Source organism: Streptomyces sp. NPDC051567 (assembly GCF_044454165.1).
Classification (GTDB): Bacteria; Actinomycetota; Actinomycetes; order Streptomycetales; family Streptomycetaceae; genus Streptomyces.
In genome coordinates, this window is the sequence record NZ_JBITDK010000001.1 from 57672 (window position 1) to 114959 (window position 57288).

The 57288-nt window shown below is 70.8% G+C and carries 48 protein-coding genes, 2 tRNA genes and 2 pseudogenes (2 of these 52 running past the window's edge); 20 read left to right on the forward strand and 32 right to left on the reverse strand.

Going from position 1 to position 57288, the window contains the following annotated elements:
* A protein-coding gene (locus ACIA5F_RS00225) for a MurR/RpiR family transcriptional regulator (RefSeq protein ID WP_399347455.1) crosses the window boundary here: on the reverse strand, positions 1-193 show its beginning. The gene continues 653 nt to the left of window position 1, outside the view; the window shows 193 of its 846 coding nt (coding positions 1-193); the start codon lies at positions 191-193; its stop codon lies beyond the left edge, outside the window.
* A 520-nt stretch (positions 194-713) separates the two neighbouring features.
* Between ACIA5F_RS00225 and ACIA5F_RS00230 the strand changes: the two genes are divergently transcribed.
* Positions 714-1550 carry a hypothetical protein gene (locus ACIA5F_RS00230; protein ID WP_399347457.1) on the forward strand — a complete coding sequence of 279 codons (837 nt, stop codon included), beginning with the start codon at positions 714-716 and terminating at the stop codon, positions 1548-1550.
* Positions 1551-1650: 100 nt separating this feature from the next.
* On the opposite strand, the pseudogene ACIA5F_RS00235 reads toward ACIA5F_RS00230, so the two are convergent.
* A pseudogene (locus ACIA5F_RS00235) lies at positions 1651-1929 on the reverse strand (hypothetical protein); the annotation flags it as partial.
* 568 nt (positions 1930-2497) lie between these two features.
* Positions 2498-3883, reverse strand: coding sequence for a cystathionine beta-synthase (locus ACIA5F_RS00240; RefSeq protein ID WP_399348142.1), 1386 nt, complete (start codon positions 3881-3883; stop codon positions 2498-2500).
* A gap of 124 nt (positions 3884-4007) precedes the next feature.
* Here ACIA5F_RS00240 and ACIA5F_RS00245 point away from each other — a divergent pair, with 124 nt between their 5' ends.
* The 3 genes from ACIA5F_RS00245 to ACIA5F_RS00255 all read left to right on the forward strand — a co-directional run bounded on the left by ACIA5F_RS00245 (position 4008) and on the right by ACIA5F_RS00255 (position 7894).
* The gene (locus ACIA5F_RS00245) at positions 4008-5177 is read left to right on the forward strand and encodes an SGNH/GDSL hydrolase family protein (protein ID WP_399347459.1); all 1170 of its coding nucleotides are present in this window, start codon (positions 4008-4010) and stop codon (positions 5175-5177) included.
* Between the two features lie 247 nt (positions 5178-5424).
* Entirely contained in the window at positions 5425-6645 is a 1221-nt protein-coding gene (locus ACIA5F_RS00250; RefSeq protein WP_399347461.1) for an acetyl-CoA C-acetyltransferase, read from the forward strand.
* Between the two features lie 433 nt (positions 6646-7078).
* Positions 7079-7894: a hypothetical protein gene (locus ACIA5F_RS00255; protein WP_399347463.1), complete on the forward strand. Its 816-nt coding sequence runs from the start codon at positions 7079-7081 to the stop codon at positions 7892-7894.
* An 81-nt stretch (positions 7895-7975) separates the two neighbouring features.
* On the opposite strand, the gene ACIA5F_RS00260 is transcribed toward ACIA5F_RS00255, so the two are convergent.
* On the reverse strand, positions 7976-8335 hold the full coding sequence (locus ACIA5F_RS00260; protein WP_399347465.1) for a hypothetical protein: 360 nt from the start codon (positions 8333-8335) through the stop codon (positions 7976-7978).
* Positions 8336-8438: 103 nt separating this feature from the next.
* Between ACIA5F_RS00260 and ACIA5F_RS00265 the strand changes: the two genes are divergently transcribed.
* The gene (locus ACIA5F_RS00265; RefSeq protein ID WP_399347467.1) at positions 8439-8669 is read left to right on the forward strand and encodes a DUF4287 domain-containing protein; all 231 of its coding nucleotides are present in this window, start codon (positions 8439-8441) and stop codon (positions 8667-8669) included.
* Positions 8670-8828: 159 nt separating this feature from the next.
* Here the strand turns inward: ACIA5F_RS00265 and ACIA5F_RS00270 are convergent, their stop codons facing one another.
* Positions 8829-9680 carry a Bax inhibitor-1/YccA family protein gene (locus tag ACIA5F_RS00270; protein WP_399347469.1) on the reverse strand — a complete coding sequence of 284 codons (852 nt, stop codon included), beginning with the start codon at positions 9678-9680 and terminating at the stop codon, positions 8829-8831.
* A 177-nt stretch (positions 9681-9857) separates the two neighbouring features.
* Positions 9858-9939: transfer RNA gene (locus tag ACIA5F_RS00275), tRNA-Leu, on the reverse strand.
* Between the two features lie 519 nt (positions 9940-10458).
* Here ACIA5F_RS00275 and ACIA5F_RS00280 point away from each other — a divergent pair.
* The 3 genes and pseudogenes from ACIA5F_RS00280 (at position 10459) to ACIA5F_RS00290 (ending at position 15328) form a co-directional block, all read left to right on the forward strand.
* A complete protein-coding gene (locus ACIA5F_RS00280) occupies positions 10459-11223 on the forward strand; it encodes an ABC transporter ATP-binding protein (protein WP_399348144.1) in 765 nt (254 codons plus the stop codon).
* A 56-nt stretch (positions 11224-11279) separates the two neighbouring features.
* Positions 11280-13832 carry an ABC transporter permease gene (locus tag ACIA5F_RS00285; RefSeq protein WP_399347471.1) on the forward strand — a complete coding sequence of 851 codons (2553 nt, stop codon included), beginning with the start codon at positions 11280-11282 and terminating at the stop codon, positions 13830-13832.
* A 459-nt stretch (positions 13833-14291) separates the two neighbouring features.
* Positions 14292-15328 (forward strand): annotated as a pseudogene (locus ACIA5F_RS00290) (IS30 family transposase).
* Between the two features lie 99 nt (positions 15329-15427).
* Here ACIA5F_RS00290 and ACIA5F_RS00295 read toward each other — a convergent pair.
* Positions 15428-16783, reverse strand: a complete 1356-nt coding sequence (locus ACIA5F_RS00295; RefSeq protein WP_399347473.1) for a class I SAM-dependent methyltransferase — start codon at positions 16781-16783, stop codon at positions 15428-15430.
* Between the two features lie 151 nt (positions 16784-16934).
* Positions 16935-18320: an NAD(P)/FAD-dependent oxidoreductase gene (locus ACIA5F_RS00300; RefSeq protein WP_399347475.1), complete on the reverse strand. Its 1386-nt coding sequence runs from the start codon at positions 18318-18320 to the stop codon at positions 16935-16937.
* Between the two features lie 321 nt (positions 18321-18641).
* Between ACIA5F_RS00300 and ACIA5F_RS00305 the strand changes: the two genes are divergently transcribed.
* Positions 18642-18950: a hypothetical protein gene (locus tag ACIA5F_RS00305; protein ID WP_399347477.1), complete on the forward strand. Its 309-nt coding sequence runs from the start codon at positions 18642-18644 to the stop codon at positions 18948-18950.
* Between the two features lie 134 nt (positions 18951-19084).
* On the opposite strand, the gene fbaA is transcribed toward ACIA5F_RS00305, so the two are convergent.
* The 6 genes from fbaA to ACIA5F_RS00335 all read right to left on the reverse strand — a co-directional run bounded on the left by fbaA (position 19085) and on the right by ACIA5F_RS00335 (position 25857).
* Positions 19085-20116, reverse strand: a complete 1032-nt coding sequence (gene fbaA / locus ACIA5F_RS00310; protein ID WP_399347479.1) for a class II fructose-bisphosphate aldolase — start codon at positions 20114-20116, stop codon at positions 19085-19087.
* A gap of 423 nt (positions 20117-20539) precedes the next feature.
* Complete coding sequence (gene pyrE, locus ACIA5F_RS00315) at positions 20540-21103, reverse strand: orotate phosphoribosyltransferase (protein ID WP_399347481.1); 564 nt, start codon at positions 21101-21103, stop codon at positions 20540-20542.
* 28 nt (positions 21104-21131) lie between these two features.
* A complete protein-coding gene (locus tag ACIA5F_RS00320) occupies positions 21132-21920 on the reverse strand; it encodes an aldose 1-epimerase (RefSeq protein ID WP_399347483.1) in 789 nt (262 codons plus the stop codon).
* Between the two features lie 305 nt (positions 21921-22225).
* Positions 22226-23173, reverse strand: a complete 948-nt coding sequence (locus ACIA5F_RS00325; protein WP_399347485.1) for an SRPBCC domain-containing protein — start codon at positions 23171-23173, stop codon at positions 22226-22228.
* A 219-nt stretch (positions 23174-23392) separates the two neighbouring features.
* A complete protein-coding gene (locus ACIA5F_RS00330; protein WP_399347487.1) occupies positions 23393-25033 on the reverse strand; it encodes a polyamine aminopropyltransferase in 1641 nt (546 codons plus the stop codon).
* A 266-nt stretch (positions 25034-25299) separates the two neighbouring features.
* Entirely contained in the window at positions 25300-25857 is a 558-nt protein-coding gene (locus ACIA5F_RS00335; RefSeq protein WP_399347489.1) for a DUF2617 family protein, read from the reverse strand.
* 519 nt (positions 25858-26376) lie between these two features.
* Here ACIA5F_RS00335 and ACIA5F_RS00340 point away from each other — a divergent pair.
* The 3 genes from ACIA5F_RS00340 to ACIA5F_RS00350 all read left to right on the forward strand — a co-directional run bounded on the left by ACIA5F_RS00340 (position 26377) and on the right by ACIA5F_RS00350 (position 29824).
* Positions 26377-26604, forward strand: coding sequence for a hypothetical protein (locus ACIA5F_RS00340; RefSeq protein WP_399347491.1), 228 nt, complete (start codon positions 26377-26379; stop codon positions 26602-26604).
* Positions 26605-26804: 200 nt separating this feature from the next.
* Positions 26805-27995, forward strand: coding sequence for a pyridoxal phosphate-dependent aminotransferase (locus tag ACIA5F_RS00345; RefSeq protein WP_399347493.1), 1191 nt, complete (start codon positions 26805-26807; stop codon positions 27993-27995).
* Positions 27996-28378: 383 nt separating this feature from the next.
* On the forward strand, positions 28379-29824 hold the full coding sequence (locus ACIA5F_RS00350; protein ID WP_399347495.1) for a hypothetical protein: 1446 nt from the start codon (positions 28379-28381) through the stop codon (positions 29822-29824).
* Between the two features lie 87 nt (positions 29825-29911).
* On the opposite strand, the gene ACIA5F_RS00355 is transcribed toward ACIA5F_RS00350, so the two are convergent.
* The 4 genes from ACIA5F_RS00355 to clpB all read right to left on the reverse strand — a co-directional run bounded on the left by ACIA5F_RS00355 (position 29912) and on the right by clpB (position 35203).
* Entirely contained in the window at positions 29912-30487 is a 576-nt protein-coding gene (locus ACIA5F_RS00355; protein ID WP_399347497.1) for a YbjN domain-containing protein, read from the reverse strand.
* A 100-nt stretch (positions 30488-30587) separates the two neighbouring features.
* The gene (locus tag ACIA5F_RS00360; RefSeq protein ID WP_399347499.1) at positions 30588-31202 is read right to left on the reverse strand and encodes an RloB family protein; all 615 of its coding nucleotides are present in this window, start codon (positions 31200-31202) and stop codon (positions 30588-30590) included.
* Positions 31177-32460, reverse strand: a complete 1284-nt coding sequence (locus ACIA5F_RS00365; RefSeq protein ID WP_399347501.1) for an ATP/GTP-binding protein — start codon at positions 32458-32460, stop codon at positions 31177-31179. The genes ACIA5F_RS00360 and ACIA5F_RS00365 overlap by 26 nt, the downstream gene beginning before the upstream one ends.
* Positions 32461-32602: 142 nt before the next feature.
* Entirely contained in the window at positions 32603-35203 is a 2601-nt protein-coding gene (clpB, locus tag ACIA5F_RS00370; protein WP_399347503.1) for an ATP-dependent chaperone ClpB, read from the reverse strand.
* Positions 35204-35391: 188 nt separating this feature from the next.
* On the opposite strand from clpB, the gene ACIA5F_RS00375 reads away from it, so the two are divergent.
* Positions 35392-35805 (forward strand): pyridoxamine 5'-phosphate oxidase family protein, encoded by a 414-nt coding sequence (locus ACIA5F_RS00375; RefSeq protein WP_399347505.1) that lies wholly within the window; start codon positions 35392-35394, stop codon positions 35803-35805.
* A gap of 531 nt (positions 35806-36336) precedes the next feature.
* On the opposite strand, the gene ACIA5F_RS00380 is transcribed toward ACIA5F_RS00375, so the two are convergent.
* Together ACIA5F_RS00380 and ACIA5F_RS00385 are read right to left on the reverse strand one after the other, a co-directional pair.
* Complete coding sequence (locus ACIA5F_RS00380; RefSeq protein WP_399347507.1) at positions 36337-36651, reverse strand: (2Fe-2S)-binding protein; 315 nt, start codon at positions 36649-36651, stop codon at positions 36337-36339.
* A complete protein-coding gene (locus tag ACIA5F_RS00385; RefSeq protein WP_399347509.1) occupies positions 36648-36974 on the reverse strand; it encodes a hypothetical protein in 327 nt (108 codons plus the stop codon). The genes ACIA5F_RS00380 and ACIA5F_RS00385 overlap by 4 nt, the downstream gene beginning before the upstream one ends.
* A 162-nt stretch (positions 36975-37136) precedes the next feature.
* On the opposite strand from ACIA5F_RS00385, the gene ACIA5F_RS00390 reads away from it, so the two are divergent.
* Both ACIA5F_RS00390 and ACIA5F_RS00395 read left to right on the forward strand, forming a co-directional pair.
* Positions 37137-38159 carry a helix-turn-helix transcriptional regulator gene (locus ACIA5F_RS00390; RefSeq protein WP_399347511.1) on the forward strand — a complete coding sequence of 341 codons (1023 nt, stop codon included), beginning with the start codon at positions 37137-37139 and terminating at the stop codon, positions 38157-38159.
* A 406-nt stretch (positions 38160-38565) separates the two neighbouring features.
* Complete coding sequence (locus tag ACIA5F_RS00395; RefSeq protein WP_399347513.1) at positions 38566-39174, forward strand: hypothetical protein; 609 nt, start codon at positions 38566-38568, stop codon at positions 39172-39174.
* A gap of 139 nt (positions 39175-39313) precedes the next feature.
* On the opposite strand, the gene ACIA5F_RS00400 is transcribed toward ACIA5F_RS00395, so the two are convergent.
* The 4 genes from ACIA5F_RS00400 to dnaK are packed head-to-tail and all read right to left on the reverse strand — an operon-like array spanning position 39314 to position 43517.
* Positions 39314-39778, reverse strand: coding sequence for a heat shock protein transcriptional repressor HspR (locus tag ACIA5F_RS00400; RefSeq protein ID WP_399347515.1), 465 nt, complete (start codon positions 39776-39778; stop codon positions 39314-39316).
* Positions 39779-39780: 2 nt separating this feature from the next.
* Positions 39781-40974, reverse strand: a complete 1194-nt coding sequence (gene dnaJ, locus ACIA5F_RS00405; RefSeq protein ID WP_399347517.1) for a molecular chaperone DnaJ — start codon at positions 40972-40974, stop codon at positions 39781-39783.
* 39 nt (positions 40975-41013) lie between these two features.
* Positions 41014-41673: a nucleotide exchange factor GrpE gene (grpE, locus tag ACIA5F_RS00410; RefSeq protein ID WP_399347519.1), complete on the reverse strand. Its 660-nt coding sequence runs from the start codon at positions 41671-41673 to the stop codon at positions 41014-41016.
* Positions 41673-43517 (reverse strand): molecular chaperone DnaK, encoded by a 1845-nt coding sequence (gene dnaK, locus ACIA5F_RS00415; RefSeq protein ID WP_399347521.1) that lies wholly within the window; start codon positions 43515-43517, stop codon positions 41673-41675. Before dnaK ends, grpE begins: the two co-directional genes overlap by 1 nt.
* A gap of 195 nt (positions 43518-43712) precedes the next feature.
* Between dnaK and ACIA5F_RS00420 the strand changes: the two genes are divergently transcribed.
* From ACIA5F_RS00420 to ACIA5F_RS00430, 3 genes are all read left to right on the forward strand, one after another.
* The gene (locus ACIA5F_RS00420; protein WP_399347523.1) at positions 43713-44351 is read left to right on the forward strand and encodes a sugar transferase; all 639 of its coding nucleotides are present in this window, start codon (positions 43713-43715) and stop codon (positions 44349-44351) included.
* A gap of 140 nt (positions 44352-44491) precedes the next feature.
* A complete protein-coding gene (locus tag ACIA5F_RS00425) occupies positions 44492-46912 on the forward strand; it encodes a heterodisulfide reductase-related iron-sulfur binding cluster (protein WP_399347525.1) in 2421 nt (806 codons plus the stop codon).
* A gap of 240 nt (positions 46913-47152) precedes the next feature.
* Entirely contained in the window at positions 47153-48073 is a 921-nt protein-coding gene (locus ACIA5F_RS00430) for a Yip1 family protein (protein WP_399347527.1), read from the forward strand.
* A 160-nt stretch (positions 48074-48233) separates the two neighbouring features.
* Here the strand turns inward: ACIA5F_RS00430 and ACIA5F_RS00435 are convergent, their stop codons facing one another.
* Positions 48234-48731 (reverse strand): phosphoribosyltransferase, encoded by a 498-nt coding sequence (locus ACIA5F_RS00435; protein WP_399347529.1) that lies wholly within the window; start codon positions 48729-48731, stop codon positions 48234-48236.
* A complete protein-coding gene (gene dcd / locus ACIA5F_RS00440) occupies positions 48728-49315 on the reverse strand; it encodes a dCTP deaminase (RefSeq protein ID WP_399347531.1) in 588 nt (195 codons plus the stop codon). Before dcd ends, ACIA5F_RS00435 begins: the two co-directional genes overlap by 4 nt.
* 515 nt (positions 49316-49830) lie before the next feature.
* On the opposite strand from dcd, the gene ACIA5F_RS00445 reads away from it, so the two are divergent.
* A tRNA-Gly gene (locus tag ACIA5F_RS00445) sits at positions 49831-49901 on the forward strand.
* A 355-nt stretch (positions 49902-50256) separates the two neighbouring features.
* On the opposite strand, the gene ACIA5F_RS00450 is transcribed toward ACIA5F_RS00445, so the two are convergent.
* Together ACIA5F_RS00450 and ACIA5F_RS00455 are read right to left on the reverse strand one after the other, a co-directional pair.
* Positions 50257-51135 (reverse strand): methyltransferase domain-containing protein, encoded by an 879-nt coding sequence (locus ACIA5F_RS00450; protein ID WP_399347533.1) that lies wholly within the window; start codon positions 51133-51135, stop codon positions 50257-50259.
* Positions 51136-51205: 70 nt separating this feature from the next.
* Entirely contained in the window at positions 51206-52444 is a 1239-nt protein-coding gene (locus tag ACIA5F_RS00455; RefSeq protein ID WP_399347534.1) for a hypothetical protein, read from the reverse strand.
* 331 nt (positions 52445-52775) lie between these two features.
* On the opposite strand from ACIA5F_RS00455, the gene ACIA5F_RS00460 reads away from it, so the two are divergent.
* Positions 52776-53780, forward strand: a complete 1005-nt coding sequence (locus ACIA5F_RS00460; RefSeq protein ID WP_399347536.1) for a LuxR C-terminal-related transcriptional regulator — start codon at positions 52776-52778, stop codon at positions 53778-53780.
* Here ACIA5F_RS00460 and asnB read toward each other — a convergent pair.
* The 4 genes in view from asnB to ACIA5F_RS00480 are tightly spaced (at most 19 nt apart) and all read right to left on the reverse strand, a layout consistent with a single transcriptional unit that may run on beyond the window.
* Positions 53764-55605, reverse strand: a complete 1842-nt coding sequence (gene asnB, locus ACIA5F_RS00465) for an asparagine synthase (glutamine-hydrolyzing) (protein WP_399347538.1) — start codon at positions 55603-55605, stop codon at positions 53764-53766. The genes ACIA5F_RS00460 and asnB overlap by 17 nt on opposite strands.
* 19 nt (positions 55606-55624) lie before the next feature.
* A complete protein-coding gene (locus ACIA5F_RS00470; RefSeq protein WP_399347540.1) occupies positions 55625-55888 on the reverse strand; it encodes an acyl carrier protein in 264 nt (87 codons plus the stop codon).
* Entirely contained in the window at positions 55866-57167 is a 1302-nt protein-coding gene (locus ACIA5F_RS00475; protein WP_399347542.1) for an MFS transporter, read from the reverse strand. Before ACIA5F_RS00475 ends, ACIA5F_RS00470 begins: the two co-directional genes overlap by 23 nt.
* Before the next feature lie 2 nt (positions 57168-57169).
* Positions 57170-57288, reverse strand: the 3' end of a protein-coding gene (locus tag ACIA5F_RS00480) for a Gfo/Idh/MocA family protein (RefSeq protein ID WP_399347544.1). The gene runs 856 nt beyond the window's last position; 119 of the gene's 975 nt are visible here — the last part of the coding sequence; its start codon lies off the right edge, out of view — the gene reads right to left on this strand; the stop codon is at positions 57170-57172.

Here is a 57288-nt window from a genome sequence, read left to right on the forward strand (position 1 = left end):
CGAAGCCCAGGGCCACCGCGAACCGGGTCACCGACGGCTGGCTCACCCCGGCCAGCTCGGCCAGCTCCACACTCGACAGGAACGGCACCTCCGCCGCCCCGCGCACCATGCAGTGCGCGATCCGCCGCTGGGTCGGCGTCAGCCGGTGCCCCTCGAACAGCTTCTGCAGCCGCGCTGCCGGGCCGTCGCTCATCCCGTCCCCTCCGTCCCGTCCGTACCTGAACCATTCAGTCACACAGCACTCTGCATGCGCTTATGCAGCACGGCAAGCCGCGCCCCGCCCCACGGGCGGCTGAGAGCCCCCGCTACGCGAGACCAGGTGAGGCGTTCGGGGCTCGATCGCCTTGGGTATCCCGGTGAGTGTGGAGATCCGACTCCGCCTCTCAATCTCCATGTCCTTGATCAATGGCGGTGTCATTCCCGTACAGATGGCGACTGAACAGTCCGCAGGGCGGCAAAGGCTGCGACCTCCTGCCCTATACATTCCTCGAACAGCAACTGACCGGTGAACACTGGATTGTCGTGGAACAGCACTGGGTGAAACCATGGCGGCCACCAACGCGGCGGGGTCATCTCTCCGGCACGCACCATCCGCACCCCGATGTATGCGAACGGATACGGCCACCAACGCGCTTACCCCCACCTCCTCACGAAGAGGCGCCTGCCATGATTGCCAGGACACCGGGCACCAGTGCAAGGACAGGTGAGTAACGTTGAGCAAGTTCTTGGCAACCGCCGCCCGGTGGGCGGCACCCACCGTGGTCCTCGCCCAAGTCTGTCTCGTATGGACCGGCGTGTTCAGCCTGGGCGAAGCTGTCGCGGTGGGGCTGCTCCTCGAACTCCTGCTGGCCGGGATCGTCATCACTGAAATCGCCCTGGCCAGGCGGGCTTTCCGCACATCCAAGAGCCAGGGAGCCGATGGGCAAGAGGCTCTCAACCAGGCGCTGTCCGCCGTGTTACCCGCACTCGTCGCCAAAGCGATGGCGATGGAGTTCGGACTCTTCCGTGCACTTTGGCGCTGGATCCTTCGGAAACCGGACGCACCTGAAGGACATCAGATCCTGAGCTACGGCTCCGAAATCAAGCCAATCATGTGGGTGATGGTCTTCCTTGTGCCACTGGAGATCCTCGCCGTCGAACTGCTGATCCCTTGGACGGTGGCGCGCATCGCCCTGCTCGTGCTCTCCGTGTACGGGACGGTATGGGTGCTCGGATTCATCGCGGCGCTCTCCATCCGTCCTCACACGGTCGGCGACGGCGAAATCGTCCTGCGCTTCGCACACTTCACTCAGATCGCCATTCCGCTGGAACTCATCGAATCGGTTCACTCGTCCCGGCACAGCGGCTACCGCAGGGCGGTCAACATCGGCGATGGGGTGCTGGCGATGCCGATCGGCGACTCCACCACCCTCAGCATCAAGCTGCGCGAGCCCTACTCGGTGGCGCCCAAGCCCGGGAAGCCGACGCAAAAGGTGCGAGAGGTGCGCTTCACCGCGGACAACACCCGCGAAGCCATCCGCATACTCACAGCGAACATCTCCGGGAGCTGAACCGTTCCGGTGGCGATTTCGGTGGCGCCGGCCACGATCAGCGGCCCGCGCCACGTCTTGCAGCCTTCCGGCGCCTGAAACCGGTCCCAGGCCCGACGGACTACGTCGTCGGTGTCTGGGAGCGCTGCGGGCCGCACCGAAGAGCAGGCGTCCTGGAGCGAGCCGTAGAGCACACCGAAGACGTCCAACGCACCGGTGCCACCCTCGCCCAGGCCCTCCAGGAGTCCCGGGGTCGCAAGGGATGGAGCACGGCGCCGCAGCCTCGGCAAGCGGAGATCAGGTACCTCCGATGCCGGACGCAGGCGAACGCCCAGGCCAGGCGCCATTTCAGCAGCCAACGGCCGCCACTCCCGCGCAGGCACGGCGGGCAGAGCTTGGAGCGGCGGCGCCAGTCTCAACGCCGTGAACCGGGGGAACGGGCGGGGGTACGGGCACCCCGGCCGCAGGGCCGGTCCGGCGCGCCCGGCTCCCGGCTCCCGGCTCCCGGCTCCCGGCTCCCGGCTCCCGGCAGGAGGTGGGCCCGGGACACGAGTGTGCGCGGGAACCGCCGCACCCCCGGTTTCCCGGGAGGCGGGACGACGGCGGTCCCCGCGAAGGACACGGGGCGGGTCAGGGCCGTCCGTATCCGTGGCGTCCACGCGGTCCGGGAGCCGCTCCGGAGCCGCGCAACACCGTTCGGTGGCATCGGCCGGGGCCGGTCTCCCGGGCCCCGCCGACACCCCCTACTGTGCCGCAGCCGTGTTAAGCCGGTGCTGCCGTCACATGTCGGGCCCGTGCCGTTCGCACGACGGGAACGACATGACGGACCCGGCACGACGGGAACAGGGCGACGGGAACGGTACGACGGCGCGCGCGGGCACCCGGGCCGGGGCGCCACCCCGCCCCCTCAGGCGCCCCGCAAGCCCCACAGGCCCCGCCAGCCCCGCCAGCCCCGCCAGCCCCGTCGGCTACTTCGCGTTGCGGGCCAGGAACGCCAGCAGGTCCTGGCGGCTCACCACACCGGTCGGCTTGCCCTCGACCAGCACGATCGCCGCGTCCGCCGTGCCGAGCACCGTCATCAGCTCGGAGACCGGCTCGCCCGAGCCGACCTGCGGCAGCGGCGCGCTCATGTGCTTCTCCAGCGGGTCGGACAGCGAGGCCCGCTGCGCGAACAGCGCCGCCAGCAGCTCCTTCTCGACCACCGAGCCGATGACCTCGGCCGCCATCACGTCCGGGTGACCGGCGCCCGGCTTGACGATCGGCATCTGCGAGACGCCGTACTCGCGCAGGACCTCGATCGCCTCGCCCACCGTCTCCTCGGGGTGCATGTGGACGAGGGACGGGATGCCGCCCTCCTTGTCGGCCAGCACCTGGCCGATGCGCGCGGCGGGGCCGGCCTCCTCCAGGAAGCCGTGCCCGGCCATCCACTCGTCGCTGAAGATCTTGCTGAGGTAGCCGCGTCCGCTGTCCGGCAGCAGGACGACGACCACGTCGTCCGGGCCCAGGCTCTCGGCGGCGCGCAGCGCGGCCACCACCGCCATGCCGCAGGAACCGCCGACGAGCAGCCCCTCCTCCTTCGCCAGCCGGCGGGTCATCTGGAAGGAGTCCTTGTCGGACACCGCGATGATCTCGTCCGTCACGTTGCTGTCGTAGGCGGTCGGCCAGAAGTCCTCGCCGACGCCCTCGACGAGGTACGGACGGCCCGAGCCGCCGGAGTAGACCGAGCCCTCGGGGTCGGCGCCGATGATCCTGACCTTGCCGCCGGACGCCTCCTTCAGGTACCCGCCGGTGCCGGAGATCGTGCCGCCCGTGCCGACACCGGCCACGAAGTGGGTGATCCGGCCGTCCGTCTGCTCCCACAGCTCGGGGCCGGTGGTCTCGTAGTGCGAACGGGGGTTGTTCGGGTTGCTGTACTGGTCGGGCTTCCAGGCGCCGGGCGTCTCGCGCACGAGGCGGTCGGAGACGTTGTAGTACGAGTCCGGGTGCTCGGGGTCGACGGCGGTCGGGCAGACCACGACCTCGGCGCCGTACGCGCGCATCACGTTGATCTTGTCCAGGGACACCTTGTCAGGGCAGACGAAGATGCACTTGTAGCCCTTCTGCTGGGCCACGATGGCGAGTCCTACACCCGTGTTGCCGCTGGTCGGCTCCACGATGGTGCCGCCGGGCCGGAGGGCTCCGCTCTGCTCGGCGGCCTCGATCATCCGTACGGCGATCCGGTCCTTCACCGATCCGCCGGGATTGAAGTACTCGACCTTCGCGAGGACGGTGGCCCGCAGACCTTCGGTCACACGGTTGAGCTTCACCAGCGGGGTGTTGCCGACGAGGCTGATCATCGAGTCGTGGAATTGCACCATGTTCTCCAAGGAGGGGACTCCACGGGTTCTCCGGGAGGTCCGGCCAGAGTATGCGGAAAGGGGATTGGCCGACCGTACGTACGGGGCAGGAAGGTCAACAGAGCGAAGGAGGTGGCTGAGGGTGTCCAGGGCGAGAACGGCCCGCCGGATCGCGGCGGGGGCAGCGTACGGCGGGGGCGGACTCGGGCTGGTCGGGGTCGCCACCGTGGGACTGGTACTGGCCGAGGTGCAGTTCGCCAAGCGGACGGTGGGCACCGGCCTGCCCGATCCGCCGCGCGCGGACGGGCTGTACGGGAGCGAGTTCGCCGGACCCGCGCCGGGCCCGGCGCCGCTGCGGCTGGGCATGCTGGGCGACTCCACGGCGGCCGGACTCGGCGTGCGGCGCGCCCGGCAGACCCCGGCCGCCCTGCTGGCCTCCGGACTGGCGGCGGTGGCCGAGCGCCCGGTGGAGCTGCGCAACGTGGCCCTGTCGGGGGCCATGTCCGACGACCTGGACCGGCAGGCGGGGCTGCTGCTCGACGGTGACGCGGCGCCGCCGGACGTCTGCGTGATCATGATCGGCGCCAACGACGTGACCCACCGGATGCCACCGACCCAGTCGGTGCGGCTGCTGACCTCGGCCGTCCGCAGGCTGCGGCTGGCCGGCGCGGAGGTCGTCGTCGGCACCTGCCCCGACCTGGGCACGATCGAGCCGGTCTACCAGCCGCTGCGCTGGATGGCCCGCCGGGTCTCGCGCCAGCTCGCCGCCGCCCAGACGATAGGAGTGGTCGCGCTGGGCGCCCGTACGGTCTCCATGGGCGACCTGCTGGGCCCCGAGTTCGCCGCCAACCCCCGCGAGATGTTCGGCCCGGACTCCTACCACCCGTCGGCGGAGGGGTACGCGACCGCCGCCATGGCCGTGCTGCCGACCCTGTGCGCGTCGCTCGGCCTGTGGCCCGGGTCGGACCGGCTGGACGTGTCCCGCAACGAGGACATGATGCCGGTGGCCAAGGCGGCCTCGGCGGCGGCCGGCCAGGCGGGCACCGAGGTCACCGGCGCGCGCGGCCCCTGGGCCCTGCTCAAGTACCGCCGCCGCAGGCGGGTCCCGGGCGAGGAACTCCCCGCAGCCGGCGCCGGGAACGAGAACGGCGACGGCAACGGCAACGAGAGCGGGAACGGAGACAGCACCGGGGACAGCACCGGGGACAGCACCGGCACCGGCACCGGCGACGGCGCCGGGACCCGGCCGCAGGAGGCGGGCGGGACGGAGGCCACGGCCTCCGGCAGCAGCCGCCTCTCCGGCCCGGCCTGACCCCGGCCCGGCCGGACGGGCGCCCCGGCGCGGAGAACGGCGCGACCCGGAAACGGCACGGGAACGGCACGGCGGGCCGGACCCCCCGCACCGGCCCTCCCCGCACCCCGCGGAGCGACCGGCATCACACGCCCGGGCCGGTGACCGGAACGGTACGGGCCGGTAACTTCGCTTCCGGTCCCGGCACGACGACCGCCGGGGGCCCGCAGCCCACCGCAGCCGCAGCAACGCACCCTCTGGAGTCCCGATGCCCGAAGCCGTCATCGTTTCCACCGCCCGCTCGCCGATCGGGCGCGCCTTCAAGGGGTCCCTCAAGGACGTCCGTCCGGACGACCTGACGGCCACGGTCATCCAGGCCGCCCTCGCCAAGGTCCCGGGGCTGGACCCGCGCGAGATCGACGACCTGATGCTCGGCTGCGGCCTCCCCGGCGGCGAGCAGGGCCACAACCTCGGCCGGATCGTCGCCGTGCAGATGGGCATGGACCACCTGCCGGGCTGCACGATCACCCGTTACTGCTCCTCCTCCCTGCAGACCTCCCGGATGGCCCTGCACGCCATCAGGGCGGGCGAGGGCGACGTCTTCATCTCGGCGGGCGTCGAGATGGTCTCCCGCTCCGTGAAGGGCTCCTCCGACGGCCAGCCCGACACCCACAACCCGTTCTTCGCCGACGCGGAGTCCCGTACGGCCGAGGTCGCCCTGAGCACCGGCGCCTCCTGGCACGACCCGCGCGAGGACGGGCTCGTCCCCGACGCCTACATCGCGATGGGCCAGACCGCCGAGAACCTGGCCCGCCTCAAAGGCGTGACCCGCCAGGACATGGACGAGTTCGGCGTCCGCTCGCAGAACCTCGCGGAGAAGGCCGTCGAGAACGGCTTCTGGGCCCGCGAGATCACCCCCGTCACCACCCCGGACGGCACCGTGGTCAGCAAGGACGACGGCCCGCGCGCCGGGGTCACCCTGGAGGGCGTGCAGGGCCTCAAGCCGGTCTTCCGCCCCGACGGCCTGATCACGGCCGGCAACTGCTGTCCGCTGAACGACGGCGCCGCGGCGGTGGTCATCATGAGCGACACCAAGGCGCGGGAGCTGGGCCTGACCCCGCTGGCCCGGATCGTCTCCACCGGCGTCACCGGGCTCTCCCCCGAGATCATGGGCCTGGGCCCGGTCGAGGCGTCCCGGCAGGCCCTCAGGCGGGCCGGTCTGACCATCGGCGACATCGACCTGGTCGAGATCAACGAGGCGTTCGCCGCCCAGGTGATCCCCTCGTACCGCGACCTGGGCGTGGACCTGGACAAGCTGAACGTCAACGGCGGCGCCATCGCCGTCGGCCACCCCTTCGGCATGACCGGCGCCCGGATCACCGGCACCCTGATCAACAGCCTCCAGTTCCACGACAAGCAGTTCGGCCTCGAAACCATGTGCGTGGGCGGCGGGCAGGGCATGGCCATGGTCATCGAGCGGCTGAGCTGAGCCGCAGCGGAGGGTGGGGGTCGTCCCGAGGCACGAGGGACGGCACCCGCCCGCAGCGAAGGCGAAGTTCAGCGCGACCACAAGAGGTGTGCGGCGGAGCTGAGCCGCGGCGGGGCTGGGCCGCCGGCCTGCGGCCGAGCCGGGTCGAGCCGGGTCCTTGTGGCGCGCTGGTGCGGCGCAAGGGGCCGGGCCGATCCTTGGGGCGTACGGGTGCCGGTTCCAACCCCGTCGCGGCCGACCTGTGACCGAATCTCACCCAGGATGTGACCTACCTCCCGAGGTTTCGGAATCCATGCAGGTCAGGCTGGTTTTAGCCGGAACGAACGGGACGAAAGACCTGTCCAATTCATGACGTAATGCACTGCACGCCATTCCCAGGCCGGGACAAGCTGATGTAGGAAGTCGGGGGACCGAAACAACCGGGAGTGAGCCAGTGAGCGCCTTGTCTCTTGCCCTGCTGCTGACCACGGCCGCCGCCACGGCCCTGGGCGCTGCTGCGCTGCACGCCGTCCACGCCCTGCGAGGGCAGGTCACGGCCCTGCGCGGCGATCTGGCGGAACGGGCGGCGCACCCGCACGGTGCGGCCGTCCCGCACGCGCGCAGCGCCGTCGAGTCCTCCGCCGCGGAGATACGAGCCGCCGTGGCCGAGGCCCTGGCCGAGGAGCGGGAGCGCGAGCTGGCCGAGGCGCGGGCCTTCTGGGCCGCGCAGGAGGCCCGGGACGCCGCCGACGCCCCTTCGCTGCTGGGCGGGCTGTCCGGTCTGGGTGACGAGAGCCCGGTCTACCTGCCCCGCCAGGCCGATCTGGTCGGTCTGGAGCCGGTGACCGGCGACGACTTCCTCGACGATTACCCCGAGGACTCCCCCGAGCTGGCCGCCGCCCGGCGCCGGCACCCCTCGCACCCCGATTTCGTCCCGGTCCAGGCGCACCCGGGGGCCGACCACGAGCGCACGGTCAACCGCCTGGAGGAGCTGGCCGAGGCCCGCACGGCCCTCGCGGACGTCCGTCCCGGCCCGCTGGGCACGCTCGACGTGTACGTCTTCACCGACGGCACCACGCTCTGTATGACCCCGGGCCACCGGGAGACCGCCGAGCGGCTGGCCGAGGCCCTGCGCGCGGGCACCGCGCCGGTCCTGCTGGGCGGCTCGGGCATCTCCGGCGCCTACGCGCTGACCTTCTCCTGCGGTGACACCGAGGACCCCGACAGCAACGTCTACATCCTGGCGGACCGCGTCATCGCGTCCCTCTGACCGGACCGACCGGATGTCCGACCGGACCGCTCCGACACACGGAACGGTCCGACCGCCCCGGGGCCATCGCCCCGGCGGCCGTCACACCGCCCTGACGTCCTCGTCCGCCCGTTCCACCAGCCGCACGGCCTCGTCCAGCACCTCGGACGGGGCCTGCTCGCCGTCGTGGGCCCCGGCGGCGCGCAGGGCCTCGGCGAGGTCCGTGCCGGCCACCGCGACCTGGTCCCCGACGGCGAAGACGCCCGCGTCCGGCATCACCCGCGCCGGAGCCGCCCCCCGGGCCTGCCCGGGTCCTTCGAGCCGCTGCGCCCGTACGGAGAGCTCCCGGGCCAGTTCCAGGCCCCGGGCGGCGGCTCCCCGCTGGAGCCGGCTCTGCGGTGTGGCCCGCAGCCGGTCGGCGAGGCGTTCCACGGCGGCGGTCAGGGGCGAGGTATCGAGCACCCGGCCGACCCTACCGCGCCGCCCGCGCACCATTGCCAAGGGGCGAAGGCTCGGGCACGGTGTCGGGGAAGAGAACAGCACGGCGACACCTCCGGAGGCGCCCATGTCCGTAGAGTTCTCCGAGCAGACCCACCGCAACATGATCGACAGAATCCCCCGGGCCACCGGTCGTGAGCTCTCCGACTGGCTCCGCACCGTCGACGAGGGCCCCTCCCTGGTCCGGCCGTGGGAGAGGGTCAGCTGGTTGCGCGGCGCGTACGAACTGTCCTACGGCCAGGCCAAGGCGATCGTCCACGAGTACCACCTGCGCAGGGCGGCCCGCCGGTTCGGCTGACCGCCCGGTTCCCCTCCCGTCGCCCCCGGGACGCGGGACGGAACACAGGACGCGGGACGCGGGAAGGCCCCGCGAGCGGTGCTCGCGGGGCCTTCCTCTGCTGCTTGCTGCTGCTGTCCCGCGTGCGCGGCGGCGCCACGGCGCGCCGCGCGGGTGCTGCTAGTCGTCGCCCGACAGGAGCTGGAAGAGGCGCAGCATCTCCAGGTAGATCCAGACCAGGGTCATGGTGAGGCCGAAGGCCGCCAGCCAGGACTCCTCGCGCGGGGCGCCGTAGGTCACGCCGTCCTCGACCTGCTTGAAGTCCAGGGCGAGGAAGCAGGCGCCGAGGATGACGCCGATGACACCGAACAGGATGCCGAGGCCACCGCTGCGGAAGCCGAGGCCGTCACCGCCCGCGAAGACCGAGAACAGCAGGTTCGCGAGCATGAGCAGCATGAAGCCCATGGCCGCGGCCATCACGAAGCCGGTGAAGCGGCGGTTGACCCTGATCCAGCGCATCTTGTACGCGAAGAGCACGGCCGCGAAGACACACATCGTGCCCATGACGGCCTGGACGACCACGCCGGCGCCGATGTAGGTGGAGACGGCCGAGCTGATGACGCCGAGGAAGACACCCTCGAAGGCCGCGTAGGCGAGGATGACCGCCGGGACGGCCTTGCTCTTGAAGGACTGGATCATCGCGAAGACGAACGCGATGAGCGCGGCCCCGATGGCGATGCCGTACGACTTGTTCACGTTCGCCGGGTCGACCGGGAGCGCGACCCAGGCGAGGGTGGCCGTCAGGACGACCGTGCCGAGCGTCATGGCCGTACGGCTCACGACGTCGTCGATGGTCATCACACCGGCGCGGGCCGGGGCCTGCGGCATTCCGGTGGCGGGGTCGGTCGCGTACGGGTTCGTCGCGTACGGGTTGGTCGCGGTCCCGGCCTGCTGCTGCGCGTCAAAGCCCGCGTAGCCGCCGTTGTCGCGGCTGAACCCCCGTCGCGAGAAGACCGGGTTACTGCTCCTCATCTCACTCCTCCGTGGCCACCGAGCGCGGCCTTGCCATCCAGAGTAATGCGTTCGCAAAGGAAGCACCCTACTGCTGGAGGAGGATCTTAGGAGACGGCGCGGCGAAGCGCAGGGGTTATCCGGAAGAGCCGCGCGGCGGCCTCGCGGGGGGGGCCGCAGGGGGGAGGGGTGCGGGAGTGCCCGGAGCCGGACTCGAACCGGCACGACCCGAAGGTCAGCGAGGTTTAAGCTCGCCGTGTCTGCATTCCACCATCCGGGCAAGGCGCAGGGGCCCCCGCAGAAAGCCCTGAACTCTTGATCCGAGCCTATCCGGAACCCCCTCCCGGCCGACCGGGAAAGTATCCGATGTTGTCTGATTTTATTGGCGCTTGAGGGTCCGTCAGACCCGAGAAGGCGCGGTCTGGACCTTTCCTCCACCGGTTGCCCCGGGTCCGGGAATGACGGGATTTCGACGGCCTCCGCCACCCCGCCGCGCCACCTCCCGCCACCCCGGACCACCACCGGACGGTGACCGGCCCATCAGCGGACCGTGACCGAAGCGGCGCCCGGCACCCGAGCGGCACCCGCGCCCCGGACGGCCACCGCCCGACCGCGGCCCGGCCCCGGCCCGTCATCCGCAGGTCAGGGCACAGGTCATCCCAGAGGAGGAGTCCCACGGCCCCGCGATCAGCCTCCAGTGGGCCCATGGACAAGCTCGTCGGCTGATCCGCGCCGGGGGTGCCCGCCACGAGGATGGAGAGGTCCCGCACCGAGACCGAGGAGCCGTCCCGTGACCACCATGAACTACGCCCCGCACACCACCCAGGCCGTGGCCGCCCGCGCCACCGGCCTCTCCAAGGTGTACGGCCAGGGCGAGACCCAGGTGGTCGCCCTGGACAACGTCTCCGTCGACTTCGCCCAGGGCCAGTTCACGGCGATCATGGGTCCTTCGGGCTCCGGCAAGTCCACGCTGATGCACTGCGTCGCCGGCCTGGACACCTTCTCCTCCGGCTCCGTGCGCATCGGCGAGACCGAGCTGGGCACCCTCAAGGACAAGCAGCTCACCCAGTTGCGCCGGGACAAGATCGGCTTCATCTTCCAGGCGTTCAACCTGCTGCCGACCCTGACCGCCCTGGAGAACATCACGCTCCCCATGGACATCGCCGGCCGCAAGCCCGACCAGCAGTGGCTGAACTCGGTGATCGGCATGGTCGGCCTCTCCGAGCGGCTCGGCCACCGCCCGACCCAGCTCTCCGGCGGCCAGCAGCAGCGCGTGGCCGTGGCCCGCGCCCTCGCCTCCCGCCCCGAGATCATCTTCGGCGACGAGCCCACCGGCAACCTCGACTCCCGCTCCGGCGCCGAGGTCCTCGGCTTCCTGCGCAACTCGGTGCGCGAGCTCGGCCAGACCGTCGTCATGGTCACCCACGACCCGGCCGCCGCCTCCTACGCCGACCGCGTCATCTTCCTCGCCGACGGCCGCATCGTCGACGAGATGCACAGCCCCACCGCCGACGGCGTACTGGACCGCATGAAGGCGTTCGACGCCAAGGGCCGCACCAGCTGAGGCCCCCGCCCCCGCCCGGCCTCCGCTGACCACCCCGACCTCTGGACTCCTCCACCATGTTCCGTACCGCCCTGCGCAACGTGCTCGCGCACAAGGCCAGGCTGCTGATGACGGTGCTCGCCGTCACCCTCGGCGTCGCCTTCGTCTCCGGCACCCTCGTCTTCACCGACACCCTCGGCAAGGCCCTCTCCGGCCAGGCCGCCAAGAGCTACGACGGCGTCGCCGTCTCCGTCACCTCCTACGGCCAGACCCGCGGCGACGACGGCAAGAAGCAGGGCGACCCCGGCATCAGCCAGCAGACCCTCGACAAGGTCGCCAAGGCCGACGGCGTCTCCACCGTCTCCGGCCGGGTCTCCGGCTTCGCCGGCGTCGGCGACGAGAACGGCAAGCTCATCGGCTCCGGCTGGGCCAACCAGGGCGCCAACTACGCCCCCGCCAAGGACGGCAAGGACTCCCGCTACGCCTTCACCACCGGCACCGGCCCCGTCAAGGACGACCAGATAGCCCTGGACCGGGCGACCGCGGACAAGGGCAGGTACAAGGTCGGCGACAAGGTCCGCGTGGCCACCAACGGCCCGGTCAAGGAGTTCACCCTCGCCGGTGTCTTCACCACCGAGGACGGCGCCGTCAACGCGGGCGGCAGCCTGGTCCTCTTCGACACCAAGGTCGCCCAGACCCTCTACCTCAAGCCCGGTTTCTACACCGAGCTGTCCGTCGGCGCCAAGGCCGGCACCTCCGCCGACCAGGTCCTCGCCGCCGTCACGCCGCTCCTCGACCCCGAGGCCACCACGGCCAAGACCGGCAAGCAGCTGGCCACGCAGCAGGCCGCGGACATCAAGAAGGAGATGAGCGGCATGAGCAGCATGCTGCTCGCCTTCGCCGGCATCTCGCTCTTCGTCGGCGTCTTCCTGATCTACAACACCTTCACCATGCTGGTCGCCCAGCGCACCAAGGAACTGGCGCTGCTGCGCGCCATCGGCGCCAAGCGCGGCCAGGTCATGAAGTCCGTCCTGGCCGAGGCGTCCGTCATCGGCGTCGTCTCCTCCGTCATCGGCCTGCTCAGCGGCATCGGCCTGGCGGTCGCCATGCGCTCCGCCATGGGCCTGCTCGACGCCAAGATGCCCGAAGGCGACCTGGTGATCGCCCCGGCCACGATCCTGTCGGCCGTCGCCATCGGCGTCCTCGTCACCGTCCTCTCCGCCGTCGTGCCCGCCTGGCGCACCGGCCGCATCGCCCCCGTCGCCGCCATGGGCAGCGCCCACCTGCCGGCCTCCGCCAAGTCCCTGGTCCTGCGCAACGTCCTCGGCTCGATCATCGGCCTCGCCGGTGTCGCCGTGGTCCTGCTCGGCGTGAGCATGGGCGGCAGCTCCGGCCGCACCACCCTCGGTGGGGGCGCGTTTCTCCTGCTCATCGGCCTGATCGTGCTGCTCCCGCTGCTGTCGCGGCCGGTCATCGCGGCCATCCGCCCCGTCCTGGAGCGCGTCTTCGGGGTCCCCGGCAAGCTGGCCGCGCAGAACGCCGTGCGCAACCCGCGCCGCACCGCCGTCACCGCCGCCTCGCTGGCCATCGGCCTGACCCTGGTCACCACCCTGTCGGTGCTCGGCATCACCATCGGCAAGGCCGTGGACCGGATGAGCACGGACAAGCTGAAGGCCGACTACCGGGTCTCCATGTCCGGTGGCATCGGCTCGCTCGACAAGTCCGTGGCCGAGACCCTGGCCAGGACCCCCGGCATCAAGGCCGTCTCCCCGCAGGTCATGGGCTCCCTCCAGGTCGGCGAGGACTTCCGTTCCGCCTCGGGCGTCAACCCGGCCGCCATCGGCGAGCTGCTGAACATCAAGGTCCTCAGCGGTTCGCTGGACAGCCTCGGCAAGGGCGAGGTCCTCGTCGCGGAGAAGACCGCGAAGAAGGACAAGCTCTCGGTCGGTTCCACCCTCCCGGTCCGGTTCGACGACGGCGAGAAGGCCCAGCTGAAGGTCGGCGGGATCTACAAGGACCTCGAAGGCCTGCTCGACCCGTACGTCGTGGACGAGAAGATCCTGACCGCCCACACCGAGGACCTGTACATCCCCGGGGTCTACGTCAGCACCACGGGCGGCGAGACCAAGGCCGGCCAGCAGAGCGTCGTCGACGCCCTCGGCAACAACCCGGCGATGACCGTCGCCACCCAGCAGGACATGCGCAACGAGATGGGCGGCATGATCAACATGGCGCTGAACATCATGTACGGCCTGCTCGGCATGGCGCTGATCATCTCGGTGCTCGGCGTGGTCAACACCCTGGCGATGTCCGTCTTCGAGCGGACCCAGGAGATCGGCATGCTGCGGGCGATCGGCCTCGACCGGAGCCGGGTCAAGAACATGATCCGCCTGGAGGCCGTGGTGATCTCGCTCTTCGGCGCGGTCCTGGGCATCACCATCGGCGTCTTCCTCGCCTGGGCGATCGGCACCACCTTCTCCAAGGCCATCCCGGAGTACGCGCTCGTCCTGCCCTTCGGCCGGATCGGCGTCTTCCTGCTGCTGGCCGGTGTGGTCGGTGTCCTGGCCGCCATGTGGCCGGCCCGCAGCGCCGCCCGCCTGAACATGCTGACGGCGATCAAGACCGAGTAACGGCGCGGCCGCGTCACCGCGCGACGGTACGGACACGGCAGGGCCCCGGGGCGGCTTGGGTTCTAACGGTCCTCGCAACACCCGCGATCTGTGGGAGTTGCGAGGACCGTGGCCGTTGAGCTGGTTGATCTTGCGGGGTTGAGGGAGCGTTTTCTCGCGCGGCTGGATGTCGTGGGGAACGTGACGGTGGTGGCTCGTGAGCTGGGGGTGAACCGGAACACGGCCTTCGGCTGGGCCAGAAAAGCCGGTCGTGGATCTGTGCGCCTGTCACGACGGCATCCTGGGCGTGAGGAGTACGAGCGTCTGCGTGCCGCCGGTGTCGCGCGTCGGGTGGCGGCCCGGCAGGTCGGCGTGAACGAGCGCACGGCCAAGGACTGGGACTGGGGCGTCAAGAAGAGCAGCACCTCCCGGACCTACGCCGACGGCCGCCGTGTCGACTACACCACGGGGACCGTCACGATGGGCGGTGTGACTACAGCACCGGTGGGCCTGGCGGCCCTGGAGAAGCACCTGCACCCGAGGTTCCTGACGCTCGCCGAGCGGGAGCAGATCCGTGATCTTCATGCCGCCGGGCAGTCGCTGCGGGCGATCGGCCAGGCTCTGGGCCGGCCGGCACGGTCATGCGGGAGATCCGGGCGAACTCGGGCACCCAGGGCTACCAGCCCTATGCCGCGCACCGGGCAGCCGCCTCACGCAGGCCACGCCCCAAGGACCGCAAACTGTTGCACGAGAGCCCGCTGCGCGGCTTCGTCCGCGACGGACTGCGCATGCGGTGGTCACCGGAGCAGATCTGCCACGCTTTGGTCCAGGAGCATCCCGACGACCAGAGCATGCGGGTGAGCGTGGAAACGATCTACCAGGCACTGTATTTCCAGGCCCGTGGCGGCCTGAAGCGGGAAGTGCAGGCCGCGATACGCAGCGGACGCACCCGCCGCAAACCCCACCGCGACCCTGCCGCACGCACGCCGCGGTTCACCGACCCGATGGTGATGATCAGCGACCGCCCCGCCAGCATCGAGGACCGGGCGGTGCCCGGTCACTGGGAAGGCGACCTGATCATCGGCGCGAACAGCCGCTCCGCGATCGCCACCCTGGTCGAGCGGACCACCCGCTACACGATGCTGGTCCACCTGCCCGGCGGAGCCCACGACGCCGAAACCGTCCGCGACGGCCTTGTCCGCACCATCCAGACCCTGCCCGCACACCTGCGCGGCTCCCTCACCTGGGACCAGGGCAGCGAGATGGCACGCCACAAGCAGTTCACCCTGGCCACCGGCATGCCCGTCTACTTCTGCGACCCCGCCTCACCCTGGCAGCGCGGCTCCAACGAAAACACCAACGGACTCCTGCGCCAGTACTTCCCCAAAGGCACCGACCTGAACGTCCACAGCCCCGAAGACCTCGAACACGTCGCCCAGGAACTCAACGGCCGCCCACGCAAGACGCTCGGCTGGGCAAACCCAGCCGAGCGTCTACGTGATCTACTCACCACCTAAAACCAGGCGGTGTTGCAACGACCACTGGAACCCAAGCGGCGGACGACGCGCCCCGGGGCCCTGCCGTGTCCCGCCCCGCGGGGCGCCGGCCGTACGGGGTTACGCGCCCCAGGTGCGCAGCCGCAGCGGCAGCCGCGCGTCGCCGCGCGCCGACGCCTTCACGGCGAGCACCTGGTTGACCCCGATCCGGCCGTGCTCGAACGCGAGCGCCGAGGCGGCCATGTACAGCAGCCAGACCCGGGCCCGGCCCGGGGAGGTGAGGCGTAACGCCTCCTCCCAGTGGTCCTCCAGCCGCGCCACCCAGGCCCGCAGGGTGAGCGCGTAGTGCTCGCGCAGCGCCTCGACGTCGCGGACCTCGAAACCGGCCCGCTCCAGCTCGCCCACGGTGGTGCCGAGCGGGGAGAGCTCCCCGTCGGGGAAGACGTAGGCGTCGATGAACTCGTCGATGCGGTACGCCGACTCGTCGGCCTCCGGCCGCCGGGCGATCTGGTGGTTCAGCAGCCGGCCGCCGGGGCGCAGCAGCGCGTACAGGGTGCGGGCGTACTCGCGATAGCGCTCGGACCCGACGTGTTCGGCCATCCCGATGGAGGAGATCGCGTCGTACGGGCCGTCCTCGACGTCCCGGTAGTCCTGGATGCGGATCTCGACCAGGTCGGCGAGCCCCTCCTGCGCGACGCGCTTGCGGGCGTAGGCGGCCTGCTCGCGCGAGAGCGTGACACCGGTGACCTGGACGCCGTACTCGCGGGCCGCGTGCAGCGCCATGGAGCCCCAGCCGCAGCCGACGTCCAGGAGCCGCTGGCCGGGGCGGAGCGCGAGTTTGCGGCAGACCAGGTCCAGCTTGTCGCGCTGGGCCTCCTCCAGGGTGGAGCCGGGGCTCCAGTAGGCGCAGGAGTAGACCATCGAGGGGCCCAGCACCCGCTCGTAGAAGTCGTTGCCGACGTCGTAGTGGTGGCTGATGGCCTTGCGGTCGCGGCCCTTGGTGTGGCGGGGCCCGGCGACGCGGACGGCCTCCTCGGGCGGCGGCGGGGGCGCGGGCAGGGGCCGGGCCAGCTGTATGAGCCCGCGTACGGCGTCCCGGCGCTCCCGGTCGCGCAGCAGGGCCACCGGGTCGGCGACGCGCTCCACGAGCCCGGCGGCGGCCCCCCGCAGCCCGCGTGCGGCGGGGGGCGGGGCCTGTGGTGCGCGGTCGCGTTCCCAGAGCAGTCCGGCGACCAGGTCCAGCAGGGCGTACAGGTCGCCCTCGACGGTCAGGTCGCCCGCCACCCAGGCGCGTGCCAGGCCCAGCTCGCCCGGTTTCCACAGGATGCGCCGCAGGGCGCGCCGGTGGTGGAAGACGAGTACGGGTCCGGTGGACGGGCCGGCCTCGCTGCCGTCCCATGCGCGGACACGCACGGGCAGCGGGGCGCCGAGCAGGGCCTCGGCAAGGGCGGCCAGCCGCGGAGCGGCGTCGTTCATGGCGTGCACACCTCCAGAAAGGTTTCGACGCATGCCTCTACCCCTCCCGGAGCCCGGATAAGCGGACGGGGACGCCGAAAGGGCCGCCCGCACCACGGATGGCGGGCGGCCCTTTCGGGGTCGTGCTCAGGGTCCTACCGGTCGCGCCGGGTCAGGAGGCCTTGGCCTTCTGGGCCGGCGCGGCGGCGGCGGCCGGGGCCGGGGCCGGCTTGGCGGCCTCGTAGAACTCCTCGCGGGGGGTCTCCAGCGCACCGAGGGAGACGACCTCGCGCTTGAGGAACATCGCGAGGGTCCAGTCGGCGAAGACGCGGATCTTGCGGTTCCAGGTCGGCATGGCCATGCCGTGGTAGCCACGGTGCATGTACCAGGCGAGCCGGCCCTTGAGCTTGATCTTCGTCTTGCCGACGACGATCATCGCGACGCCCTTGTGGAGGCCGAGGCCCGCCACCGCACCCTTGTTGGAGTGCGCGTACTCGGCCTGCGGGAAGCCGCGCATGCCGGAGATGACGTTGTCGCCGAGGACCTTGGCCTGGCGCAGCGCGTGCTGGGCGTTCGGCGGGCACCAGGCGTTCTCGACGCCGGCCTTGCGGGCCGCGACGTCGGGCACCTGGGCGTTGTCGCCCGCGGTCCAGATGTAGTCGGTGCCCGTGACCTGGAGGGTCGGCTGGGCGTCGACGTGGCCGCGGGGGCCCAGCGGGAGGCCGTAGCGGACCAGCACCGGGTTGGGCTTGACGCCGGCGGTCCACACCAGGGTGTTGGAGTCGACTTCGAGGCCGTTCTTCAGCACCACGTGGCCGTCCACGCAGGAGTCCATGGAGGTGCTGAGGTAGATCTCGATGCCGCGGGACTCCAGGTGCTCCTTGCCCCAGGTGCCGAGCTTGGGCCCGACCTCGGGGAGGATCTTGTCGGCCGCGTCGACCAGGATGAAGCGCATGTCCTCGCGCTTGATCGTGGAGTAGTACTTCACGGCGTCGCGGGCCATGTCCTCGACCTCACCGATGGTCTCCGCGCCGGCGAAGCCGCCGCCGATGAAGACGAAGGTGAGGGCCTTGCGGCGGATGTCCTCGTCCGTCGTGGACTCGGCCTTGTCGAGCTGCTCCAGGACGTGGTTGCGCAGGCCGATGCCCTCCTCGACGCCCTTCATGCCGATGCCCTGCTCGGCGAGGCCGGGGATCGGGAAGGTGCGGGAGACGGCTCCGAGCGCGATCACCAGGTAGTCGAAGGGCAGCTCGTACGCCTCGCCGACCAGCGGCGTGACGACGGCGACCTTGCGGTCCTGGTCGATGCTGGTGACCCGGCCGGTGAGAACCTCAGCCTTGGGCAGCACGCGTCGCAGCGGGACGACGACGTGCCGAGGCGAGATGCTGCCTGCGGCCACTTCGGGAAGGAAGGGCTGGTAAGTCATGTACGAGCGCGGATCGACGACCGTGACGGTCGCCTCGCCGTAGCGCATCTTCTTCATGATGCGCTTGGCCGCGTACAGACCTACGTACCCACCTCCTACAACGAGGATTCTGGGACGCTCCGTGGTGCTCATGGAAACGAGTATCCAGCACCCGACTGGGCCATGCTCGTGAGCCCCTTCACAAGGTGCGGGGCACCCTCTGCTACACTGCGCGGCCCACGTGACGGAGGTCATGTCCCGAAACGGGAACCACGGCGTGGCCGAAGTCGTTGATCACCTGTCCTGAACTGGCCTCCGGGCCGCTCCACGGGGTAGACCACCGGCCCTGCGGGCCCTCGCGGCGACGACCGGACACCCTCCGCCGTCGGCGCGGACGCGCGGAGAAAAGGGACCTACGACCCCCGGCCGCGCGCCGAAGTGCCATTGTCTTGGCCCATCAGGCCCTTTTTCCTTGTGAAGAACTTCACGAAGTTCGTCGCCGACCCGGGACTTTCGCCCCCTGCCACCCCTCCCCGACCCCCTCCGCTCCGCCACCGCTCCGCCACCGGACCAGGCCGGGCGGCTGTCCGGGCCGGGTACGGGCGTCGCCGCATACGCTGCGCGCATGCCCGAGCCCACGAAGCCCTGGAGGAGGCGTCCGACGCCCTCCTGACCCGGGAGGCGGAAGCCGTCCTCGCCGAGGCCGGCCCGACCGTGACGATGGCCGAACTCGTGGCCGGCCTGTTCCCCGACCCCATCGCCCCCGCCGAGCCCCCGGCCTGACAGCGGTGGGGGGGGGGGGGGGGGGGGGGGGGGGGGGGGCCCCCCCCCCCCCCCGCCCGCGCCCCCCCCCCGCGCCCCCCCCCCCCCCCCCCCCCCCCCCCCCCCCCCCCCCCCCCCCTCGGTGGAAAGCGGTCCTACTTGATGCGGGTACCGGTGGAGCGCAGGTCCGCGCAGGCCTGGGTGACACGCTTGGCCATGCCGGCCTCGGCCAGCTTGCCCCAGGTGCGCGGGTCATAGGTGGACTTCGTGCCGACCTCGCCGTCGACCTTCAGGACACCGTCGTAGTTGCGGAACATGTGGTCCACGACCGGGCGGGTGAAGGCGTACTGGGTGTCGGTGTCGAGGTTCATCTTCACGACGCCGTTCTCCAGCGCGGTGGCGATCTCCTCGGCCGTGGAGCCCGAGCCGCCGTGGAAGACGAAGTCGAACGGCTGGCTTCCGGCGGCCTGGCCGTACTTCTCGCTGACACCGGCCTGGAGGTCCTTGAGAAGCTCGGGGCGCAGGACGACGTTGCCCGGCTTGTAGACGCCGTGGACGTTGCCGAAGGAGGCGGCCAGCAGGTAGCGGCCCTTCTCGCCCAGGCCCAGGGCCTCGGCGGTGCGCAGCGCGTCGTCGACGGTGGTGTACAGCTCGTCGTTGATCTCGTGGCTGACGCCGTCCTCCTCACCGCCGGTCGGGGTGATCTCGACCTCAAGGATGATCTTCGCGGCGGCGGCCTTGGCGAGCAGTTCCTGACCGATGGCCAGGTTGTCGGCCAGGGTCTCGGCGGAGCCGTCCCACATGTGCGACTGGAAGAGCGGGTTCAGACCGCGGGCCACACGCTCGGCCGAGACCTCAAGGAGCGGACGGACGTAGCCGTCGAGCTTGTCCTTGGGGCAGTGGTCGGTGTGCAGCGCGACCGTGATGTCGTACTTGGCGGCAACGATGTGCGCGAACTCGGCCAGGGCCACCGCGCCCGTGACCATGTCCTTCTTGTACTGGCCACCCAGGAACTCCGCACCACCGGTGGAGATCTGGATGATGCCGTCGCTCTCGGCCTCCGCGAAGCCGCGCAGCGCAGCGTGCAGGGTCTGGGTCGAGGTCACGTTGATGGCCGGGTAGGCGAACTTGCCTGCCTTCGCCCGGTCGAGCATCTCGTTGTAGACCTCGGGGGTTGCGATGGGCATCTGTCCGCTCCTTGTGATGTGCGGGTGGGGCGCTTATTGCGGGCCCTGACCTGGGGGCGACGTCATCGTCGGGGCCATCCTTCCAGACTCCGCACGACACTCCACCCCGACGGTCGCCCAGCACGGGCCGCTCAGGACCACCGTTTCACGTGAAACATTGGCCCCGAGCGGAAAAGGCCAGGTCAGGACCGCCTGACCGAGGTATGGGGACCTTCGTCACCAGTTATGCCGAACCGGGCCGAACCGGACCGACACGGGCACCCGAGGGCCCCGAGCGCCCACCCGGGTTCCGTCCAGGTCCGGCCCCGGACCTGTCACGACAGACAGGCAGGACACCGGAGTCGGCGAGGCCTGCCCGCCGGGCTTCGCCGCCTGCCGGCCTGCCGGACCGGCAGGCCGGCAGGCAGCGAAGTGACTGAGTGACTAGGAGAGGCCCAGGTCGCCGAGACGGTAACCGGTGAGGTACGGGAGGCCCGCGCCGGCGATGGCCTCGGAGGCACCGCGGTCCACGATCGTCGCGACCGCGACGACCTCGCCACCTGCCTCACGGACCGCCTCGACGGCCGTCAGCGGGGAGCCGCCGGTGGTCGAGGTGTCCTCGACCACCAGGCAGCGCTTGCCCTTCACCTCGGCGCCCTCGATCCGGCGCTGCATGCCGTGCGCCTTCTGCGCCTTGCGGACGACGAAGGCGTCCAGGCGCCGGCCACGCGCGGCGGAGGCGTGCAGCATCGAGGTCGCGACCGGGTCGGCGCCCAGCGTCAGCCCGCCGACGCAGTCGAAGTCGAGGTCGGCGGTGAGGTCGAGCATGACCTGCCCGACCAGCGGTGCGGCCTCGCCGTCCAGGGTGATCCGGCGGAGGTCGATGTAGTAGTCGGCCTCCTTCCCGGAGGAGAGGATCACCTTGCCGTGCACGACGGCCTTGTCCTTGATCTGCTGCAGAAGCGCATCGCGTGTGCCGGACGGCGTTACTTCGTTGAGGTCACTCATGCCCACGAGCTTAGATGCGCGCCGGGGGCTACGAGAGCCGCCGCCAGGTCCACGTGGTGGAGATCTCCAGCGGGTCCACGGGCGTGACCAGGCGCGGCAGGGTGTTCAGCCCGTTCGGCGGGCCGGACTGCGGCTCCACACAGACCGCCTCGGCCTGCTCGTCGTAGACGACGACCCATTCGGCGCGGCTGGTGAGCCGCAACTCCAGGGCGCCGGGCCAGGTGAGGGTGACGTCGACGCCGTCCGGCATGCCGAAGCAGTCGTCCCAGGGACCGGGCAGGGGGGCGATGCGCCTGCCGGTGGGGATGTGGTCGTCGCCGCGCTCCTCCTGCCAGGCGGGGTCGAAGCCGATCTCCACGTCCGCGCCCCCGAGGCCGAGGTTCCGCAGGAACCAGGGGTGCCACCCGGCCTGGGCGGGGAAGGAGTCGCCGAACGTCTCGACGCCCATGGTGAGCGTCAGCGCGTCCTCGGCCAGCTCGAAGAGCTGGGTGACCCGGCCGGGGTACGGCCACGGGTCGGCGAGGTCGTACGTGAAGGCCGCCTCGGCGCCGGAGACCCGGGCCGGGCTCCAGGCCGCGCCCCGGCCGAAGCCGTGGATGGCGTGCGGCGGGTGGTTGAGCGGGAGCTGATGGACGGCCGCACCGTCACGGAACCGGCCGTTCTCGGTGCGCCCGCACCAGGGGACCATCGGGAAGGACCCGTACGTGGGGCCCTGGCGCAGCAGCTCCGTGCCGTCGATGCGCAGACTGCTGATCCGGCAGCCGTTCTCCTGGTCGACGGTCACCTCGGCGCCGCCGGCGCTCAGTTGCGTAGTCATGGAACCGACCCTAGTGCTGTGACCGGGAAGGTTCACCGGCCCGCGACGCCCGGCACGGCACCTCGCGATGTTGTCGGGTCGCCCAAGTACGTCCAGTACTACGGGCGCCCCTCCGCCTTGCGATGCGCTCGGCATCCGAAGGATCAAGGCAAGAGCCGAGACGAAGTGAGCGCAGCGAACGCAGTCGCACCGGACGCCGCGGGCCCACCCGCAAACCTTCCCGGTCACAGCACCAGGCCAGGTCACACCCCCGGACGGCACGGCTCGGGCGGACCTTCCCAGGTCGCCGTAGCGTGCCGCCCGGGTCAGCGGCGGCGGCGCAGGGCCCGGGCGGCCACGACCGCCGAAGCCAGGGCGAGGGCTGCGGCCGGGGCGATCCAGCGCAGGCTGCCGACGGCCGTGGCGGAGGAGGGCACGGGAACCGGGGCGTAACGACCGCGCGGAGGGGCGTGGTCCACCTCCTCGGCGCTACGGCCGATCATGGTCCGGCGGGCGTGGGCGGCCTCGGCCGGGGGTCTCGGGGTGCCGCCGAGTTCGCTGAGCTCGCTGAGTTCTCCCAGGTCACCGAGGTCGCTGTCGAGGAGGGGTTCCTGCGACGGGTCCAGGGACGAGGGCGGCACCTCGGTGTCGAAGACGGACTCGGTGACCTCGGTGACCTCTGTGACCTCGGTGACCTGGGTGTCTTCGGCGCCGTCGTCCACGGCGGCGTCCTCGGCCTCGGCCACGGGGTCGGTGATCTCTACGCCGGACCCGGCGGACCCGCCGGACCCGGACCCGGACCCGGACCCGGCATCGGGCGCGGCCCCGGGGCCGGGGGCGGGCGCCGTGGCCAGGGCGGTGAGCTGGCCGGCCGCCCGGTCGAGCAGGCGGCGCACGGCGACGGCGGTGGCCTCCGGGGAGAAGGTGGCGGTGCGCCCCCCGGCGGTGGCGTCGGCCGTGAACCCCAGCCGGGTACCGGCCTCCACCGGGGTCAGCCGCAACGCGAGGGAGACCCCGATGCGCCCGTTGCCCCGGATCTCCGCGCCCTCACCGTCGACGGTGAAATGGTCCGGCCCCCGCTCGGTGAGGACCAGCGCCCCCCGGTAGGTCACGGTGTGCCCGTCGACCCGGACCTTCAGCCGGCCCGAGAGCGGCCCGGACCCGGCGTCGGCGTCCTGCTGGAGCCCTGGCACGCAGCGGGCGAGCCGGGCGGGGTCGCGCAGCACGGCGCGGAGGTCGTCTGCCGGTACCGGCACGAACACCTGATACTCCATGCGGTCGAGCCTACCGACGAGACCCGCCCTCGTACCCGGTCGAGCGGCAACACCCCGAAACAGCTCCTCCGGCAGCCGATCCGAACCGGCCCGAACCGGGACGGTCCGACTACCGGGACGGTCCGGCCACCAGGACACGACCGGTCCGGGCCGACCCGGACCGGCCACCGCGACACGGCAACGGCAACGGCAACGGCAACGGCAACGGGACGGTCCGGCTCACGAGTAGCGCGGGCGCGACAAGGTCGACGGCGCGAGGCCGGGAATCCGGGTCCGTTCCGTGTCGCGCGCGGCGTCCGCCAGGACGCGGGTGGAGAGCGAGCGCGGCCGGGGGGCCTCGTGGTCCACGCGCAGCGCCGGGACCCGTTCGCGGGCGGCCAGCAGGAACCCCCAGTCCTGCGACGGCGCGCCGCTCCCGCCGGGGCTGCGGTCCGGGCCCGCGGCGAAGCCCGAGAGACGGCCGCCCGCGCTGTAAGGGGCGGTGCGCAGCCCGGCCGAGCGGAGGGTGGACTCGACCGTCCAGTACGTGTGCGGGCGCGTGACCGGCGGCCCCGCGTGCACGGCGATCCGGCCGCCGGGGCGCAGGGCCCGCACGGCCAGCCCGTAGAACTCCTGCGAGTACAGCTTCGTGCTGGGGGTGATGCCCGGGTCGGGGAGGTCGGAGACGATGACGTCGAACCGGTCCCGGGTGGCCGGGCGGCGCAGCCAGCCGAACGCGTCCTCGGTGACGACGCCGAGGCGCGGGTCCTCGTACACCCGGCCGTTGAGCGCGGAGAGCATCGGGTCGGTGCGGGCCAGCCGGACCACGCCGGGGTCGAGCTCGACGACGGTGACCGAGGCGACGTCCGGGTAGCGCAGCACCTCGCGCGCGGCGAGCCCGTCGCCCCCGCCGAGGACGAGGACGCGCTGGTGGGGGCCGCTCATCGCCGGGTGGACGAGGGCCTCGTGGTAGCGGTACTCGTCGTATCCGCTGACCCGCAGCCGGCCGTCGAGGTAGAGGTCGAGGGAGCGCGGGGAGCCCGTGGGCGGCCCGGTGAGCACCAGTTCCTGCACTTCGGTGCGGACGGCGACCCGCACCTCGCCGCCGTAGACGGCGCGCCGGGCCACCCGCTCGAAGTCGTCGACGAGGACGGTCGCGGTGGCGAGGAGGGCCAGCACGGTCAGGTTCACCGCGATCAGCAGCCAGCGGCCCCGCCGGCTCAGATCGCGGCGGAACAGCCAGAGCACCAGGGCGCCGCCGACGGCCGCGTTGACGACGCCGGTGAGCATGGCGCCGGTGAGCTGCCCGAACACGGGCAGCAGCAGGAAGGGGAAGGCGAGCCCGCCGACGAGGGCGCCCACGTAGTCGGCGGCGAAGAGGTCGGCGACGGCCCCGCCCGCGTCCTGTCTGCGGACGCGCTGGATGAGGACCATCAGCAGCGGGATCTCGGCGCCGATGAGCACTCCGATGGCGAAGGAGAACGCGATGAGCACGGGCCGGGACTCGCCCAGCCAGGCGAAACTCGCGTACAGGGCCATGGCCGAGAGCCCGCCGAGCAGCGCGAGGACGGCCTCGACGGCGCCGAAGCCGAAGGCGGGCCGGGACCGGAGCCGTTTGGCGAGCAAGGAGCCGACGCCCATGGCGAAGACCATGACGGAGAGCACGACCGACGCCTGGGTGACGGAATCCCCGATGAGGTAGGAGCCGAGGGCGAGCAGCTCCAGTTCGTACACGAGGCCGCAGGCGGCGCAGACGAACACGGTGGCCAGGACGAGCAGTCGGCCGGTCCGGGGCCGTACGGGCAGGGCGGCCGGGACGGTCACCGTGCCCTGCGGCTCCGGGGACGGGAGCACCCGGCGCGGGGCGGAACGGTCGATCATACAGCGAACCGTACGTCACCATAAGCTCACGCCTTGTCACCCGCAGGAGTTCAAGTGATGCGGCGCCCAAGCGCGTTGGAGTGGCCTCCGCACGGCCTGGGCGACCGGCCCGGCGCCGTGTCCGGAACCCCTTCGCAGGCCGCTGCCCACGCCCCACGACCCGCCGTCCAGGGCTCACTGTCCACGGCCCGCCGGCCATCGACCGCCCGGCCACCAGCCATCGACCGTCCGACCACCGGCCGTCCGACCACCGGGTCGGGCCGCCGTCACAGCAGCGCGGGCGCCCCCGCGGCCGACGTGGCCGCGGCCACCGTGACGCCGGCGCGCACCCCGACCCGCGTCCGGGTGGCCACCAGCTGGCCTTCCTGCGGGTACGCGTGCCAGGTCCGCCAGCGCACCTGCCCTTCGTCACGCTGTGCGAGCAGGGCGGTGAAGGCGTGCGGGCTGCCCGGGAAGGTGCCGGCTAGCCCGTTCGGGTGATCCGCGACCAGCGCGAGCAGCTCCTGCGCCCGGCCCGCGAAACAGGACCGGGAGAGGGTCTCGACCCGTGCGGCGAACTCGTACTCCCAGTCGCCGACCCGCTTGGCCACACCGAGCGGCAGCGGGGTGCTGCTGCCGGGCATGCAGGCGACCGTCTCCGAGCAGAGCACGTCCCCTTCCTCCAGAAGTACCTGGTGGGAGGCCCCGAGCAGGCGCAACTCCACTTTTGCGTCGGCCAGTTCGAGGTTCAGTACGGCCAGAGCGGGCAGCCGGTCCCGACCCAGGGCCCAGGCGAGGTCGGCGGCACGCGTGTCGGTATAGGTGGTCTGGAGGGTCGTGAGCATGAGTCGGCTCCGCAAACGCGCGAGGGAGATGGGCCGGGCCCCGCCAGCGGTCGTCAACGGGTGGGGGACACCGGCACGGGTCCACAGGAAGTCCCGGGAGGTCCGAGGACTGGTCTACTCAACCGAGGGAATCATGGATGACACGGCACTCACAGCGTTTTTACCCAACTTGAAGGGGTTTACATCCCCCCGGGGGCTACGCAGTTCACGTGTTCAACACGTTACGCCCCGTGCCCCTTGGCGCAGACACCCGTCAGGGCCGCGCCGTGGGCCGTCCGGGGGACACCCGCCGAGCACCGCACGGGGGCCGAACCGCGGTGCGACAGAGGGGACGACCTGGGATAAACCCTGAGGAAGCGGCCCCAGGAGTCCCCGCGTACCCGGTGGCCACCGCCCTGCGCAGCGGCCCGTTCCGGTTGCCGGTCCAGGCCCCCGGGTCCCCAGGTCCCCAGGTCCCCAGGTCCAGGTTGCCCGTTCCCATCCCCGTCCCCATTCCCATCCCCGTTGCCGGTTCCCGCTGTGCCGTGTCAGCTGGAACCGCACCCTCCGCCGCCACCGCAGGAGGAGGACGACCCGGACGAGGACCCGGACGAGGACCCGCAGGAGGAGGACGACGATCCGCAGGAGCTGGAGCCGCTCGCCCAGGAACTCGAAGAGCCGGCCGATCCGCTGCCGCGCGTCACCCGCCGCCCCACACCGGCACGCTTCTTCCAGTCCTTCCGGTCCTGTATGCCTTTGAGGACGTAGACGGCCACCCCCACGACGATCCCGGCGATCACCAACAAGCTCACTACGGTCAGGAACATGTCCCCGCCCCCTCTGTTCCGTCGTTCCCCCGGTCCTCCGGGTCCGGGAGCTCCGCGTCCCGTGTGCAGGGGGAATGCCCCCGGGTGCGGCGGGCCAAAGCACACTTGAGCAACTCCAGAGGTTGCCCGCAGGATGACGTCATGAGCACACCCGTGAGCAGCAGCGACCGCCCCTTCCTGAACCGCCGGCTGGCGGCCTTCGGCACCACGATCTTCGCCGAGATGTCGGCGCTGGCCACCCGCACCGGATCGATCAACCTCGGCCAGGGCTTCCCCGACACCGACGGGCCGCGCGAGATCGCCCGGGCCGCTGCGGACGCGGTCCTCACCGGCCTCGGCAACCAGTACCCGCCGGGCCCCGGCATCCCCGAGCTGCGCACCGCGATCGCCGCCCACCAGCAGCGTTTCTACGGGCTGGAGTACGACCCGGACACCGAGGTCCTGGTCACGGCGGGGGCGACGGAGGCCATCGCCGCCGCCCTCCTCGCCCTGCTCGAACCGGGCGACGAGGTCATCGCCCTCGAACCGTTCTACGACTCGTACGCGGCCTGCATCGCGATGGCCGGCGCGGTCCGCGTTCCCGTCACCCTGCGTCCGCACGCGGGGGCCTTCGTTCTCGACCTGGACGAGCTGCGCGCCGCCGTCACCCCGCGCACCCGCCTGCTCCTGCTGAACACCCCGCACAACCCGACCGGCACCGTCCTGACCCCGGCCGAACTCGCCGCCGTCGCCGAGCTGGCGGTGGAGCGCGACCTGCTGGTCGTGACGGACGAGGTGTACGAGCACCTGGTCTTCGAGGGCTCCCACACGCCCCTGGCCGGTTTCCCGGGCATGCGCGAGCGCACGGTCACCATCTCGTCGGCCGGCAAGACCTTCTCGTTCACGGGCTGGAAGGTCGGCTGGGTCACCGCGCCCCCGGAACTGGTCACGGCGGTCCGCTCGGCCAAGCAGTTCCTGACGTACGTCTCCTCGGGCCCGTTCCAGTACGCCATCGCCCAGGCCCTCGCCCTGCCCGACACGTACTACGACACGCTCCGCGCCGACCTGGCCGCCAAGCGCGACCTCCTCGCGGGCGGTCTCGCCGCCGCCGGTTTCGAGGTCTTCCGCCCGCAGGGCACGTACTTCGTCACCACCGACATCACCCCCCTCGGCGAGAAGGACGGCCTCGCCTTCTGCCGCGCCCTCCCCGAACGCTGCGGCGTGGTCGCCATCCCGAACCAGGTCTTCTACGACGACAAGACCGCCGGCGCCGCCCAGGTCCGCTGGGCCTTCTGCAAGCAGACGAGCGTGCTGGAGGAAGCGGTGACCCGCCTCAAGCGGCTGGCGCCCTGACCCCTGACCTCCCTGGCCCCACCCGGAACACCTGTCACGGCCTGCGCCGTCCCGTAGGACGACGTTCCAGCCGCTCAGCGGCGAGACGCCGACCCGGTCTCCTTCCTCGGGCTCACGCATCCACCTCGACCGGGCCGAAGCCGTCACCGCCGAGAGGACGCGGTGCGGCCCGGAGCTGCTCCGGGTCCCGACAAGTGCGGGGGTGCAGAGCGTGCCAGCGGGCGGGGGAAGGGGTGGGCTCGTAGGGTTTGCCCAGCGTGGCGGCGGTGGGCCGGGGGTGACCCGGGTCCGGCGGCCGTTCCGGGCCGGGCGCGGGGCGGGGTGCACCGCCGTCCGGTGAGCGCGCGGACGCGGAGCGGGAACAGCGCGGGAAGTCGGGAGACATGGCAACGGGCACGAGCGCGGGCACCGGCACGGGCACGAGCGCGGGCAGGGACACCGGCGCGGGCACGGGCGGCGGGCCGCGCTCCACACCGCCGGGGCCCCGGCCGGACGGCCGCGCGGGCCGCACCGCACGCACCGCACGCACCGGGCTGATCGCACGCACCGGCCCGACCGCGCGCGCCGGGCTCACGGGCCTGGCCGGCCCGGTCCTGCGCGCGACCCTGGCGAAACGGGGGGACCGCGGGGACCACGGCGAACCTGACGGGACCGGTGGGACCGATGGGACCGATGGGGCTGGCGGGACCGGCGGGACCGTACGGACGGCCGTCCCGGCGGCGGTCCTCGCGCTCGGGGTGTTCGCCGCCGTCCGCGGGGCCGGGGTGCTGGTGCTCGCCGCCGGGGCCTGGTGGGCGGGGCGCAGCCCCGTCCGGGTGCTCGGCAGGTCCTGGGACTCGTCCTGGTACCTGCGGATCGCCTCCCACGGGTACGGCCGCACCGAGATGTGGGCGGACGCCGTGACCGGTACCGGCTCCGTCCAGAGCGACTCCGCCTTCTTCCCCCTCTACCCGTTCCTCGTGCGGCTCTTCTCCGGCGTGGTGCCCGGCGGCCTGGTCCCCGCCGGGCTGTTCGTGGCCTGGGTCTCGGCCGCCGTGGCCGCCGTCGGGGTGTACCGGGTCGGGGAGCGGGTGCTCGGGCCGCGCGCCGGGGTCCTGCTCGTGGCCCTGTGGGCGGCGCTGCCGCACTCCGTGGTGCTGACCCTCGCCTACACCGAGCCGCTGCTCACCGCGCTCGCCGCCTGGGCGCTGTACGCCCTGCTGCGCGAGCGGTGGCTGTGGGCCGCGGGGCTGGCGGTGCTCGCCGGGCTGACCCGGCCCACCGGGATCGCCGTCGCGGCGGCCGTCTCGGTCCTGGCGCTGCACGCGCTGCTCGTACGCCGCTCCCGCGCGCCCGAGGTGTGGGGGGCCGCTCTGGTGGCCCCGGCGGGGTGGGCCGCGTACGTCCTGGCGGTGGGGGTGCGCAACCGGGACCCGCTCGGCGGGTACTTCTCCGTGCAGCGGCGCTGGGGCTCCCGCTTCGACTTCGGCGCCGGGGCGCTGCGCTCCGCCGAGCACGTGCTGACCGGCGGGTACGCGCCGCTCGCCACCTTCGTGACCGTGGCCCTGCTGGCCGTGGCCGGGCTGCTGGCGGTGCTGCTGGTGCTGGACCGGGTGCCGCTGCCGCTGCTCGTGTACACCGGGGTCCTGATAGTGATCACCTTCGGCGGGGCCGGGTTCTTCGAGTCGAAGCCGCGGTTCCTGCTGCCCGCGTTCCCGCTGCTGCTGCCCGTCGCCGCCGTCATGGCGAGAGCCCGGCCGCGCACCGTGGTCGTGGTGACCGCGGGGCTGGCCGGGCTCTCGTACGGCTACGGGCTCTACCTGCTGCTCGTGGCGCGCGTGCCGCTGTGACGGCGGCGGACGGACGGCTGGTGCGGTGACAGCACCAGGGCGTGTCTTCAAACTGGCGTCGTCCGCCCGGACGATCGAGGGCGGACCCTACTTGTCGTCGCCGTTCTTCTCCTCGTCGGAGCTCTTCTGCCCGCCGGAGTTCTTCTGCTCGCCACCTGCGGAGTCGACGTCCTGCTCCAGGCCGAGCTGCTCCACGAGCCACTTGTCGAACTCGATGGAGGCGCGGACCCAGCTGACCGTGGAGGACACGAAGTGCTCCAGGTTGACGCCGGTGCCGATCAGCATCTGCGCCTCACCGATCAGGCGGACGGAGCCGTCGTCGTGGGTGTGGCTGTAGACCTTGGGCCACAGGGTGCGGCGGTTCCAGTCGTCGATGGACTCCAGGAGCTGCGGCTTCTCGTCGATCTTGTGCGGGCGGTCGTAGAAGGTCCGCACCGAGAAGACCTGCTGCTCGTCCTCGCCGCGGAACATGAAGTAGGTACGGAACTCCTCCCACGGCGCCGCGAGGTCACCCTCGTCGTCGACGACGTACTTGAGCTCCATCTGCTCCAGCAGCTGCTTGACCAGATCCTGGTCGGGGACGACGGGGCCCGCCGGTCCTGTGGCCTGCGGATCGGGCTGCTGCCCTCCGAAGTTCGGAATCGAGGCCGGGTCGATGCTCACCGTGTACTTCCCTTCGTGCGGATGACGTCATCCTCCCTCATCGCTCCTACCCCGTGTCCACCCCCGCAGGCCCGATCCGCTCCGGGCGGAACGGAACAGGTCAGGGGCGGGGTGTGTTCCCGGCGGGCGGCGACATCCGGTCCGTGAGCCTCCACACGCCCGAGGAGGGGTTGCGGGTGTGGTCCCGCCCCGTCGGATCGAGGCGCACGGCACGCTCGGTGGCCGCCGCGAGGCCCTCCCGGTAGCGGGCGAAGTCGACCCGGGCCTTGTCGTAGGCGGGTACGTGCTTGCGCAGGAGGGGCAGCAGCTTCTTGTACGTTTCGGCGGACGCGCGGTGGTCGGTGAAGTGCAGGAGCAGCCACACCTCGAAGCACGGGTTGGACACCGCGACCTCGATCCCGTGGCGCCGGGCCTGGGCGACCGCGTCGGCGACGTCCGGGAACTGGTCCACGTCGAAGACGCACCAGACCTCGTCGTAGGCGTCCCGGTTCTGTTCCCGCTGGTCACGGGCGTAGGTGACGAGCTGGGTGGGCGAGCAGGGCTTGTTGAGCACCTTCACCGCCACCGCGGGGTTGCGCAGGTGGTCGCGCAGCCCTTTCAGGTACTGGCGCTCGGTCTCCCGGCTGCCGCAGACGATCAGCAGCGTCCGCGCGGACTGCCGGACCGGACCGCGTCGGCGGCCCGATCCCTCACGCGGGAACTTCTTCGGCGTCACGCGTCCCCCAGTGCTTCCTGAGCAGGTCCTCGAACGCCGTCTCCGGGAGCAGCGGTACGGCACCGTAGCTCCCGGCGAGGTAGCGGCGCTCGAAGTTCTCGCCCTTGCGCGGCTTGAAGTCGCTGAGCGGGTAGAGCTCCGAGGCCCCGGTGGCCGGGGCCTTCTCGACGAACCACACCTGGTCACGGCGGAGCACCTGCTCGCCGAGCATGGTGCCGAGGAGCGAGGCGTCGTGGGTGGTGAAGATCAGCTGAGCGCCGAGCGGGTTCAGCTCGGGGTCTTGGAAGAGGGAGACGAGTTTCGCCGTGAGCAGGGGGTGCAGGCTGATGTCGAGCTCGTCCACCCACATCGCACGCCCGATCAGTACCGAGCTGAGCCCTCTGGTCACCAGGTTCAGCCAGGTTTTGGTACCGGCGGACTCCGCCTCGGCGGGCAGGACGAACTCCTCCCCTGCCACCACGTGGACGAACTCCAGCGTGCGGGAGGCGGCCACGCGCATCTTGCTCTCCCGCGGCAGGTCCAGGAAGCCTCCCGGGAACACCACCTCTGGCCGTTCCTGGCCTGGCCTGATCTCCTGGACCCCCAGGTCGGCCGCCGCCAGGACCTCGGAGCCGATGGGTAGGCCGAGGTCGGCGAACGCCTCGTACAGCGAGGTGAGGAAAGCCCCGACGGACGAAGAGGCGAGCGCCTGCCTCGTCTCGTCCCCCACGATGTGAAGTGCGGTCAGTTCCTTCCAGACCCGGCCCAGCTCCGGGTGCGAGGTCTGGGCCGCCGCCGAGAGGTAGAGGCTGTTCGGCCGCAGGATGTGCTCGGCGGCCACCCGGCCGCCCCCCAGCTTCGGCCCGAAGGTCATCGTCGCCCCGGACCGCTCGAAGAGGACACGCCGCCTGGCCTTGGGGTAGCTGTACAGCCACTCCTCGGTGATCTCGTGGTCCGTGGTACCGAAGCCGTAGACGTAACGGACGTCTCCCACCAGCAGGTCCACGGCGTACGTCGACGGCTCGGCGCGGCTGGTGCGGTCGAGCAGGAAGGGGCGCCGGGGCACCGGGGCACCGGGCAGCCACCGCGCCTGAGACTCCTTCACAGCCGTCCGGAAGAAGCGGAACGCGTCGACGAGGGTCGACTTCCCCGACGCGTTCGCTCCGTAGACGGCCACCACCGGCACCGCCGGCCGCTCGTCCTCGTAGGACGGGACGAAGTTCAGTTCCTGGGGCTCACGCAAGGAGCCGTGGTTCGCCACCCGGAAACTCAGCAGCACCTGTCACACACCTCCCGGGGCCTTGTGAGCATGTGAATGGTTGTTTCACGCGTGAAACAACCATAGCCAGGTTGCTCCGTCCATGGAAGGAAGTTCTCCTTCCATGGACGGAAGGACGAGCCCTCCGGCCGCAGCGGCGCGCCTACGGGGCCTTGCCGACCAGGAGGTCTTCGCCCGAGACGTCGACGCGGACGGTGTCGCCGTCCTTGACCTCGCCGGAGAGGATCTCCTTGGCCAGGCGGTCGCCGATGGCCGTCTGGATCAGGCGGCGCAGCGGGCGGGCGCCGTAGGCCGGGTCGTTGCCCTTGTCGGCGAGCCAGGCCAGGGCCGCGGGGGTGACGTCCAGGGCCAGGCGGCGGTCGGCGAGGCGCTTGGCCAGGAGGCCGATCTGGAGCTCCGCGATGTGGGCGAGCTCGGCCCCGGAGAGGGCGGAGAAGACCACCAGGTCGTCCAGGCGGTTGAGGAACTCGGGCTTGAAGGAGGCCCGCACCACCTCCAGGACCCGGCGCTCCTTCTCCTCGGCCGAGGTCAGGGGGTCGACCAGGCCGTGCCCGCTCAAAAACTGGCTGCCCAGGTTGGAGGTCAGGATCAGGATGACGTTGCGGAAGTCGACGGTCCGGCCCTGGCCGTCGGTGAGACGGCCGTCGTCCAGGACCTGGAGCAGGACGTCGAAGACCTCGGGGTGGGCCTTCTCGACCTCGTCGAGCAGGACCACGCTGTACGGGCGGCGGCGGACGGCCTCGGTGAGCTGGCCGCCCTCCTCGTAGCCCACGTACCCGGGCGGGGCGCCGACCAGGCGGGCCACCGAGTGCTTCTCGCCGTACTCCGACATGTCGATGCGGACCATGGCCCGCTCGTCGTCGAAGAGGAAGTCGGCGAGCGCCTTGGCCAGCTCCGTCTTGCCCACGCCGGTGGGGCCGAGGAAGAGGAAGGAGCCGGTCGGGCGGTCCGGGTCGGCGATCCCGGCGCGGGTGCGGCGCACGGCGTCGGAGACGGCCCGCACGGCCTCGCCCTGGCCGATCAGGCGGCGGCCCAGCTCGTCCTCCATGCGCAGCAGCTTCTGCGTCTCGCCCTCCAGGAGCCGGCCCGCCGGGATGCCGGTCCAGGCGCCGACCACGTCCGCGATGTCGTCGGGGCCGACCTCGTCCTTGACCATCGTCCCCTTGGACGCCTCGGCCTCGGCCTCGGCGGCCTCCGCCAGCTCGCGTTCCAGCGCCGGGATCTCCCCGTAGAGGAGCTGCGAGGCGGAGTCGAAGTCGCCGTCGCGCTGGGCCCGCTCGGCCTGGCCGCGCAGGTCGTCCAGGCGTTCCTTGAGCTCGCCGACGCGGTTGAGGGACTGCTTCTCCTTCTCCCAGCGGGCGGTGAGGCCGCGCAGCTCCTCCTCACGGTCCGCGAGGTCCTTGCGGAGCTTGTCGAGGCGTTCGCGCGAGGCCGGGTCGGACTCGTTCTTGAGCGCCATCTCCTCCATCCGCAGCCGGTCCACCGAGCGCTGGAGCTCGTCGATCTCCACCGGGGAGGAGTCGATCTCCATGCGGAGCCGGGAGGCGGCCTCGTCGACGAGGTCGATGGCCTTGTCGGGCAGGAAGCGGGAGGTGATGTAGCGGTCGGAGAGGGTCGCGGCGGCGACCAGCGCGCTGTCGTTGATGGCGACCTTGTGGTGGGCCTCGTAGCGGCCCTTGAGCCCGCGCAGGATCGCGATGGTGTCCTCCACCGTGGGCTCCGCGACCAGCACCTGCTGGAACCGCCGCTCCAGCGCCGGGTCCTTCTCGATCCGCTCGCGGTACTCGTCGAGCGTGGTCGCGCCGACCATGCGCAGCTCGCCGCGGGCCAGCATGGGCTTGAGCATGTTGCCCGCGTCCATGGAGGAGTCCCCGCCGGCGCCCGCGCCGACGACGGTGTGCAGCTCGTCGATGAAGGTGATGACCTGGCCGTCGCTGGCCTTGATCTCCGCCAGGACGGTCTTGAGCCGTTCCTCGAACTCGCCCCGGTACTTGGCGCCCGCGACCATCGCGCCGAGGTCCAGGGAGACCAGCCGCTTGTTCTTGAGCGACTCGGGCACGTCGCCCTTGACGATGCGCTGCGCCAGGCCCTCGACCACCGCCGTCTTGCCGACGCCGGGCTCGCCGATGAGCACCGGGTTGTTCTTCGTGCGGCGCGAGAGGACCTGGACCACGCGGCGGATCTCCTGGTCGCGGCCGATCACCGGGTCGAGCTTGCCCTCACGTGCGGCGGCCGTGAAATCGGTGCCGAACTTCTCCAGGGCCTTGTACTGGCCCTCGGGGTCGGGGGTGGTCACCCGGCGTCCTCCTCGTGCGTTCTCGAAGGCGGCCAGCAGCTTCTGCGCGGTCGCGCCCTGGGCGGAAAGGAGCTCACCGGCCGCGCCGCCCCGGGCGGCGAGGGCGATGAGCAGGTGTTCGGTGGAGAGGTAGTCGTCCCCGAGCCGCCCGGCCTCGGCATCGGCCTCGGCGAGTACGGCGAGCAGCTCACGGGTGGGCTGCGGGGGCGCGACCGTGGAGCCGGTGACGCTGGGCAGCGCGGCGAGCAGCCGGTCCGCGCCCTCGCGCACGGCCACCTGGTCGGCGTCGGTGGCGACGAGGAGGTCGGTGAGGTTCTCGTTGTCCTCCCCGGCGAGCAGGGCCAGCAGCAGGTGGGCGGGGGTCAGGTCCGCGTGCCCGTCCTTGACGGCCCTGCTGGTGGCGGCGTTGAGCGCGTCCCGGCTCCTGTTGGTCAGCTCGGCGTCCACGGGTGACTTCTCCTCTCCGGCGGGGTGACAGAACTCCCCGGGTTTCCTGTGTTCCCTGCGTTCCCCGTGTTCCCGGGGGGAACAGTTCTGAGGCACTCTGAAGAATTCTGACAACGAAAGCATATGCAAAGTTGAGTCTATGCCACTCAAGGGACAGTTTCACGCCGTCGCGCCGTACCCTTCGGGCCATGTCCCATGACGTACTCAACCCGACGCCCGAGTACCTCGCCTTCTGGCGGGAGCGCCACATCTGCACGCTGACCACCCCACGCCCCGACGGGACCCCGCACGTGGTGCCGGTCGGGGTGACCTACGACCCGGAGGCCGGCCTGGCCCGGGTGATCAGCAACCGGCACAGCAGGAAGGTCCGCAACATCCTGCTGTCCCGGGCGGAGCACCCGCAGGGGGCGCGGGTCGCGGTCTGCCAGATGGAGGGACGCCGCTGGGCGACCCTGGAGGGGCGCGCGGTGGTCCGTACGGACGAGGCGGCCGTCGCCGACGCGGTGGCGCGCTACGCGGAGCGGTACGGGCGGACGCCCTCGCCCAACCCGGACCGGGTCGTCCTGGAGATCACCCTGGACCGGGCCATGGGCCGCGCCTGAGCGGCAGCGCCGGCACCAGCACCGTTGGGGCCGCGCCCGGGCGGGGTCGAAGGGCGCCGGACGGATGCCGGACGGGCACTGGACGGGCACTGGAGGCCCGGCGGCGGCCGGACCGTCACCCGGGGGCGCGCGGGGCGGGCTCCAGGGGGCGCGCAGGGGCCATCAGGGGCGCGCGGGAGCACGTACGGGCGGGGAAGGGCGGAGGGGGCCGCACGGCCGCCCACGGGGCCGGTACGGGCTCCGGACGGGGGCCGCACGGCGGGCCCCTGACGGGGGCCGGGACAGGAACCGGGCGGGCGGGGCGCGCCCGGCGGAAGGGCCGGGGGGCCGCTACCGGGCGGGAGAGCGCCCGCGCCCGGCGGACCGGGGCTCCCGAAGAAGCAGCCGGGGCTCCCGAAGAAGTTCGGTTTTCATCTTGTCCGGTCAGCTACTGGACGCGGACATCACAGCGGCGCCATCGTGGTCAGGTCCACGATGGCGCCGCTGTGTGGGGGAAGCACCTGAGCGATCTGCGACGACGGGGGAATCGCTTCAGGCACTGCGGGGGGTGGCGGTGGTGATGTCGGGTTCGAAGAGCTGGTGATCGCGCTGATCAAGATTGACGAAGACCATTCCGTAGCGCACCTCGCAGCGGACGGGCTGCGGCGCGCCCCGCGGGCGGCGCAGGCACCGGTAGGCACGTACGTCCTCGTCCTCCTCGCGCACGACGACGATCGGTTGACCGAACAGGGTGACCATCAGGGAGTCGCCCGGGTAGGGGATCGCCGTGGTCAAGTCGATGAACTGCCATCCGGACCGGTAGGCGGAGGCCATTTCGCGGCGGAAACCGCGGTCGTCGGGGGTCATGCGCCGACGGTCTTCCCACCCGTGCCCCAGCCGCTGTCGGACTCGGCGCCGACCGGCTCACCGCTCGCACGGGCGTCCGTGGGAGCCGATCCCCAGCCGCTGTCGCCCGGGCCGAAGCCCCAGCCGCTGTCGTCGCCGTCGTCACCGTCGCCACTGGCCCGGACACTGCCCCAGCCACTGTCATCGCCGGGTGATCCCCAGCCACTGTCGTCACCGGTGACACCGGCACCCCAGCCGCTGTCGGCAGGCGCGCTGCCCCAGCCACTGCCCACGAGCGAGATTCCACCGACAGCAGCAGCCGTAGAGAGAGCAATGGCAGCCACCGAGCGAAGCAATTTCTTGTACATGGTCGACGTTGTCCTCACTTGATGGATTCCTCTCCCCCGCATCTCAGACGATGACTTATCGAGCCACGTCATTGCCACTGTGGCGATGCATCATGTTCCTGTACATGCAGGACCCTGGGGGTGGGAGATTTGCCGATTATGCGTATAAACCAGACACATCCCCATGCGGTGACGGACCTGTGCGACCTCGGAGCCGAGCTGTACGCAAGTGCGCTCAGCTCCGGTCGAATCGCCCGTGAAGAGGTCGACCAGACACCCTGCCTGCTGGAATTTGCCCTGCTGCACCCCGATCCGGACGACGACAACTGGCTCCGTCCGGTTCCCCCCTCGGTGGCACTGGCCCAACGCCTGCACCCCCTCGAACGGGAGATCCTGCAGCGCCGGCGCTCCTCCATAGAGCTGGCCGAAACGTTTGAGCCATTCATGGCCCTCAGCGCCCTCACTCCTGCCCCCACCCACGCGATCACCGTGCTGGAGGGATTCAACAGGATCAACGCGGCCCTCAACGTGGCCACCGCCGAGTGCCAGGCCGAGATGCTGACCATCCAGCCGGGCGGCGGGCGCGCCGAGCACATCCTCAACCAGGCGATCGAGCGCGACCAGCCGCTCATCCGGCGCGGGGTGAGCATGCGCACCCTCTACCAGCACACCGTCCGGCACAGCCGCGGCACGATGGCCTACGTCGACCGGATGGCCAGCGGCAAGGTCGAGATCCGCACGCTGGAGGAACTCGTCGAGCGGCTCATCATCTGCGACGAGTCGGTCGCCTTCATCCCCGCCAGCGACGATCAGCAGATCGCCCTGGAGCTGCGGCACCCGGCGCTCGTCCGCTACCTGGTCCGCGTCTTCGAACAGCTCTGGCGGCGGGCCACCCCGCTCAACGAGCAGATCCCCTACGACCCGACCCCCTCGGGCATCTCGGGCGTGCAGCGCTCCATCGCCCAGCTCCTGGTGGAGGGCCACGTGGACGAGGCCATCGCGCGCCGGCTGGGGATGAACGTACGCACCTGCCGCGCCCACATCGCCAAGCTGGCCACCGCCCTCGGCAGCGGCAGCCGCGCCCAGCTCGGCTACCTCATCGCCCAGTCGGGCATCCTGGGCCGCGTCTCGGGCCCGGCCCTGGAACCCCGGTCCGACCCGGACGGGGAGCTGCGTTTCTGACCCAGAGTCAGGAAACCGGGTCCCGTACGGGTGGGTGCGCGGGCCCGTAGGGGTGTCCGTACGGCCCTGTACGGGTCCTGTACGGGTGGGCGCGCGAGCCGGACCGCCCTGGTGCGCGGGCCCGGCGGCGCGGGTGCGCGGGCCCGGCGGCGCGGGTGCGCGGGCCCGGCGGCGCGGGTGCGCGGGCCCTGCCCGGGTGCCACCGAATGGCTGAAACCGTACCCTCGCGCGAGCAGCTTCTCCGGCGCCCCGGCCGCCTGTCCGTACCCCGTGCGTCCGGGTGTTTCGCGCACCGGGACCGCGTGGTGGACGGAACCCAGGCGTTTGTCTGCATTAACTCCCTTTTGCTAATGGCCGGGGCAATTCGGCTGAACAAGTTGATACTGCACGATTGGAGCACGCATAGATGCGTGGTTACTCCGGTGGTCTGCGCGTGCGTGCGCCGGCTGTCACCGCTGCGATGCTGGGAGCGCAGGCGACGGCGACGGCGACGGCGATGAACATCGCCGCGCCGACCGCGCACACGGCGACCCCGGGCACGCCCGGCGTACCCCAGGCGCCGACCGTCGTCTACGCCGAGAACTTCGAGAACAAGGTGAACGGGGCGGCCGATCCCACGGTCAACCATGCGGTCTCCGCTTACACGGACGGCGCGAACCCGGGTACGAACAAGGTCGAGTTCCAGACCGTGAAACCAATTCCACTGACGATGACGAACCGGTACATCAGCTTCTCGGTCGACGCGGCGGCCAACGGCTGTACGTCTTCCGCGCCGCTGCTCCAGCTTCTCTCTGACGGGCAGCGGGCCGGACATTGCGACCTTCACCACGCCGATCAACCCATGTACCGACCCGAGGGCGCAGACCTACCCCAGCAGCGCGGGCAGCCCCATCAGGGCCGGGTCGTTCCCGAGCAACGGCTCCGTGCTGTTCAGCGGGACCTCCCTCGGCGTGAAGACGAAGCGGCCCCCACCCGGCCCCCATCCGGCCCGCACACTGACCGCGCAGCACACTGACCGCGCCGCCCCCCGGCTGACCGGCCCAGCCGCGCGGCGAACCGGCCCGACCCGCCCCACGCAGTCGGTCCCCGTCGCCGGAGCGACGGGGACCGACGGGTGCGCGGGTGGTACCCGGGTGGTGCGAGGCGGGCGGGGTTCAGTCCATCGGGCGCTTGGGGCGCCAGACGACCAGGGCGTTGCCCGGACGCGGCGGCTGGTACGGGACCAGGTCGCGCCGGTACGAGGCGTGCACCTGGGCCTCGCGGGCCTGGAGCGTGGCCGCCGCGCCGTCCACCGCCGCCGAGAGCTCGGCCACGCGCTGCTGGAGCGCGGCGACCTGGTTCTCCAGCTCGATGATCCGCTTGATGCCCGCCAGGTTGATGCCCTCGTCCTGGGAGAGCGCCTGCACCGCGCGGAGCAGCTCGATGTCACGGGCCGAGTAGCGCCGGCCGCGCCCGGCCGTACGGTCCGGGGAGACCAGGCCGAGACGGTCGTACTGGCGCAGCGTCTGCGGGTGCAGACCGGAGAGCTGGGCGGCCACCGAGATCACGTAGACCGGGGTCTCGTCGGTGAGCTGGTACGCCCCGTTGCCGAAACGGGGCTGCTTGCGGCGGCCGTCCATCGTCAGGCTCCCTTCGCGGACTCGAACAACGTGGCGCGCGGGTCCTCGGACGCCGTGGCGTCGCGGTAGGTCTCCAGTGCTTCCCGGGCCTTGTCGGACAGCTCCGCCGGGACGGCGATCTCCACCGTCACCAGCAGGTCGCCACGGGTGCCGTCCTTGCGGACCGCACCCTTGCCGCGGGCCCGCATCGTCCGCCCGCCCGGGGTGCCCGGCGGAAGTTTCAGCGTCACCGACGGGCCGGCCAGGGTCGGGACCCTGATGTCGGCGCCGAGGGCCGCCTCCGCGAAGGTCACCGGCACGGTCACCGTCAGGTTGTCGTCCTTGCGGCCGAAGACCGGGTGGCTGTCGACGTGCACGACGACGTAGAGGTCACCGGCGGGGCCGCCGCGCTCGCCCGGGGCGCCCTTGCCGCGCAGCCGGATGCGCTGCCCGTCCGAGACGCCCGGCGGGATGCGCACCTGCATGGTGCGGGAGCTGCGGGCCCGGCCGCTGCCCTTGCAGACGTCGCAGGGGGTCTCGGCGATCAGGCCGCGGCCCTTGCAGTCCGCGCAGGGGTCGGTCAGCGAGAATCCGCCGCCGCTGCCCCGCGAGACCTGGCCGGTGCCGACACAGGTCGGGCAGACGCGCGGGGTGCCGTTCTTGTCGCCGGTGCCCGCGCACGCCTTGCAGGGTGCCTGGGAGGACATCCGGAGCGGGACCGTGGCCCCGTCCACCGCCTCCGTGAAGGAGAGGGTGACCTCCGACTCGATGTCCTGGCCCCGGCGCGGCTGGACCCGGGTCCCCTGACCGGCGCCGGGACCGGCGCCGCGGTTGAACAGGCCGCCGAAGACGTCGCCCAGGCCGCCGCCGAAGCCGCCGGCCTGGCCGCCGCCCTGCTGGGCGCCGCCGAAGAGGTCGCCCAGGTCGAAGTTGAAGGAGCCGCCGCCGCCCCCGCCCGGCCCGGCACGGAATCCTCCGTTGCCGAACAGGGCGCGGGCCTCGTCGTACTCCTTGCGCTTCTTGGCGTCACCGAGGATGTCGTTCGCCTCGGAGATCTCCTTGAACCGCTCCTCGGCCGAGGTGTCGCCCTTGTTGGCGTCCGGGTGGAACTCGCGGGCGAGCTTCCGGTACGCCTTCTTGATCTCGGCCTCGGTGGCGTCCTTCGGGACACCGAGGACCTTGTAGTAGTCCTTCTCCACGAAGTCCTTCGTGCTCATCCCCGGTGTCCCTCCTTCCGTGCCGTCACGTGAGGTGCGTCAGCCCTTGTCGGGGGCATCCGCGTCCTTGTCCGACGGGGCCTCGCCGTCCGCGGACTCGGACTTGGCGGCCGTGCCCGGCTGGGGCTCGGCCACCGCGACCCGCGCGGGGCGGATGGTCCGCTCGCCGATCCGGTACCCCGGCTGCAGGATCGCCACACAGGTCGTCTCGGTGACGTCCGGCGCGTACGAGTGCATCAGGGCCTCGTGGATCGTCGGGTCGAAGGGCTCGCCCTCCTTGCCGAACTGCTGGAGGCCCATCTTGGCGACGACCGTCTCCAGCGATTCCGCCACCGACTTGAAGCCGCCGACCAGTTCGCCGTGCTCGCGCGCCCGGCCGACGTCGTCCAGGGTCGGGAGCAGCTCCGCCAGGAGCGAGGCGACCGCGATCTCCTTGACGGTGATCCGGTCCCGCTCCACCCGGCGGCGGTAGTTCTGGTACTCGGCCTGGAGCCGCTGGAGGTCCGCGGTGCGCTCGGAGAGCGCGGTACGGGCCTGGTCCAGCTGGGCCAGCAGGGCGGTGTCCTGTGCCGCGGAGTCCCCGGCCGGGGCCGCCGTCCCCTCCTCGGAGGGGTCGGCGGCCTTCGGCTCGGCGTCGTCGGGCGTGGCGCCGGCGGGAACTTCGGGCTTCTCGTCGAATCCCGGGGTCTCCTCCGGCATCAGGCCGCGCCACCCTTCGGCTTCTCGTCGTCGACGATCTCGGCGTCGACGACGTCGTCGTCGGCCTTGGCCTGCGCGCCGGCGTCACCGGTCGGCGCGCCACCGGCGGCCTGGGCATCGGCGTAGAGGGCCTGGCCGAGCTTCTGGCTGACCGCGGCGAGCTTCTCCGTCGCGGTGCGGATCTCCGCGGCGTCCTCGCCCTTGAGCTTGTCCTTCAGCTCGGTGACGGCCGTCTCGACCTCGCCCTTGACGTCGGCCGGGACCTTGTCCGCGTTGTCCGCGAGGAACTTCTCCGTCTGGTAGACGAGCTGCTCACCCTGGTTGCGGGACTCGGCGGCCTCCTTGCGGCGCAGGTCCTCCTCCGCGTACTGCTCGGCCTCCTGGCGCATCCGGTCGACCTCGTCCTTGCCGAGCGAGGAGCCGCCGGTGACGGTCATCTTCTGCTCCTTGCCCGTGCCGAGGTCCTTGGCCGTGACGTGCATGATGCCGTTCGCGTCGATGTCGAAGGAGACCTCGATCTGCGGGACGCCACGCGGGGCCGGCGGCAGGCCGGTCAGCTCGAACATGCCGAGCTTCTTGTTGTACGCCGCGATCTCGCGCTCGCCCTGGTAGACCTGGATCTGCACGGACGGCTGGTTGTCCTCGGCCGTCGTGAAGATCTCGGACCGCTTGGTCGGGATCGTGGTGTTGCGCTCGATGAGCTTGGTCATGATGCCGCCCTTGGTCTCGATGCCGAGGGACAGCGGGGTGACGTCGAGGAGCAGGACGTCCTTGACCTCGCCCTTGAGCACGCCCGCCTGGAGGGTCGCGCCGATGGCGACGACCTCGTCCGGGTTGACGCCCTTGTTGGCGTCCTGGCCGCCGGTCAGCTCCTTGACGAGCTCGGCGACGGCGGGCATCCGGGTGGAGCCGCCGACCAGAACGACGTGGTCGATCTCCTTCAGTGCGATGCCCGCGTCCTTGATGACGTTGTGGAACGGGGTCTTGCACCGGTCGAGCAGGTCCGCGGTGAGCTGCTGGAACTGCGAGCGCGTGAGCTTCTCGTCCAGGTGCAGCGGGCCCTCGGCGGAGGCCGTGATGTAGGGCAGGTTGATCGTGGTCTCCGTGGAGGAGGAGAGCTCGATCTTCGCCTTCTCGGCGGCCTCGCGCAGGCGCTGGAGCGCCATCTTGTCCTTGGCGAGGTCGACGCCGTGGCCGTTCTGGAACTGCTTCACGAGGTGGTCGACGACGCGCTGGTCCCAGTCGTCGCCACCGAGGTGGTTGTCACCGTTGGTGGCCTTGACCTCGACGACACCGTCGCCGATCTCCAGCAGCGAGACGTCGAAGGTGCCGCCACCGAGGTCGAAGACGAGAATGGTCTGGTCGTCCTTGTCGAGGCCGTAGGCCAGGGCGGCGGCCGTCGGCTCATTGACAATACGCAGGACGTTCAGGCCCGCGATCTCGCCGGCCTCCTTCGTCGCCTGGCGCTCGGAGTCGTTGAAGTAGGCCGGGACGGTGATGACCGCGTCCGTGACCTTCTCGCCCAGGTACGCCTCGGCGTCGCGCTTCAGCTTCTGCAGGATGAAGGCGCTCATCTGCTGCGGGTTGAAGTCCTTGCCGTCCAGGTTGATCTTCCAGTCGGTGCCCATGTGGCGCTTCACCGAGCGGATGGTCCGGTCCACGTTCGTGACCGCCTGGCGCTTGGCCACCTCGCCGACGAGGACCTCGCCGTTCTTGGCGAAGGCGACGACGGACGGCGTGGTCCTGGCGCCCTCGGCGTTGGTGATGACGGTGGGCTCGCCGCCTTCCAGAACGCTGACGACGGAGTTAGTGGTGCCCAGGTCGATGCCGACCGCACGTGCCATTTCGATTCCTCCAGCTGACTTGAGTGGAACAGACTCAAGGATGCAACAGAGCCGGAAAGGTGTCAACAGAGCTGAGTCGAGTCGACTCAATCTTTAGGCTGCCCTTACACGCAAGTACGCCGTGCGGGGGACGGCCCCGGCGCGGCCACCGCGCGGCGCACCGGGGCCGCCACCCGGGTGCGACACCGTTCCCGCATGCCGCCCCCGCTCCCCCCGCCCGCCCCCGCACCCACCGCACCCACCCCGGCCGTCCCCACCACCCCCGCTGTCCCCACTGCCCCTACCGCCCCTACCGCCCCTACCGCCCCTACCGCCCCTACCGCCCCCGCCGTCTTCCGCGCACCCACCCCACCGCACGCCAAACGGGCCCTCGACCTCACCGGCGCCCTGCTCCTGCTGACCGTCCTCGCGGCGCCGCTGCTGCTGGCCGCCGGGCTGCTGTACGTGACGCTGGGCGCGCGGGCCCTCGTACGGGAACCGGCGGCCGGGCTGGGCGGGCGGCCCTTCCGGACCTGGCGGCTGCGGACGGACACGGGCCCGGCGGGGGCGGCCGTGGAGCGGTGCGGTCTGGACGCGCTGCCGCAGCTCCTCAACGTGGTGCGGGGCGAGATGTCGCTGGTCGGGCCGCGCCCGGAGCCCCGTACGGACCGGCCCGAGCGGCTCCTCGTCCGGCCCGGGATGACCGGGCTGTGGCAGGTGAGCGACCGCTCGGACCTGCCGTGGGAGGAGATGGCCCTGCTCGACCGGCATTATGTGGAGCACCACTGGCTCGGGACGGATCTGGCGATCCTGGCGCGGACCCCGCGCGCGGCCTGCCGGCAGAGGTGGGCCTGAGCGGCCGAAGGCGGACCTGAGCGGACCTGAGCGACACAGATCACCGCGCGCTCGGCTACATTGCGGCGTCGGGAATGGGTAACCTCAAGCCTTGACTGCGTAAGTTACCGCTTAGTAAGTCCCGCCCGAGGAGCCCTCCCATGCAACTCGCCGCGATCATCGTGTCGCTGGTCCTGACCGTGATCGGCGTCGCGCTGCTCTCCCGAGCCGTGGCGCAGATCTACCGGTTCGTACAGCTCGGCCGGCCCGTACCGACGGGCAGCCGGACGAACGACCCGAAGGCCCGGACGATCACCCTGACCCGGGAGTTCCTCGGCCACAGCCGGATGAACCGCTGGGGCATCGTCGGCTTCGCCCACTGGTTCGTCGCGATCGGCTTCCTGACCCTGCCGCCGACGCTGGTGCAGGCGTACGGACAGCTCTTCCAGGCCGACTGGCTGCTGCCGATCGTCGGGAGCTGGCTCCCGTTCGAGTTCTACACCGAGTTCATCGGCGTGATGACGATCGTCGGCATCCTCGTCCTGATGGCGATCCGGCTGCTCAACCTGCCCTCGCGGGCCGGTCGCAAGTCGCGCTTCACGGGCTCGAAGTCCGGGCAGGCGTACTTCGTCGAGTACGTCATCCTCACCATCGGCCTCGCGATCTTGATCCTGCGCGGCCTTGAGGGCGCGATCCACCACGTGGACAGCTACGAGCCCGCGTACTTCGCCTCGTACCCGCTGGTCCTGGCCTTCAAGGGGATGTCGCTCGGCGCCCTCCAGAACGCCATCTACCTCACCGCGATGGTCAAGGTCGGCGTCTCGATGATCTGGATGATCGTCGTCTCGCTCAACACCAACATGGGTGTCGCCTGGCACCGCTTCCTCGGCTTCCCGAACATCTGGTTCAAGCGGAACGCGGACGGCGACGTCGCCCTCGGCGCCCTCCAGCCGATGACCAGCGGCGGCAAGGAGATCGACTTCGAGGACCCGGGCGAGGACGACGTCTTCGGCGTCTCCCAGGTCGAGCAGTTCTCCTGGAAGGGCATCCTCGACTTCTCCACGTGCACCGAGTGCGGACGCTGCCAGTCGCAGTGCCCCGCCTGGAACACCGGCAAGCCGCTCTCCCCGAAGCTCCTGATCATGTCGCTGCGCGACCACGCGCACGCCAAGGCCCCGTACCTGCTCGCGGGCGGCGGCAAGGACGCGGAAGGCAACGAGAAGGCGACGCCCGAGCAGCTCAAGGACGTCCCCGCCGCCGCTCTCGCCGAGGCCGAACGCCCGCTGATCGGGACGGCCGAGGAGAACGGCGTCATCGACCCGGACGTGCTGTGGTCCTGCACGACCTGCGGCGCGTGCGTGGAACAGTGCCCGGTCGACATCGAGCACATCGACCACATCGTCGACATGCGCCGCTACCAGGTGATGATCGAGAGCGCGTTCCCGTCCGAGGCGGGCACCATGCTCAAGAACCTGGAGAAGAAGGGCAACCCCTGGGGCCTGGCCAAGAAGGCGCGCGTCGAGTGGACCAAGGATGTCGACTTCGAGGTCCCGATCATCGGCAAGGACGCCGAGGACCTCTCGGAGTACGACTACCTCTACTGGGTCGGCTGCGCGGGCGCCCTGGAGGACCGGGCCAAGAAGACCACGAAGGCCTTCGCCGAGCTGCTGAACATCGCGGGCGTCAAGTTCGCGATCATGGGCGGCGACGAGAAGTGCACCGGCGACTCCCCGCGCCGCCTGGGCAACGAGCCGCTCTTCCAGCAGCTCGCCCAGGAGAACGTGGCCATGCTGAACATGGCCTTCGGCGAGGACGACGAGGACCCGGCGACGAAGAAGCCGAAGGCGGCGAAGCGGATCGTCTCGACCTGCCCGCACTGCTTCAACACCATCGCCAACGAGTACCCGCAGCTGGGCGGCGACTACGAGGTCATCCACCACACGCAGCTGCTCCAGCACCTGATCGACGAGGGCCGGCTGCTCCCGGTCACGCCGGTCGAGGGCCTGATCACCTACCACGACCCGTGCTACCTGGGCCGCCACAACAAGGTCTACACGCCGCCGCGCGAGATCATGTCGGCCGTGCCGGGGCTGCGCCAGCAGGAGATGCACCGCCACAAGGAGCGGGGCTTCTGCTGCGGCGCGGGCGGCGCGCGGATGTGGATGGAGGAGCGGATCGGCAAGCGCATCAACAACGAGCGGGTCGACGAGGCCCTCTCCCTCAACCCGGACATCGTCTCGACGGCGTGCCCGTTCTGCCTGGTGATGCTCACCGACTCGGTGAACGGGAAGAAGAACGAGGGCCAGGCCAAGCAGTCCGTCCAGGTCGTGGACGTGGCCCAGCTGCTCCTGGAATCGGTCCGCGTCCCGGAGCCGGAGCCTGAGCCGGAGCCCGTGGCCGAGGCTGCGCCCGAGCCCGAGCCCGAGGCCGTGGTCGAGGCCGTGGTCGAGGTCGAGGTCACGGCGGAGCCGAAGGCGGACGCCGAGGCTGCGCCCGGGGCCGAGCCGGAGGCCGAGGCTCCGGCCGAGGCCACCACGAAGGACAAGGCCGAGGACAAGAACGAGGCCGCCCCGAAGCCCTAGCGGCCGGCGGAACAGCACGGCACCGGACCTCAGCGGCCGGTCCCCCGACCCGGGGGACCGGCCGTTTCCGCAGGTTCGGGCCTTCTCGCCGGTGTCCCCACAGGTGTTGCGGAGGGTGTTCCCGAGGGGCGGGACCCGCCTCTCGGGGTACCCCTAGGGGATGTCACAGGTCAGCCGCAAACGCCCCGTCTTCCGACCGCCCGTCCCCCGGAACCCGCCGGACCAGGTACGTTCGCTCACGTGGCTGGATTCAGGATCGGACGCGGCCGGGACAACAACCGCACCCCGCGACAACCCGCGCAACAACCCCCGCGGCAGCAGCCGTACGGTCAGCAGCAGCAACCGCCGCAGGCACCGTACGGCCAGCAGCCCTACCCTCCCGCCGGGCCTCCCCCGCAACAGCAGTGGCCTCAGCAGGCCGCCGGGGGCCACGGCGAGCCCGAGTACTTCGACCCGTACGGCCAGCAGCCCCAGGCGCGGCCCCCGTACGGCCACCCCCCGCAGGGGGCGCCCTCGTACGCGAACGACAACCCGGGGCACACCCAGGCGTTCGCGTACGGCGAGGACCTGTACCACCAGGGCGGCACCTACCAGGCGGGCGCGGCGGCGGCCCCGGCCGGACCGCGGCTGCCGTGGAAGGAGCTGTTCCGCGGCATCGTGACGCGGCCCGGCCAGACCTTCCTCCAGATGCGCGACCACGCCGTCTGGGCTCCCGCGCTGACCGTGACCTTCGTCTACGGCATGCTCGCGCTCTTCGGCCTCGACGACGCGCGCGCCGACGCCATCAACTCGACGTTCGCCAAGGCCGTCCCGATCGTCCTGAGCTCCGGCCTGGCCTTCGTCGTCCTCGGCCTGATCCTGGGCGCGGTCACGCACACCCTGGCCCGCCAGCTGGGCGGCGACGGCACGTGGCAGCCGACCGTGGGCCTGTCGATGCTGGTCATGTCCGTCACGGACGCGCCGCGCCTGTTCTTCGCCCTCTTCCTCGGCGGCGACAACATGGTGGTGCAGGTGCTGGGCTGGGTCACCTGGATCGCGGCCGGCGCGCTCTTCACCTCGCTGATGAGCAAGGTGCACGACCTGCCGTGGCCGAAGGCCCTGGGCGCGTCCGCGATCCAGCTGATCGCCGTCCTGTCGCTCATCAAGCTGGGCACGCTGTAACCCGCGTCCACAACCCGTCCACGGCCACGGATACGGACACCCGTACGGGGAGGGCCCGTCGCGCGAGATCCGCGCGACGGGCCCTCCCCGTATCCGTGGCCGTATCCGTACCGGCATTCCTACCGGTACCGGCGTTCCTGCCGGCATCCGTGGCCGTGACTCAGGCGTCGAGGACCTGGCCCTCGCGCTTCACCACGGGCGGCTCGACCGACCAGGGGAAATTGATCCACTCGTCGGTCTTCTTCCACACGTACTCGCACTTCACGAGCGAGTGGGACTTCTCGTAGATCACGGCGGAACGCACCTCGGCGACATGGCCCAGGCAGAAGTCGTGGACGAGCTTCAGCGTCTTCCCGGTGTCGGCCACGTCATCGGCGATGAGGACCTTCTTGTCGGTGAAGTCGATCGCCTCGGGCACGGGTGCCAGCATCACCGGCATTTCGAGCGTGGTCCCCACACCGGTGTAGAACTCGACGTTCACCAGGTGGATGTTCTTGCAGTCGAGCGCGTACGCCAGTCCGCCGGCGACGAAGACCCCGCCGCGGGCGATGCTCAGGATGATGTCGGGCTCGTAGCCGTCGTCGGCGACGGTCTGGGCCAGCTCGCGGACGGCGCGCCCGAAGCCCTCGTAGTTCAGGTTCTCGCGTACGTCGCTCATGCCTCGTGCCTCACCTGGGTACGGTGGAAGTTCTGGAAGGACCGCGAGGCCGTGGGCCCGCGCTGGCCCTGGTAGCGCGATCCGTACCGCTCGCTCCCGTACGGGAACTCGGCGGGGGAGCTGAGCCGGAACAGGCACAGCTGCCCGATCTTCATGCCCGGCCACAGCTTGATCGGCAGCGTGGCGAGGTTCGACAGCTCCAGGGTCACGTGGCCCGAGAACCCGGGGTCGATGAATCCCGCGGTCGAATGCGTCACCAGGCCGAGACGGCCCAGACTGGATTTGCCCTCCAGCCGGGAAGCGACGTCCTCGGGCAGCGAGATGACCTCGTACGTCGAGGCGAGTACGAACTCACCCGGATGCAGGATGAACGCCTCGTCGCCCTCGGGCTCGACCATTCTGGTCAGGTCGGGCTGCTCGACCGCGGGGTCGATGTGCGCGTAGCGGTGATTCTCGAACACCCGGAAAAACCGGTCGAGACGTACATCGATGCTGGAGGGCTGCACCATCGATTCCTCGAACGGGTCGATGCGAACCCGTCCGCTGTCGATCTCGGCCCGGATGTCTTTGTCAGAGAGAAGCACGTCCCGAGGATACGCAGAGCGCGCGGGCCACCCCCAATCGAGAGCGGCACCCCGCGCGCCTGGCCGCACGCGACGACCTGTCTCCGCACCCCTGCGGCTCACCCGCCACAGGGGCCCCGACCGGTCCCTACCGCTTGGGACCGCCCACCGGCACCGCGTGCCGCAGCCTCGCGCACCGTGGACAGCGCAGCAGCCGCCCGGGGCCGATCCGGCCGGCACCGAGATGCTGCAGCGGGAACGAGGCGGTGCTGAAAACATGCCCTTCGGCACAACGGACGACGGTGTGCTCCATCGAGTCCCTTTCCCCAACGAACCGTACTGCGACGAATCGCCACATTAGGGGATGAACAACACCCACTCCAGCCGCCGCTCCGCACCCTCACGTTACGCCCAACTCCCGCCCCCACGAACCCCGATGCCCCCGGAACACGACGACGACCCCGCGGCAAATTCACCGGGGGTCGATCATGAGGTAGAGTGAGCGACGATACGGCTCCAGGCCACTGGACCGCCACGCGGATGTAGTTTAATGGTAGAACATGAGCTTCCCAAGCTTATAGCGCGGGTTCGATTCCCGTCATCCGCTCAGATATGAAGCCCCAGGTCAGCGACCTGGGGCTTGTTTGTTGGCTGGACCTCTCTACCCTCGCCGCGCCCTCCGCGTGCCCCAACTTGCAGAAACGCGCCCTGCTCGGAGGGACTGTGGCTGCGTCGCCGCCAGGAGGACGCCCGATGGGGCCAGGTCCAGGGCCTGCGCTGCGCCGTCGAGCACCTCGGCAGCCTCCACCACGATGACTTCGAGTTCGCCGTACTCGGGCCTGTGCCCGAGGCAGGCTGCCCCCGGAGGCGGCCCCGGAATGTGGATCTCGGCGCGCGGAGGTCCGCTCACGCCGTCAGCGGTTCGGCCGCACGGGTGTCGTTCGTCCCGCCGATCACCCCCGTCACAGCGGTGAGTCGAGCTCAGCTGTGCGATCCCAGCGGCAGGTGAAGCGTCGGTCGGCGCTGCGGTAGCCGATCGTGACCGCGGAGGCGTGGGGCGGGCGGACGATGTACGAATGGCCCCAGTGCGTGAACGCCGCGGTGCGGTGGCTGCTGAGGGTCACGGCCGGGGACAGGGGCGCCTCGAAGTAGAGGTGCACGGCATTGGCCGGGGAGTCGCCGAGGGACAGCGTCCGGCTGAAGTCGGCTTCCGGTGTGGTGCCCAGGTCGTATTCGACGAGTGGCCGGGCCGGTCCGGCCGAGGTCGCGTCGGTCATCTTCGCGGTGATGATCTGGCTGCCCAGAGCATGCTCCGCCTGCGGCAGTACGGAGGCGAACGACATCCCGCCCGGCTGTTCCCGGGTGAACGCGCCGATGACGCTCGCGCGCAGAGCGTCCGCCTCCGGCGAGACGACCGGCTCCGCCAGAACGCGCAGCCGTGACGGGATGAAGGCCCGTATGCCGGGATAGCGCTGCCGCAGGGCGTGGGTCAGGCCCACGATGTTCTCCTCGGGTCCGAGGGACCCGATCGTTTCCGAGACGACGACGTCGGGGGGCGTGCCGATGTCGACCTGGACCGCATTGCCCTGGACGACTTCGACGCGGTCGAGGTCCGAGGCCCGCAAGGCCTGCTTCGCGAAGGAAGCGGTGTCCTCGAGGTACTCGACCGCGACGACCGTCCCCGCGGTCAGCTGCGAGGCCATGGCCGCGAGGATGCCCGTACCCGTTCCTGCGTCGAGGACCCGGTCCCCGTCTGCGATCACCTCCGCCATGGCGTCGTGGAACGCGGTCAGCCGCGTGGCGTCGGCGAGCATGCGTGCGTGGTGGTGAGCCTCGAACATCAGACGTCTTTCTTGGTTGGTTGTTCCGTGGGGACGTTGCGGTCCCCACCGGCGCTGGCCGGGGGCGCCGTCAGCGAAAGGAGGACAGCCTCTCCTTGACGGCGGGAACCGTGGGATCGATCGAGTGCGAGTACGCGTAAGCGTCCTGGGCGCGTCTTCGGTCTCCGCGGCTCTCGTGTATCCAGCCGAGGTGGAACGCGGCCGTGGCCACCGGATGTCCGCCCAGGGGGAGCATCTCCTCGTACGCGTGGAGCGACTCGTCCAGCCGGCCCGAGGCCAGGAGCGCGTAGCCGTGGGCGGCCCAGGCGTGTGCGTCGTACGGAGCGATGCCCGGCATGCGGGACGTGGCGGCCACAGCGCCCTCGGCGTCGTCCCGGCCCCGGCAAGCACGCCCTTGGGACGCGAGGAGAGCGAGTAACTCTTCGTCCCATGCCAGTCGCTGCAGGCTGCCTTGCGGTCGCATGCCCATCGCGCCCAATGCGGCCCGGTCCAGATAGGCGGACGCGGCTTCGGGTTCCCCTCTCAGGACGGCGGCGTCGGCGAGCGACCGAAGGACCCTGCGCTCGACCCACCGGTGCTCCGGTTCCACGTCGATCAGTCGCGTCAGCGCTTGTTCGGCCAGGCGGACGGTCTCGTGCAGGGCCCCGGACCCGGCCTCACGGCTCGCTTCGAGCGGCATCGCGAAGCCCGCCAGTGTCAGGCGGGTCAGGACTGACAGGCGGGGATCGGCCACCGCTCGAAGGGCCTGCGTCACCACGAGAGCGGGCCGGGGATGCAACTGCAGGGAGACGGTCACCCGGGCGAGTGCGTGCTCCGGCCGAACGTCCCGGGGGAAGGCCGGCATGCCCGCCAGTACGTCGGTGATCCCGAGCAGCCGTGCCGCCTGCTCGGGGTAGCCCAGCCGCAGCATCAACGTGCCGGCCGTGTCGCGTTCGAGCGGCGTCAGATCCTCGGAATGCTTGCAGAGTTCACTGATCCGCCACCACAGTCCGGTCGCCAGATCCGTCGGAAGGTGGTCGACCTCCGGCCCCACCGCGTCCGCACGGCCCCAACTGGCCGCGGTAAGGACGCGCAGCCTACGGGGCGGTATTTTGCTGAAGGCAGGAAGCGCCTCGACATCGCGCCGCGCCAAATGCTCGGCAATGGCGTAGGTCGCGATCGCGTGCTTCGGTGAACAGGGCACGGGGAGTGCCAGCCCCACGTACACGGGGCAGACGGCCGGCACATCCGCCGCGAGGAGCGATTCCAGGCGCCGCGTGAGGTCACCAGAGCTTTGCGGCGGTTCGTACGGTGGCGGCAGATGTCGCATGGTTTTCCGGTTCATTGGTGCCACGCCCGGCCCGAGTCCCCCAGCGGAGTGATTAATCCCACCCGGGGTCCGGAGCCTTGGCGGGACCGGGGGCACTGGCAGATGCGTGAGTTTCGGTGCCCGCCGAATTGAGGTCGGTAGGGCCAGTAGTTGTGAGGACCGCGACAAACGCAATGAGCGCGATTGCCAGCCCGGTAGCCTTGTGAAGAAGCTTCATCATTTCCCCCTCATTCGTGGGCGCCTTACCCGCGATGGATGAGAGCTTCTCCCGACAGCTTCAGCCGTACAAGAGTTGAAGGTGCTCATGAAGTGACATTGCAGGAGGCTGAACATGAACGAAGCGTGCGAATCGGGCAATGAGTGCGATATCAATGGCGTGCTCTGCGAGCGGGGCGTCGAGTACTACACGGACGCGGTCCGTACCGGGCACGCCGATCAGCCTTCCGCGCCCGCCTGCCTCCTGCGGTTGCAGCTCCTCCAGCCCGGCCCCGGTGCCGGTGCCGAGCAGTCACTGACGCCCATCCGCCCGTCCTACGCCCTCGCCATGCTCGTGCGCCCCATCGAGGAGGAGATCCACCAGCGCCGGGCGGTCGCCCAAGGACTCCAGCGAGCCCTGGACCCGATCGAGGCCCTCTACAACGCCCAGCGGCGCCCCACCGCGGACCTGGTGATGCTCGAGGGCCTGCCGGCCATCAACGCCGCCATCGACGATGCTACCCAGAGGTGCAACTCCGAGCTGCTGACGTCCCAGCCCGGCGGCGGTCGCTCCTCGGCGGTCCTGTCCGAGGCCCTGCAGCGCAGCCGGGACCTGCTCGGCCGCGGTGTCCGGCTGCGCACGCTGTACCAGCACACCGTGCGCTACAACCCGGCGACCATGGACTACATCCAACAGATCACCGACACCGGCGCATCAGCACAGGTCCGGACCCTGGACGAGCTCTTCGAGCGGATGATCATCTTTGACCGTGACGTGGCGTTCATCCCGGCCCGCAGCGACCGGCAGAGCGCTCTCGAAGTCCGCAACCAGGCTCTCATCACCTTTCTCGTGGACGTCTACGAGCGCGCCTGGCAGCGCGGCACCCCCCTCACTTCCAGCAGCCGGAGCCGGGAGGAGCCCAGCGTGATCCCGGGCATCCGCCGGACCATCTGCCAGCTCCTGATCTCCGGTTACGTCGACGAGGCCATCGCCCGGCGCCTGGGCATGAGCGTCCGGACCTGTCGTTCGCACATCGCGAAGATCGCCGAGCAGCTGGGGTCCACCAACCGGGCACAGCTCGGCTATCTGCTGGCCACCTCGGACCTCCTCGGCGACTCCGGTGTCACAGGTCCAGAGTGACGTCGTAGGAGCCGAGCCACCTGTTCAGCCAGATCGCCATCTCAAGACTGCCCCGGTCGTAGGACCGGCTGGTCGCGCTCTGCGGCCGGTCCAGGACCGCCCGCACCTTCTCCACGTCGAGCAGGGACCGCACCGGGGCGTTGCCGTCGCGGAGGATCTCGGCCATCTCTGTGCGCAGACCGCTCTCGTACGCCGGGTCCTGAGTGGTCGGGTACGGAGTCTTGACGCGTTCCAGAATGGACGCGGGCAGCAGATCGGCCGTGGCAGCGCGGAGCAGGCTCTTCTCCCGGCCGTCGAATGCCTTCATCGCCCAGGGGGTGTTGAACACGTAGTCGACCAGCCTGTGGTCGCAGAAGGGGACCCGGACCTCCAGGCCGACCGCCATGCTCATTCGGTCCTTGCGGTCCAGCAGGGTCTGGACGAAGCGGGTGAGGTTGAGATAGCTCATCTCCCTCATCCGGCGTTCGTCCGGGTCCTCGCCCGGCAATACGGGCACTTCGCTGAGGGCCTCGTGATAGCGGTCCTGGCGGTATCCGGGAATGTCGAGCTTCTCCACCAGACCCCGGTCGAGCAGTTGGAGCCCGCCGAAATAGCGGGCCGAACCCGAAGTGAGCCACGGGAAGGTGTCCGCACGTACGGCCCCCGGATTGTGGAACCACCGGTATCCGCCGAAGAGCTCGTCCGCCGATTCCCCCGACAGCGCCACGGTGGTGTGCCGCTTCACGGCCTTGAACAACAGGTAGAGCGACGGCCACATGTCACCCCAGTAGGCCGGCGGCAGGTCCGTGGCCCGCAGGACGGCCGCGCGCACGGCGGGGCTGAGCAACTCGCCGCTGTCCAGGATGATTTCGGTGTGGTCGGCATCGACGTGCCGGGCCAGCTCGCGTGCGTAGGGGGCATCGGCCGCGCCGCGTACCGCATCGGGCCGGAACCCGGCGGCGGCTTCGGCGAAGTCGACGGAGAAGGACCTCAGCCGGCCCGATCCCCGTGTTCGGGCTGCCAGGGCCGTGATGGCGGACGAGTCCAAGCCCCCGGAGAGCAGGGAGGACAGGGGGACGTCCGACACCATCTGGCGCTGGACCGTGTCTTCCAGGAGCTCCCGGACCGTCCGGATCGTCGTACCGAGGTCGTCGGTGTGCTCGCGGGCCTCCAGCGCCCAGTAGCGGTGCTTGGTCAGCCCCTTCCGGCTCACCCGCACGAGGTGCCCGGGCCGGACCTCGTACATGCCCGAATAGACGGCCGCTTCCGGCGTCTTCACCATGTCGAGGACTTCGCGCAATCCATCGGAATTCACCCGGGCGGACACCGCCGGGTGGGCCAGTACGGCTTTCGGCTCGGACCCGAAGAGCACACCGTCCGGGGTGGGGAAGTAATACAGGGGCTTGACGCCCATACGGTCGCGGACGAGGATCAGTTCCTCGTTCCGGCCGTCCCAGATCGCCAGCGCGAACATCCCGTTCAGACGTTCGACGAATGAGGGGCCCCATTGGAGATAAGCGCGGAGCACCACTTCGGTGTCGCTGCGCGTGCGGAACGTGTGGCCGTGCCCGATCAGCTCAGTACCGAGCTCGGAGAAATTGTAGACCTCTCCGCAGAACGTGAGCGTCACACGCTCATGGCCGGAGCGCTCGTCCGTCATCGGCTGCCGACCGCCGTCGAGGTCGATAATGGCGAGCCGGCGGTGGCCCAGAGCCACGTGGGGAGCCGTCCACATCCCCTCCGCATCCGGGCCGCGGCAAGCCAGCGTGTCGGTCATGTTCCGGATCTCTTCGTGCCGTGCCGACACGTCGTGTCCGAAGTCCACCCACCCGGCGATTCCGCACATTCCTCTGCCCCCTCTCTCTTTACGCGTTGTTCAGAAGAACTTCGTTGACCACCTTCACCAGGGTCCCTGGGGTCGCGGCCGTGTAGACGATGTCGAACGAAAGCTCGACTCTGAATTCGTTCTCGATGCGCGTCAGTGTGTTGAACAGTGACAGCGAGTCGTACCCGAGGCTGTCGAAGTCCTCGTCCGCCGTGCCTCTGCCCAGCTCGATTTCGGTCCAGACGTCCGGGTCGGCGCATTCCCGCAGGATGCGCACCAGGTCATCGAGAGTGAATTCCTTCACTTTCGTCCTCCTTCATCGAATGAGAGTCGGAAGTCTCTTCCGGATCTGCTGCCTCTTTTTTCACCTGGGCGAGGCGCTTGTTGTTCAGCACGGGCAGGACCGCGAAGGCAGTGAGCGCCATGGCGGTACCACCGACGTAGAAGGCGGCAGGGATTCCGAAGAATTTCGCCACCAGGCCGCCCACTATTCCTCCGACGGTGAAAGCGCCCACGGCGACGGACCGGTAGGCCGCGGTGACGCGGCCCATCAGTTCGTTCGGCACGATCTGCTGTCGGAAGGTGACGACCTGGATGGTCTGGATCAGGACGACGAAGCCGTCCAGCGCCATGAAGGCGACGGTGGCCGCCGGGCTGATCGCCAGCCCCATGCCGATGATGGACCCGGCCGACAGCAGGTTCGTCACCAGGATCAGCGTGCCCAGCGGCATCCACTCGCCGACCTTGCCGGCCACGAGGCCGCCGATGACCGCGCCGATGGCACCGGCCGCGAGCAGGACGCCGTACCAGCTGGAGGTGACGCCCAGCACGTCCGTGGCAAGGAGTACGAGGATGCCGTAGGTGGCAGCGCTGACAGCGTTGCCCATCGCCGCGACGACACTCAGCGACCGCAGCGTCGGCGACGACCAGTACCACCGCGCGCCGACGGCGATGTCCGCGGTGATGCCCTTCACCGTCAGGGGCTCCGCGGACGGCTCCTGCCGGTGGCAGGTGGCCGAGGGGATCAGCGCCAGCAGGCCGACGGCGGCCAGATAGCCGCCGGCCCCGAGCACGAACGGGGCCGCGGCCGCGGAGGCGAAGAGGAATCCGCCCATCGGCGGTCCGACGAACTCGTTGCAGACGACGAACGTCGTCTGCAACCGTCCGTTGGCCCGGCCCAGATCGTCCGGGGCCACCAGGGTCGGAAGCCACGCGGACGACGAACTGTCATAGAGCGTCTCGGCCGTCCCGATGGCGAAGAAGACCGCGTAGAGCAGCGGCATGGAGACGGCGTCGCCGAGGACCGCCACCACGAGGGCCGCGAATCCGGCGACGCGTATCCAGTTCGCCGCCTGTGCGACACGCTTGCGATCCAGCCGGTCTGCGAGGGCTCCGGAGAGGAAGGCCAGGACCAGCCACGGGGCCCTCTGTGCCACGGTGATGCCGGCGATCAGCGCCGGGTCGTGGGTCACGGTGGCCGCGAGCAGGGGCGCTGCGGCCAAGCTCACCCCGTCCGAAAGGTTCGACGTGGCGGTGGCTGCCCACAGCTTCTGGAAGGGCCGGCTGCCGGGTGTGGGGTCCATCGTCAGTTCTCCTTGGGTGAGGCTTCACGCGCCACGGCTTCGGACAGCGCGGCTACGGCACGGGACTCGACGAGCGGCATCGTCCAGTCGTGCTCACCGCTCCCGCCGACCACCACGCGAT

Coding starts and splice junctions, on each gene's coding strand:
- pyrE (WP_399347481.1), bottom strand. CDS start 21,103: ATGAGTGACCTCAACGAAGTAACGCCGTCCGGCACACGCGATGCGCTT.
- ACIA5F_RS00330 (WP_399347487.1), bottom strand. CDS start 25,033: ATGATCGACCGTTCCGCCCCGCGCCGGGTGCTCCCGTCCCCGGAGCCG.
- ACIA5F_RS00270 (WP_399347469.1), bottom strand. CDS start 9,680: ATGAGGAGCAGTAACCCGGTCTTCTCGCGACGGGGGTTCAGCCGCGAC.
- ACIA5F_RS00425 (WP_399347525.1), top strand. CDS start 44,492: ATGCAACTCGCCGCGATCATCGTGTCGCTGGTCCTGACCGTGATCGGC.
- dnaJ (WP_399347517.1), bottom strand. CDS start 40,974: ATGAGCACGAAGGACTTCGTGGAGAAGGACTACTACAAGGTCCTCGGT.
- ACIA5F_RS00325 (WP_399347485.1), bottom strand. CDS start 23,173: ATGGAGTATCAGGTGTTCGTGCCGGTACCGGCAGACGACCTCCGCGCC.
- ACIA5F_RS00300 (WP_399347475.1), bottom strand. CDS start 18,320: ATGAGCACCACGGAGCGTCCCAGAATCCTCGTTGTAGGAGGTGGGTAC.
- grpE (WP_399347519.1), bottom strand. CDS start 41,673: ATGCCGGAGGAGACCCCGGGATTCGACGAGAAGCCCGAAGTTCCCGCC.
- ACIA5F_RS00475 (WP_399347542.1), bottom strand. CDS start 57,167: ATGGACCCCACACCCGGCAGCCGGCCCTTCCAGAAGCTGTGGGCAGCC.
- dnaK (WP_399347521.1), bottom strand. CDS start 43,517: ATGGCACGTGCGGTCGGCATCGACCTGGGCACCACTAACTCCGTCGTC.
- ACIA5F_RS00400 (WP_399347515.1), bottom strand. CDS start 39,778: ATGGACGGCCGCCGCAAGCAGCCCCGTTTCGGCAACGGGGCGTACCAG.
- ACIA5F_RS00345 (WP_399347493.1), top strand. CDS start 26,805: ATGAGCACACCCGTGAGCAGCAGCGACCGCCCCTTCCTGAACCGCCGG.
- ACIA5F_RS00455 (WP_399347534.1), bottom strand. CDS start 52,444: ATGCGACATCTGCCGCCACCGTACGAACCGCCGCAAAGCTCTGGTGAC.
- fbaA (WP_399347479.1), bottom strand. CDS start 20,116: ATGCCCATCGCAACCCCCGAGGTCTACAACGAGATGCTCGACCGGGCG.
- ACIA5F_RS00250 (WP_399347461.1), top strand. CDS start 5,425: ATGCCCGAAGCCGTCATCGTTTCCACCGCCCGCTCGCCGATCGGGCGC.
- ACIA5F_RS00320 (WP_399347483.1), bottom strand. CDS start 21,920: ATGACTACGCAACTGAGCGCCGGCGGCGCCGAGGTGACCGTCGACCAG.
- ACIA5F_RS00285 (WP_399347471.1), top strand. CDS start 11,280: ATGTTCCGTACCGCCCTGCGCAACGTGCTCGCGCACAAGGCCAGGCTG.
- ACIA5F_RS00350 (WP_399347495.1), top strand. CDS start 28,379: ATGGCAACGGGCACGAGCGCGGGCACCGGCACGGGCACGAGCGCGGGC.
- ACIA5F_RS00395 (WP_399347513.1), top strand. CDS start 38,566: ATGCGTGGTTACTCCGGTGGTCTGCGCGTGCGTGCGCCGGCTGTCACC.
- ACIA5F_RS00295 (WP_399347473.1), bottom strand. CDS start 16,783: ATGAACGACGCCGCTCCGCGGCTGGCCGCCCTTGCCGAGGCCCTGCTC.
- ACIA5F_RS00380 (WP_399347507.1), bottom strand. CDS start 36,651: ATGACCCCCGACGACCGCGGTTTCCGCCGCGAAATGGCCTCCGCCTAC.
- ACIA5F_RS00435 (WP_399347529.1), bottom strand. CDS start 48,731: ATGAGCGACGTACGCGAGAACCTGAACTACGAGGGCTTCGGGCGCGCC.
- ACIA5F_RS00460 (WP_399347536.1), top strand. CDS start 52,776: ATGAACGAAGCGTGCGAATCGGGCAATGAGTGCGATATCAATGGCGTG.
- ACIA5F_RS00390 (WP_399347511.1), top strand. CDS start 37,137: ATGCGTATAAACCAGACACATCCCCATGCGGTGACGGACCTGTGCGAC.
- ACIA5F_RS00420 (WP_399347523.1), top strand. CDS start 43,713: ATGCCGCCCCCGCTCCCCCCGCCCGCCCCCGCACCCACCGCACCCACC.
- ACIA5F_RS00280 (WP_399348144.1), top strand. CDS start 10,459: ATGAACTACGCCCCGCACACCACCCAGGCCGTGGCCGCCCGCGCCACC.
- ACIA5F_RS00450 (WP_399347533.1), bottom strand. CDS start 51,135: ATGTTCGAGGCTCACCACCACGCACGCATGCTCGCCGACGCCACGCGG.
- ACIA5F_RS00375 (WP_399347505.1), top strand. CDS start 35,392: ATGTCCCATGACGTACTCAACCCGACGCCCGAGTACCTCGCCTTCTGG.
- ACIA5F_RS00265 (WP_399347467.1), top strand. CDS start 8,439: ATGTCCGTAGAGTTCTCCGAGCAGACCCACCGCAACATGATCGACAGA.
- ACIA5F_RS00335 (WP_399347489.1), bottom strand. CDS start 25,857: ATGCTCACGACCCTCCAGACCACCTATACCGACACGCGTGCCGCCGAC.
- asnB (WP_399347538.1), bottom strand. CDS start 55,605: ATGTGCGGAATCGCCGGGTGGGTGGACTTCGGACACGACGTGTCGGCA.